The organism is Sporosarcina soli (genome assembly GCF_042655805.1).
Classification (GTDB): domain Bacteria; phylum Bacillota; class Bacilli; order Bacillales_A; family Planococcaceae; genus Sporosarcina; species Sporosarcina soli.
The window spans coordinates 1-57671 of sequence record NZ_JBHSNO010000009.1 but is presented as its reverse complement, the minus strand read 5'-3'; the positions used below and the strand labels follow the sequence as shown (position 1 = coordinate 57671).

58 protein-coding genes and 5 tRNA genes (1 of these 63 running past the window's edge) are annotated in these 57671 nt (G+C 43.4%); 16 read left to right on the top strand and 47 right to left on the bottom strand.

Annotated elements, in window-relative coordinates; genetic code table 11:
- A protein-coding gene (locus tag ACFPRA_RS17905) for a LysR family transcriptional regulator (RefSeq protein WP_381437748.1) crosses the window boundary here: on the bottom strand, positions 1-313 show its 5' end (the start). It extends 566 nt beyond the left edge of the window; the window shows 313 of its 879 coding nt (coding positions 1-313); the start codon lies at positions 311-313; the stop codon falls past the left edge of the window.
- Positions 314-760: 447 nt separating this feature from the next.
- On the opposite strand from ACFPRA_RS17905, the gene ACFPRA_RS17900 reads away from it, so the two are divergent.
- From ACFPRA_RS17900 to ACFPRA_RS17885, 4 genes are all read left to right on the top strand, one after another.
- On the top strand, positions 761-1462 hold the full coding sequence (locus ACFPRA_RS17900) for a response regulator transcription factor (protein ID WP_381437746.1): 702 nt from the start codon (positions 761-763) through the stop codon (positions 1460-1462).
- Complete coding sequence (locus ACFPRA_RS17895) at positions 1459-2916, top strand: sensor histidine kinase (protein WP_381437744.1); 1458 nt, start codon at positions 1459-1461, stop codon at positions 2914-2916. The genes ACFPRA_RS17900 and ACFPRA_RS17895 overlap by 4 nt, the downstream gene beginning before the upstream one ends.
- Positions 2828-4000, top strand: coding sequence for a LolA family protein (locus tag ACFPRA_RS17890; protein WP_381437742.1), 1173 nt, complete (start codon positions 2828-2830; stop codon positions 3998-4000). The genes ACFPRA_RS17895 and ACFPRA_RS17890 overlap by 89 nt, the downstream gene beginning before the upstream one ends.
- Before the next feature lie 117 nt (positions 4001-4117).
- On the top strand, positions 4118-4747 hold the full coding sequence (locus ACFPRA_RS17885; RefSeq protein ID WP_381437740.1) for a hypothetical protein: 630 nt from the start codon (positions 4118-4120) through the stop codon (positions 4745-4747).
- 372 nt (positions 4748-5119) lie between these two features.
- Here the strand turns inward: ACFPRA_RS17885 and ACFPRA_RS17880 are convergent, their stop codons facing one another.
- The 13 genes from ACFPRA_RS17880 to ACFPRA_RS17820 all read right to left on the bottom strand — a co-directional run bounded on the left by ACFPRA_RS17880 (position 5120) and on the right by ACFPRA_RS17820 (position 15483).
- Positions 5120-5566 (bottom strand): hypothetical protein, encoded by a 447-nt coding sequence (locus ACFPRA_RS17880; protein ID WP_381437886.1) that lies wholly within the window; start codon positions 5564-5566, stop codon positions 5120-5122.
- A 33-nt stretch (positions 5567-5599) separates the two neighbouring features.
- The gene (locus ACFPRA_RS17875) at positions 5600-6448 is read right to left on the bottom strand and encodes a YcxB family protein (protein ID WP_381437737.1); all 849 of its coding nucleotides are present in this window, start codon (positions 6446-6448) and stop codon (positions 5600-5602) included.
- Between the two features lie 90 nt (positions 6449-6538).
- Entirely contained in the window at positions 6539-6937 is a 399-nt protein-coding gene (locus ACFPRA_RS17870) for a hypothetical protein (RefSeq protein ID WP_381437735.1), read from the bottom strand.
- A gap of 216 nt (positions 6938-7153) precedes the next feature.
- Positions 7154-7612: a hypothetical protein gene (locus tag ACFPRA_RS17865; protein ID WP_381437733.1), complete on the bottom strand. Its 459-nt coding sequence runs from the start codon at positions 7610-7612 to the stop codon at positions 7154-7156.
- Positions 7613-7739: 127 nt separating this feature from the next.
- Positions 7740-8462: an HAD-IIB family hydrolase gene (locus tag ACFPRA_RS17860; RefSeq protein WP_381437731.1), complete on the bottom strand. Its 723-nt coding sequence runs from the start codon at positions 8460-8462 to the stop codon at positions 7740-7742.
- Entirely contained in the window at positions 8368-9654 is a 1287-nt protein-coding gene (locus ACFPRA_RS17855) for a glycosyltransferase (RefSeq protein WP_381437729.1), read from the bottom strand. Before ACFPRA_RS17855 ends, ACFPRA_RS17860 begins: the two co-directional genes overlap by 95 nt.
- A 176-nt stretch (positions 9655-9830) precedes the next feature.
- Entirely contained in the window at positions 9831-10211 is a 381-nt protein-coding gene (locus ACFPRA_RS17850) for a KGG domain-containing protein (RefSeq protein ID WP_381437726.1), read from the bottom strand.
- 232 nt (positions 10212-10443) lie between these two features.
- The gene (locus ACFPRA_RS17845) at positions 10444-11325 is read right to left on the bottom strand and encodes a DMT family transporter (RefSeq protein WP_381437724.1); all 882 of its coding nucleotides are present in this window, start codon (positions 11323-11325) and stop codon (positions 10444-10446) included.
- A gap of 34 nt (positions 11326-11359) precedes the next feature.
- Positions 11360-12382 (bottom strand): NAD(P)H-dependent flavin oxidoreductase, encoded by a 1023-nt coding sequence (locus ACFPRA_RS17840; protein ID WP_381437721.1) that lies wholly within the window; start codon positions 12380-12382, stop codon positions 11360-11362.
- A 547-nt stretch (positions 12383-12929) separates the two neighbouring features.
- Positions 12930-14090: a PstS family phosphate ABC transporter substrate-binding protein gene (locus ACFPRA_RS17835; RefSeq protein ID WP_381437719.1), complete on the bottom strand. Its 1161-nt coding sequence runs from the start codon at positions 14088-14090 to the stop codon at positions 12930-12932.
- Between the two features lie 52 nt (positions 14091-14142).
- On the bottom strand, positions 14143-14691 hold the full coding sequence (locus ACFPRA_RS17830) for a hypothetical protein (RefSeq protein WP_381437717.1): 549 nt from the start codon (positions 14689-14691) through the stop codon (positions 14143-14145).
- Positions 14692-14741: 50 nt separating this feature from the next.
- The gene (locus ACFPRA_RS17825; protein ID WP_381437715.1) at positions 14742-15044 is read right to left on the bottom strand and encodes a hypothetical protein; all 303 of its coding nucleotides are present in this window, start codon (positions 15042-15044) and stop codon (positions 14742-14744) included.
- 70 nt (positions 15045-15114) lie between these two features.
- Positions 15115-15483 (bottom strand): DUF5412 domain-containing protein, encoded by a 369-nt coding sequence (locus ACFPRA_RS17820; protein WP_381437713.1) that lies wholly within the window; start codon positions 15481-15483, stop codon positions 15115-15117.
- Between the two features lie 163 nt (positions 15484-15646).
- On the opposite strand from ACFPRA_RS17820, the gene ACFPRA_RS17815 reads away from it, so the two are divergent.
- Both ACFPRA_RS17815 and ACFPRA_RS17810 read left to right on the top strand, forming a co-directional pair.
- Positions 15647-16084 (top strand): MarR family winged helix-turn-helix transcriptional regulator, encoded by a 438-nt coding sequence (locus ACFPRA_RS17815; protein WP_381437711.1) that lies wholly within the window; start codon positions 15647-15649, stop codon positions 16082-16084.
- The gene (locus ACFPRA_RS17810) at positions 16071-16736 is read left to right on the top strand and encodes a YczE/YyaS/YitT family protein (RefSeq protein ID WP_381437708.1); all 666 of its coding nucleotides are present in this window, start codon (positions 16071-16073) and stop codon (positions 16734-16736) included. Before ACFPRA_RS17815 ends, ACFPRA_RS17810 begins: the two co-directional genes overlap by 14 nt.
- Before the next feature lie 19 nt (positions 16737-16755).
- Here the strand turns inward: ACFPRA_RS17810 and ACFPRA_RS17805 are convergent, their stop codons facing one another.
- The gene (locus ACFPRA_RS17805; RefSeq protein WP_381437706.1) at positions 16756-17922 is read right to left on the bottom strand and encodes a PstS family phosphate ABC transporter substrate-binding protein; all 1167 of its coding nucleotides are present in this window, start codon (positions 17920-17922) and stop codon (positions 16756-16758) included.
- 209 nt (positions 17923-18131) lie between these two features.
- On the opposite strand from ACFPRA_RS17805, the gene ACFPRA_RS17800 reads away from it, so the two are divergent.
- Both ACFPRA_RS17800 and ACFPRA_RS17795 read left to right on the top strand, forming a co-directional pair.
- A complete protein-coding gene (locus ACFPRA_RS17800) occupies positions 18132-18449 on the top strand; it encodes a DMT family transporter (RefSeq protein WP_381437704.1) in 318 nt (105 codons plus the stop codon).
- Positions 18450-18458: 9 nt separating this feature from the next.
- Positions 18459-18803: a DMT family transporter gene (locus ACFPRA_RS17795; RefSeq protein WP_381437702.1), complete on the top strand. Its 345-nt coding sequence runs from the start codon at positions 18459-18461 to the stop codon at positions 18801-18803.
- Positions 18804-18847: 44 nt separating this feature from the next.
- Here the strand turns inward: ACFPRA_RS17795 and ACFPRA_RS17790 are convergent, their stop codons facing one another.
- From ACFPRA_RS17790 to ACFPRA_RS17780, 3 genes are all read right to left on the bottom strand, one after another.
- On the bottom strand, positions 18848-19042 hold the full coding sequence (locus ACFPRA_RS17790; protein WP_381437700.1) for a YwbE family protein: 195 nt from the start codon (positions 19040-19042) through the stop codon (positions 18848-18850).
- Between the two features lie 499 nt (positions 19043-19541).
- Positions 19542-19934 (bottom strand): hypothetical protein, encoded by a 393-nt coding sequence (locus ACFPRA_RS17785; RefSeq protein ID WP_381437697.1) that lies wholly within the window; start codon positions 19932-19934, stop codon positions 19542-19544.
- Between the two features lie 46 nt (positions 19935-19980).
- Positions 19981-21558 carry an amidohydrolase gene (locus tag ACFPRA_RS17780; protein ID WP_381437695.1) on the bottom strand — a complete coding sequence of 526 codons (1578 nt, stop codon included), beginning with the start codon at positions 21556-21558 and terminating at the stop codon, positions 19981-19983.
- 87 nt (positions 21559-21645) lie between these two features.
- Here ACFPRA_RS17780 and ACFPRA_RS17775 point away from each other — a divergent pair, with 87 nt between their 5' ends.
- The 5 genes from ACFPRA_RS17775 (at position 21646) to pstA (ending at position 26463) form a co-directional block, all read left to right on the top strand.
- The gene (locus tag ACFPRA_RS17775; protein WP_381437692.1) at positions 21646-22086 is read left to right on the top strand and encodes a YtoQ family protein; all 441 of its coding nucleotides are present in this window, start codon (positions 21646-21648) and stop codon (positions 22084-22086) included.
- Positions 22087-22292: 206 nt separating this feature from the next.
- Entirely contained in the window at positions 22293-23066 is a 774-nt protein-coding gene (gene pstB, locus ACFPRA_RS17770) for a phosphate ABC transporter ATP-binding protein PstB (protein WP_381437884.1), read from the top strand.
- Positions 23067-23498: 432 nt separating this feature from the next.
- Complete coding sequence (locus tag ACFPRA_RS17765) at positions 23499-24506, top strand: PstS family phosphate ABC transporter substrate-binding protein (protein WP_381437690.1); 1008 nt, start codon at positions 23499-23501, stop codon at positions 24504-24506.
- A gap of 114 nt (positions 24507-24620) precedes the next feature.
- A complete protein-coding gene (gene pstC / locus ACFPRA_RS17760) occupies positions 24621-25577 on the top strand; it encodes a phosphate ABC transporter permease subunit PstC (RefSeq protein WP_381437689.1) in 957 nt (318 codons plus the stop codon).
- 1 nt (position 25578) lies between these two features.
- A complete protein-coding gene (gene pstA / locus ACFPRA_RS17755) occupies positions 25579-26463 on the top strand; it encodes a phosphate ABC transporter permease PstA (RefSeq protein ID WP_381437686.1) in 885 nt (294 codons plus the stop codon).
- A gap of 481 nt (positions 26464-26944) precedes the next feature.
- Here the strand turns inward: pstA and glmM are convergent, their stop codons facing one another.
- The 12 genes from glmM to ACFPRA_RS17695 all read right to left on the bottom strand — a co-directional run bounded on the left by glmM (position 26945) and on the right by ACFPRA_RS17695 (position 36093).
- The gene (glmM, locus tag ACFPRA_RS17750; RefSeq protein WP_381437684.1) at positions 26945-28294 is read right to left on the bottom strand and encodes a phosphoglucosamine mutase; all 1350 of its coding nucleotides are present in this window, start codon (positions 28292-28294) and stop codon (positions 26945-26947) included.
- 39 nt (positions 28295-28333) lie between these two features.
- Complete coding sequence (locus ACFPRA_RS17745) at positions 28334-29614, bottom strand: CdaR family protein (protein ID WP_381437681.1); 1281 nt, start codon at positions 29612-29614, stop codon at positions 28334-28336.
- On the bottom strand, positions 29607-30443 hold the full coding sequence (gene cdaA / locus ACFPRA_RS17740; RefSeq protein ID WP_381437678.1) for a diadenylate cyclase CdaA: 837 nt from the start codon (positions 30441-30443) through the stop codon (positions 29607-29609). The genes ACFPRA_RS17745 and cdaA overlap by 8 nt, the downstream gene beginning before the upstream one ends.
- A gap of 95 nt (positions 30444-30538) precedes the next feature.
- Complete coding sequence (locus ACFPRA_RS17735) at positions 30539-31165, bottom strand: anti-sigma factor family protein (RefSeq protein ID WP_381437676.1); 627 nt, start codon at positions 31163-31165, stop codon at positions 30539-30541.
- A 12-nt stretch (positions 31166-31177) separates the two neighbouring features.
- Positions 31178-31741 carry an RNA polymerase sigma factor SigW gene (gene sigW / locus ACFPRA_RS17730; RefSeq protein WP_239391657.1) on the bottom strand — a complete coding sequence of 188 codons (564 nt, stop codon included), beginning with the start codon at positions 31739-31741 and terminating at the stop codon, positions 31178-31180.
- Between the two features lie 477 nt (positions 31742-32218).
- A complete protein-coding gene (gene rocF / locus ACFPRA_RS17725; protein WP_381437673.1) occupies positions 32219-33124 on the bottom strand; it encodes an arginase in 906 nt (301 codons plus the stop codon).
- 79 nt (positions 33125-33203) lie between these two features.
- A complete protein-coding gene (locus ACFPRA_RS17720) occupies positions 33204-34937 on the bottom strand; it encodes a putative bifunctional diguanylate cyclase/phosphodiesterase (protein ID WP_381437670.1) in 1734 nt (577 codons plus the stop codon).
- Between the two features lie 269 nt (positions 34938-35206).
- Positions 35207-35281: transfer RNA gene (locus ACFPRA_RS17715), tRNA-Gln, on the bottom strand.
- 229 nt (positions 35282-35510) lie between these two features.
- Positions 35511-35592 (bottom strand) — tRNA-Tyr (locus ACFPRA_RS17710).
- Positions 35593-35658: 66 nt separating this feature from the next.
- Positions 35659-35733 (bottom strand) — tRNA-Glu (locus tag ACFPRA_RS17705).
- 205 nt (positions 35734-35938) lie between these two features.
- A tRNA-Thr gene (locus ACFPRA_RS17700) sits at positions 35939-36015 on the bottom strand.
- A gap of 3 nt (positions 36016-36018) precedes the next feature.
- Positions 36019-36093, bottom strand: a tRNA-Asn gene (locus ACFPRA_RS17695).
- Between the two features lie 204 nt (positions 36094-36297).
- Between ACFPRA_RS17695 and ACFPRA_RS17690 the strand changes: the two genes are divergently transcribed.
- Positions 36298-36960, top strand: a complete 663-nt coding sequence (locus ACFPRA_RS17690; RefSeq protein ID WP_381437668.1) for a polysaccharide deacetylase family protein — start codon at positions 36298-36300, stop codon at positions 36958-36960.
- A gap of 237 nt (positions 36961-37197) precedes the next feature.
- Here the strand turns inward: ACFPRA_RS17690 and ACFPRA_RS17685 are convergent, their stop codons facing one another.
- On the bottom strand, positions 37198-37878 hold the full coding sequence (locus ACFPRA_RS17685; RefSeq protein ID WP_381437666.1) for a KinB-signaling pathway activation protein: 681 nt from the start codon (positions 37876-37878) through the stop codon (positions 37198-37200).
- A gap of 143 nt (positions 37879-38021) precedes the next feature.
- Between ACFPRA_RS17685 and gerD the strand changes: the two genes are divergently transcribed.
- Positions 38022-38663: a spore germination lipoprotein GerD gene (gerD, locus tag ACFPRA_RS17680; RefSeq protein WP_381437663.1), complete on the top strand. Its 642-nt coding sequence runs from the start codon at positions 38022-38024 to the stop codon at positions 38661-38663.
- 257 nt (positions 38664-38920) lie between these two features.
- On the opposite strand, the gene ACFPRA_RS17675 is transcribed toward gerD, so the two are convergent.
- The 16 genes from ACFPRA_RS17675 to ACFPRA_RS17600 all read right to left on the bottom strand — a co-directional run bounded on the left by ACFPRA_RS17675 (position 38921) and on the right by ACFPRA_RS17600 (position 55748).
- A complete protein-coding gene (locus ACFPRA_RS17675; RefSeq protein WP_381437661.1) occupies positions 38921-39976 on the bottom strand; it encodes an Mrp/NBP35 family ATP-binding protein in 1056 nt (351 codons plus the stop codon).
- A gap of 79 nt (positions 39977-40055) precedes the next feature.
- Positions 40056-40769: an N-acetylmuramoyl-L-alanine amidase gene (locus tag ACFPRA_RS17670; RefSeq protein ID WP_381437658.1), complete on the bottom strand. Its 714-nt coding sequence runs from the start codon at positions 40767-40769 to the stop codon at positions 40056-40058.
- A gap of 520 nt (positions 40770-41289) precedes the next feature.
- Complete coding sequence (locus ACFPRA_RS17665) at positions 41290-41586, bottom strand: rhodanese-like domain-containing protein (protein ID WP_381437655.1); 297 nt, start codon at positions 41584-41586, stop codon at positions 41290-41292.
- A gap of 53 nt (positions 41587-41639) precedes the next feature.
- Positions 41640-42314, bottom strand: coding sequence for an ATP-binding cassette domain-containing protein (locus ACFPRA_RS17660; RefSeq protein ID WP_381437652.1), 675 nt, complete (start codon positions 42312-42314; stop codon positions 41640-41642).
- A 12-nt stretch (positions 42315-42326) separates the two neighbouring features.
- The gene (gene modB / locus ACFPRA_RS17655; protein WP_381437650.1) at positions 42327-43016 is read right to left on the bottom strand and encodes a molybdate ABC transporter permease subunit; all 690 of its coding nucleotides are present in this window, start codon (positions 43014-43016) and stop codon (positions 42327-42329) included.
- Between the two features lie 15 nt (positions 43017-43031).
- Positions 43032-43817 carry a molybdate ABC transporter substrate-binding protein gene (gene modA / locus ACFPRA_RS17650; protein WP_381437647.1) on the bottom strand — a complete coding sequence of 262 codons (786 nt, stop codon included), beginning with the start codon at positions 43815-43817 and terminating at the stop codon, positions 43032-43034.
- Positions 43818-43995: 178 nt separating this feature from the next.
- Positions 43996-44730 (bottom strand): ABC transporter ATP-binding protein, encoded by a 735-nt coding sequence (locus tag ACFPRA_RS17645; protein WP_381437645.1) that lies wholly within the window; start codon positions 44728-44730, stop codon positions 43996-43998.
- Positions 44727-46373: an ABC transporter permease gene (locus tag ACFPRA_RS17640; RefSeq protein ID WP_381437642.1), complete on the bottom strand. Its 1647-nt coding sequence runs from the start codon at positions 46371-46373 to the stop codon at positions 44727-44729. Before ACFPRA_RS17640 ends, ACFPRA_RS17645 begins: the two co-directional genes overlap by 4 nt.
- A 3-nt stretch (positions 46374-46376) precedes the next feature.
- Positions 46377-47459, bottom strand: a complete 1083-nt coding sequence (locus ACFPRA_RS17635) for a Fe(3+) ABC transporter substrate-binding protein (protein ID WP_381437640.1) — start codon at positions 47457-47459, stop codon at positions 46377-46379.
- A gap of 181 nt (positions 47460-47640) precedes the next feature.
- A complete protein-coding gene (locus ACFPRA_RS17630) occupies positions 47641-49095 on the bottom strand; it encodes a DHA2 family efflux MFS transporter permease subunit (protein ID WP_381437638.1) in 1455 nt (484 codons plus the stop codon).
- Positions 49096-49613: 518 nt separating this feature from the next.
- Complete coding sequence (locus tag ACFPRA_RS17625; RefSeq protein WP_381437635.1) at positions 49614-50606, bottom strand: LLM class flavin-dependent oxidoreductase; 993 nt, start codon at positions 50604-50606, stop codon at positions 49614-49616.
- 80 nt (positions 50607-50686) lie between these two features.
- The gene (locus ACFPRA_RS17620) at positions 50687-51103 is read right to left on the bottom strand and encodes a MarR family winged helix-turn-helix transcriptional regulator (RefSeq protein WP_381437633.1); all 417 of its coding nucleotides are present in this window, start codon (positions 51101-51103) and stop codon (positions 50687-50689) included.
- 456 nt (positions 51104-51559) lie between these two features.
- Positions 51560-52456, bottom strand: coding sequence for a hypothetical protein (locus ACFPRA_RS17615; protein WP_381437630.1), 897 nt, complete (start codon positions 52454-52456; stop codon positions 51560-51562).
- 338 nt (positions 52457-52794) lie between these two features.
- Positions 52795-54189, bottom strand: coding sequence for a sensor histidine kinase (locus tag ACFPRA_RS17610; RefSeq protein ID WP_381437627.1), 1395 nt, complete (start codon positions 54187-54189; stop codon positions 52795-52797).
- Entirely contained in the window at positions 54186-54839 is a 654-nt protein-coding gene (locus tag ACFPRA_RS17605; RefSeq protein WP_381437625.1) for a response regulator transcription factor, read from the bottom strand. Before ACFPRA_RS17605 ends, ACFPRA_RS17610 begins: the two co-directional genes overlap by 4 nt.
- A 336-nt stretch (positions 54840-55175) precedes the next feature.
- Complete coding sequence (locus ACFPRA_RS17600; protein WP_381437623.1) at positions 55176-55748, bottom strand: hypothetical protein; 573 nt, start codon at positions 55746-55748, stop codon at positions 55176-55178.
- Between the two features lie 189 nt (positions 55749-55937).
- Here ACFPRA_RS17600 and ACFPRA_RS17595 point away from each other — a divergent pair, with 189 nt between their 5' ends.
- Complete coding sequence (locus ACFPRA_RS17595) at positions 55938-57368, top strand: PQQ-dependent sugar dehydrogenase (RefSeq protein WP_381437621.1); 1431 nt, start codon at positions 55938-55940, stop codon at positions 57366-57368.
- Positions 57369-57671 lie beyond the last annotated feature (303 nt).

Sequence of the window (57671 nt, the reverse complement as noted above, 5' to 3'; positions counted from 1 at the left end):
AATACTCGCCAATGGTCAATGATGCCCCTACTGTGAGATGGATATTAGACTCTCCTGTTAGTTGCTGAATGACTTCTTTTGAATGGTTAAAGTCATTGACAATCGCTTTGGCAAAGTGATATAAAATCTTCCCCGTTTCGGTCACTTTCAATTTTCCTTCCGAACGGTCAAACAACAAAGTTCCATAGAAATCTTCCAATTGATGGATCTTTCTTGTGATCGCAGGCTGAGAAACGAAACACAACCTTGCAACTTGACTGATACTTCCCTCATCCACAACTAGACAAAATATCTTGAGATTTTCGATGTTCAAGTGAATGACCTCCGAGACTTTTTACACCTCTTCATTATACATGATTGGAACAAATACGGGATATCACGGTTTTTCGTTTGAATACGATGCTGGCTAAAGATTTTCCAGTGATCAAAACGTTTTGTTAGGCCCAATACATTTGTTCCATATTGCCTTCCTCCATTTATTTGCTAACGTTAGATGAAGAAAGTCAATTACGCCTCGGCGTAATTGCGTCCAGATTTTGAATTGCGCTTGCGCAATTAACTCCTTTCAAAATCTGTGACATCCGCCGGAGGCTTTATCTTCGTTCAGCGGGCGTTTGAACACCCGCTGACCAGGAAACAAAACTGCATTCATCCCGCCACCTACAGAGGTGGGAGTCTTCTGCTGAATGAAGATAAAGTATTTATAAAGTTTCCAGAACTTGAAAATTGCTATGCTACATTTGTATTGGGAGGCAGCGACATGAAGGCAAATATTTTAATAGTTGAAGATGATACAGAAATTGCACGTGTGATTCGCGATACGCTTGTTTCTGCTGGACACCATGTGACTTGGGCGACAACGGGTCTTGAAGGATTGGATGATTTTCAATCCGGTTCGTATGACTTAGTGCTGATCGACTTAATGTTACCGGAAATGGATGGTTTTACATTATGCCGCAATATTCGTTGGAAGAGCGATATCCCCATTATCATCGTTAGCGCGCGTAAAGATGATGTCGATAAAATCGAAGGGTTAGGGCTCGGGGCGGACGATTATGTTGCGAAGCCGTTTAGTTTGGCGGAGTTGCAAGCCCGCATCGATTCGCATTTAAGACGATGGTTTCGTTATAACGGCGTACAAGTGGCCATTGAAGAGGTTCATTTTGCACAAGATTTAACGATCAGCTGGAATTTAGAGCGAGCATATTTATGTGGCCAGGAATTATCTTTAACGCATAAGGAATTTGAATTACTTCGTGTCTTGGCACAAAATAGCGAGCGCATATTTTCAAAAAACGAGCTGTATGAACATATTTGGCAACAGGCAGATATGGATGGTGCCCATACCGTCACGGTACACATCAAATCGTTGCGTGAAAAGCTTGGAGACCCTGTGAAAACACCGCGCTTTATCCAAACCGTATGGGGAAAGGGTTATCGCTTCATCGGTGAACCGTTATGAAAATTAAAACATGGCTGCTGCTTTCTTATATCATCGTCATGCTTCTCCCACTCGGCGCGGCTTACGGATTATTCGCATGGATCAATGCGTATCACCAAGACCGGAATGTCGAAGAATATTTTCTGAAATGGACCGAATTACAAGCTATTTTACCGATTGTCGAAGATCCAGCGCTCTACCAGTTTGGGATTGAATATGAACAGCTCGATGCGTTAACTGATGCGCATACGGCGATCGAGCTCTATTCGAAGGATGGTTATTTATTGTACACATCCAACCCTTTAAGAAAGACGGTTCAGTCACTTGAAGCAAAAGAAAATCTATACAAAAACTTATATGTATTTGACCAAAGTTACCGTTCTTTTACGTACCGTGCTCCGGTTTTTTCCGCTAAGGAACTGGTTGGCTTTTACGAAGTAAAGCTTGCTCGTGCAGAGTGGGTAGACGGTGTAACCAACCGCACTTGGTTTGTCGTTGTCCTATTTGTCGTTTTCATTTCTGGCATTTTCCTAGTAGTCGTCATGCTGGTAAATCACAAATTAAATCGTCGACTCGCCCATTTGATGCGACAGATGAAAATTTTTGCCGAGCATGGAACAGTCGAACAGATTGAACAACAAAACGACGAAATTGGAGAACTTGCTGCAAGCTTTGATGAGATGCGACAGCAAATTGAGGCAGCCCGTGACAATCTGGCGCAGGAGCAACGTGAAAAGGCTTATATGATTGCGAGCATTTCGCATGACTTAAAAACGCCCCTTACTTCCATACGCGCATATGCCGAATCTCTTGGGAATGAGCAAAATTTGCCCGTATCTCGACAAAAGGAATACCAAGAAGTCATCATTCAAAAGGCGCATTACATGCAACAAATGCTTGATGATTTGTTGATGTACACATTGCTCCAATCGCCGAGCTACGAGATCGAGCTCGTAGAAGTGGAAGGGAGCGAGTTTTTTGAGATGCTCGTGTCCGATTATGAGCCACTCTGTCTGGAAAGAAAAATTACGTTGCATACATTTTGCGAAGTAGAGGGCGTGTATGCGGTCAATCCGAAACAGCTGTTACGCGTGGCGGATAATCTAATGAGCAATGCGATGAAACATACGAAGAAAAACGGTGAAATTATACTTGCTGCTGTTTCTCCACAATATGTACCAGAGGAAATCATGCCGTTTGCCACATCACTTTTCAGCAAGCAAGATGGGATATATTTCATTGTACAAAATAGCGGAATTGGCATTGCACCTGAAGCGTTGGCATTTGTATTCGAGCCCCTCTATCAAACCGATACAGCACGTACGAAAAAAGAGGATACCGGCACAGGACTCGGTTTAAGTATTACGAAGCGGATGATTGAAAAGCATGGTGGAACTGTGCAAATCGCTTCAGAAAAAAATAGCGGCACTTGCGTTGTATGCTGGTTGCCGACAATTAAAAGGATTGGTGAATAAGATGAAAATCATGAACACAATGAAAGTGTTTGGACTCGCAACGGTCATGTCGATAGGTTTGTATGCCTGTTCAACAGAGGATAGTCAATACTCTCCGGAACAAGTGATCCAAAATGCACTGAAGGATACGGAGAAGGTTTCTTCCTACTATGCGGAGGCAGTCATGAATTCGGTTGACGACTCAGGTGAAATCTTGATGAAAGAGTGGTATGCAGACGGCAAGCGCCGCACAGAAACAGAGTTGAAGGGTACAGAAGATAAGGCCATTGCTGTTAATGATGGAAAACAACTGACCCTATACGAAACGGCAACAAATTCAGCAATGGTAGTGGAGCTTTCAGACGAGATGGCAGCACTAGGTCAGCAATCGCCGAAGGATCAGGCTGAACAACTATTAAAAGGCGTTAGGGATACACATTCTATCTCACTTGTCGGTGAAGAAAAAATAGCAGGTCGTGATGCCTATCATTTAAAAGCAAAAGTAAAGGACAGCCATTCACTTTATGGCGATCATGAGATTTGGGTAGATAAACAGAATTGGTTTGTGTTAAAAGCCGTGTCAACGAGTGATGATTTACAATTCGAAACCGAGTATACAAAAATTGAATTTGACGTAAAAGTAGAGGACGAGCTTTTTGTATTGGACTTGCCAGCAGATGTTGAAATTCAGGATCTTTCAGCTGATTTAGAGGAAAGCATTATTCCGTCTTTGGACGAGGCGATTGAGATAATGGAAAAACCGTTTTTGTATATGAAAGAAAACGAATCGCTAAAGATTCATCAAATCAGTGCAATGTTCATGAATAGCGAGCAAATGAATACGGAATTGACACTGACTTACAGCAAAGATAATGTACCTTACTTCTCGCTTAGCGCTTTCAAAATCGATGAAGAGGATCAGAAAGCTTTGGATGATGAAAGCTTATCGATTCGTGGTCTGCGTGGCGATAAAACAGAGATAGAAAATTTCCGCTTATTGAACTGGGCAGAGAACGGTTATGGCTATAGCGTGATTTTATTAGATCCAAGCCTCACATTTGAAGAAATGTTGGCGTTGATTGAGGATATGGAATACGTACAATAAGAGAAGCGGCTATGTTTTGGATTTTTCGAAGCATAGCCGCCTTTCGGGTAGGCGAATCACTCTGCGTCCAAGTATGGTACACTAGTATTTACCAAAGCGATGATGGAGGAAGATTCATTGACTACTACACAAACGATGTCGATCCACCGTGCTTTAACTGAATTAAAGACCTTGAATGAGCGGATACCAAAAGCGATCTATGAAGCGGATTTCATTGCAACAGATCGCAAATCGGCACAGAAAATCAAAGGCATGTCCATCGAAGACTATGAAAAAACCATCCAATCCGGTTTTGACAAAGCCTCTGCATTAATTGAACGACGCATTCAAATTAAAGACGCGATAGTCCAATCGAACGCGGTTACAGAAGTCATCGTAGCTGGCGAAACGATGACTGTAGCTAAGGCGATCGAGCGCAAGGTTTCCATTGAACATGAAGAAAGATTATTAGCTTCTATGATTGAAGCGCGTAGAACGGCAATCAATAAATTGACAAAAGAAAATGATTCCCTCCCTAAACGGTTGGAAGAATATTTAACGGCCATTTTGGGAAATAAAGAACACGCAAAAAAAGAGGAAGTAGAGCTACATACGAAGTCATTTATGGAGCGCAACGAATACGTTTTAATCGACCCGTTAAAAATCGATAAACGCATCGAGGAGCTGGAAGAAAAAATTTCAAGCTTCAAATCGGAAGTCGACGCAGTCCTCTCCGAATCAAATGCGATCACAAAAATCACGGTTTAACAAACAATCCATCAATTGCATGCGTATTCGAAAACGATGCCCACAAGACCCTTCTTTCGTTGGCATTTCTTTGGGTGAACAAGTAAAGCCAACACTCAACTTACAATCTAATGGTGTACTAATTGACGATAAAAGCTCAAGGTTTAACGCTCAAAGTTGTAAAAATTACGCCTTAAAGTTCTTTATTGTTTAAAGTTTACCGATTAGCGTTCAAAACTCTTTCAAATCTTGGGTTACCAGTTACGGGATTCTTGTGTTCGCCCATCGTCATCTGCCAAGCTGAATACTTCGTGCAATTCGTACCTAAAGTGAAAATCGGTAAGGGAGATGCTCCTTTACCGATTTTTTATCTACGTAGTAAGCTCCGCCTCATTACCGCGGAAAAATCCGTTCTCCACGGTTATGCAATTCAAATGACTCCTCGGCATCATCCCATTTTACATGTACTTGGATAACCTCATCTTCCCCTACTTTTGCTCCTCCTTTTGAACTTCCACTGGTCGTAAAGACAACTTCAGTTAGGGGTTCATCGAATTCCATACTCTTACTCCCGCTACTCATAATTGTTTCATATGCGAATTCGAGTGTTTTCACAGGGGTCAGTTCCTCCAAGGTTCCCTTGTATTTTACCGTAAAGATATAGCTACTTTCATTCGAATAGGTCACACTATTATTCTTTTTTCCCCATTTTTCCGTTCCTTGAACAAAGTATTCTGCTACCCAATGCTCACTTTCTCCTGTAAAAGAATAGTCATAGTCGCTAACCTCTTGATTGGAACAAGCCGTTAGAAATAAAACTGTCAGCAAGGCTGTCAGCATTTTTCTCAACAGAACCACTCCCTCAGTGTCTTCTTAGTGTATGAGTCTTGACTGGATATAGTCTCTGACTTCATCCACGTGATCGATTTCCCGCTTCGGTAGAATATAGGCACTGACTGAGCTATTGTACAAATAGATGTATCCGTCATCTTCTTTGAAACCGGTTATCCCGGACCAAGTTACTTTTGTTTCCCTCTGTGAAGAAGTATCGGCGATTCCTTCCTCCGTCATTTTCATGCAATGCTCGCCTAATAGTCCTTCATTCTTCCCTTCTTTGATCATTTTCTTTGCATTGCGGGTAATGAGGTTGTAAAAATACTTTGGATAGAAAAGGATCCATAGAATGCTCATAATGAAAAAAGTGATAAATAACGGTAGAAAGGGCATGTCACTTATCGCCGAGTAAATATAGGCAATGAGAATAAAGAATAAGGGCGATAAAAACCGCTGCCATGTCAAAGCTTGTTTCCCTGTCTTTGAATTTTTGATATGGTATAAATTGAAGTGTATATAATCTTCTTCTGTTAGGTTGTAGTTTATTACCATTTCAATCTCCTTTTTTGATAGTGTCTTTGTTGATGAACTGCTTTCATTTCGAGCGGCGAGATGACTACTGTCGTTTTTTTGCACAAAGGAATAAATGAAAATAAGCAATCCAATGATCAGCCCCAAGCCCATGATTACGAGGGAAATAAAACCATAAGCCATACCAGCCCACTGACCAATGATGAAGATGCTAATGACCAACAGTGTAACGCCCAGTTGAAAGATGAGATACGGAACAAAATAACGTTTGTGTTTCCGGTAAAAGGATCTAAAATAAGCCCATCCGAAAATACACAAAACGATGCTACCTATCCAAATGAGATACACCCATCCCATTACTTAACCTCCTTGGAAAAGACGTTTGTTGTTGAGGAATTGCTAAAGTTAAAGACTTCCCACACATCATACTTCTATTTCCTGAGCCAACTAACCTTCTAACATTGCCAAATAAGGAATCTCTTCGCCTTCAATAACTGCAATATATACAGCGTTATTCGTCCTATAGATCTTTGTGCCAACGGGTAATTTGTTTGATACGCCGTTAGTAAATACAATTGCTTTGTCTGTTTGTCTGGTTATTTCTCCAACTTGTTCGCCTACTTTATAGTCTATTTGTTGTACCCATTCGATATTTTGGACATTTGAATACACAATATCCTCGAGCATAAAAATATCCACCTCTGCATTCTTCAGAAAATCTTTTGGTGTAGGATTTTCTTTTATTCCTGTATTGCATCCCGCTGTAAACATGACAAGTAGCAGAATCGAATAGATTAAAAGCCCTCCTGATTTTACATCATTTATGAAAACATTGCGTAAAAACATTCTAGTATCCTCCCTCTAATGGATTTCGATTCGTAGACAGTAATTCAGGGTTTGTTATAATTACGGTAGAAACGGCTATAGTAAAAAGACCGCAACGATGTTAGCGCATCGTCGCGGTGCTCATAATAGCGGGTTCCCGTACGGGAGTCAGCGTCCACAGAGGAAATAATCCACCTAAGCCGCGAAACTCAAGGGTGGATAATTTCTTTTGTAGAATCACTCTGGCTCAACTTCAAGCATAAAGGCATAGAAGGCATCCCCATTTGATACTTTCTCTTCTTTTTCATCCATCCACCATGCCCCATAAGAATAATAATAGATTCCTGGTTCAGTAGGCGCAGTAAAATGATTATCTTGCACTGTGACTTCAGTTTCCACACTATCATTCATCTGTAAAACATGAAATTCATTTGGTTTTGGTTCATAATCCATCACAACATAAATGGTTTCTCCGGGTTTTATCTTGATAGGCTCTTTCCCTTCCAAAATTTCAAACGGACCAACCGTATCGACACACGTATTCCCCCAGCAATAAGTGCCAAGCGTGGTTTCATGGGTTTCACCTTCAATTTCAATATAGACTTTCGGTGGCTTTGCTCCTGATATTCCGCCGTTTACACATCCCGACAAAATCAATAAGATCAAAGTGATCACCGGTAATAGCCTTTTATTCATCTAGACCCCTCCCTATCTACTAGACGGTCATATTTACACAAAGTTACAGCTTTCAAAAGTGCAACCACAAAAACAAACACATTCTTTCAAACAGACTTGCTTGTTTGAAAGAACGTGTTTGAATGGGTCAACTTCCATAAAAATGGAGCCAAGCCTCGTGGATGCCTTTCGCACAGTTCTTCTGTGCATGATAAAGACGGGGATGGGGGTCGATCGCAGTCAGCTCGGGTTGAGCATTTCCGACAATAACAGCCGGATAACCGAGGGTGAGCATGTCGAGGTCATTGCCTGAATCACCAGCCACAAGAACTTGGACGTCTTCTGGCGCATACCTTTCAATTACATAGTTCAGCGCTTTCCCTTTCCCACTTTTTTCAGGCAACACATCGACGTCCCGATTGGAACTGATGATCATTTTATGAGGGATGTGGGCTTGGACAAGCGCTTTTTCAAAGTCATGTACAGTACTATCATTAGGTGAAAAAGTGAATGAAATGCGGCGATTATCAGGTAGCGACTGTCTATGCAATGACGGCAAAGCCGAAGCCATTTCAATAATCCGTTCCGGTTGCCATTCGGCCTGCATTTGCTGTTTCCATTCCTCCTCTTCCACTAGCTGTACGTCTCGGTAAATTGCCGTTCCGACATCTGTGATGAGAATGTCCGGCTGCGGCAAATTTTCCGCTTCAATAAGCGAAAGAGTGGAAGCCAGATGTCTACCTGTCACATAGACAAGTGCCACGTCATAAGGCAGTTCATCGTAATACAGCAGCAGTTCCCGTAGCGCCTCTTGATCGCCCACCAACGTACCGTCGAGATCTGTCGCCAGCATATGCGTTTTTCTTTTCATTCAACGTCACCTCATACAATTTATTTATTTTTTTCGATAACGCCGGCCATCTAAACTCCTTGTTGGCAAAGGCAGCCGCTGTCATGCCGAGCCGCTTGGCATATGTTTGATTGGTCAGTAATGTTTTCATGGCGGACGCCAAACTTTGCACATCATTTTTTTCGATATGCAAACCGGTCATCCGATTTTTCACTACTTCCTTAAGACCCCCTACATTCGATGCGATAACCGGGCATCCACAGGCTTGGGCTTCAGCTGCCACCATTCCGAAGGATTCATAATGCGAAGGAACAATGGTACCTGTCGCTCCATTGAAAAGGGAAGCCAGCTGATATTGTGACTGGCCGCCGATAAAATCGATCCGATTTTCCAATCCCTTGATGGTGGCCCGTAATGCATGATGCTTCGGCAACTTTTTGGCAGTATCGACACTATCCGCGTCGCCACCTGCGATGAGAAGCTTCGCGGAATCCGGTACTTCATCCCCTTCAACAAGTCGACGGAAAGCGTGTAAGAGTGTATAAATCCCTTTTGTCTTTTCAAGTCTGCCGGCAAATGCAAAATACGGGTTATTAGATACTTCTTTTTGCTTTTGCAAAGGTTGGAATGCATTGTCGACTCCGATTGCAACGACTGACATAGGAGCTGGCTGGTTGACAAAGCTCCGGATGAGGTCAGCCTCATTTTCTGTTGTGGTGATAATTTGATCCGCCGTACTTAAGATCAGCTTTTCCGCAGCCAATCGAGTCGGCTCCTGTACACCGGTAACCTGTTCTTTCGCTACACTTAGTGAATGGTTCGTATGAATCCATGGCATCGGATACTCCTTCTTCACAATCGAGCCTAATAGACCGGATAACCAATAATGGGTGTGCACAAGATCATAGGATGCAAGCTGAATGGTATTTTTCATTTCGGCATAGAAATCGGGCAGGAGATTGAACATCTCATTTTTAGGAACATACTCTTTGCGGCCCGCCGCAATCCGGATGACACGGCAGGAATCACCAAATACTTCTATTTGCGAATCAGTCGAGTCTACCCAATGGGTGACGACATCCACTTGGTTTCCCTCTTTTTCAAGCGCCAAAGCCAGCTGTTTAACATAATTATTTTGCCCGCCTGCCTGTTCGCTGCCTAATGGTGCTAACGGATCGCCGTGATCTGAGATGAACAAAACTTTCTTCTGCAATTTACAAGTCCCCTTTTCGTTTTTAATAGTGGTATTCTGGATTCCGTCATGCTTTTTATAGGATTGAAAACCTTTCCTGTAGATATAATTTCAATAAAAAACCAACCCCCAACACACTTCAATGTTGTGCTGGGGGTTGGTTTGTAGCTGTTGAATGTGTTGGTTAAACTACATTATTAGTCGTTGTCGTGGCTATGTTTGCCGCCTTTGCGACCTGCTTCGGATCGGCTCATTTTACCTCTTCCGCCGTTATCGTCATCATCGTTATTGTTATTATTGTCATTTTGTCGAGCACGGGCTTCTCCGCCCTTTTGACCGATTTCTTCATAGAACTCACGGTCATGATTCTTGGCAGTCGCCTCTCCGCCTTTTTTACCGATCTTTTCATAAAACTCACGGTCATGGCTTTCAGCTGTCGCTTCTCCACCTTTTCTACCAATCTCTTCGTAGAATTCTCTACCGTGGTTCTTTGCCGTGGCTTCTCCGCCTTTACGACCTGCCTCTTCTAGGGACATTCCATTTTGGTTGTTGTTACGATTATTGTCGTTTTTAGCCATTGCTGAATCTCTCCTTTAAAAAGTTTTGGTCTAACACTCTCTTATATAGCCTTATCCACCCGCCTAAAACGTATATGACAGACTTGTAAGAAATGCAAAATACTTGTCATAATGTTATCGAAAGATAATGTTTGAAGCGAAAGAGAGAGGGAAGACTGATAAGGTTGTAGATAAAGAAAAAGATTACAATGCAACGATTCCGCTTGGTTCGTTGCACTGTAATCTCTATCAATCAAGTGATTTCTTCTATCTCTTTCTTTTTGATAAAACTAAACTTTGTTTCTGAGAGTAGGATCGCCCCAAGAATGAGAATAGCACCGATGATCATTTTCGTTGTCAATACTTCACTTAAAATGACAACCGAAAAGGCCGTGCCCCAAAACGATTCGGTTGACAGAATAATTGCTGCCTTTGTTTCAGTGATGAATTTCTGCGCCACGGTCTGCAGTAAATAAGCAATGGTCGTTGAAAAAATACCAAGATAAAGCAGTGGTAGCAATCCTTCCGATTCGAGCGAAAACGATGTTTCCCCTTTGAAACCAACCACAATCCATCCAATGACCGCCGCTATGACCATTTGAATAATCGTGAGCAATACGGCATCTTCGTCTTTGACAAATTTCGCCGTGTAAAAGATATGGAACGCGAAGCCAACCGCACAACAGAGCGTCAGTAAATCCCCGATATTGATTCCCGTGGATAATTTCAATGACAATACTGCAATGCCGACCAACGCCAGAATCGCGCCGCCCAATTCAAACAGATCGATTTTCCGCTTATACAATAAAAAACCGATAAATGGGACAATGACAACATTGACCGCTGTTAAAAACGCATTTTTAGAAGGGGTCGTATATTGCAAGCCCACGGTTTGAAGCGCAAAGGCGATGTATAAAAAGAGGCCTAGTACGGTCCCTTTAAAGAGCGTGCTTTTCTTGATATATCTTAATTTCTTATAAAACACCAAGCAAAGGATGAGCGTGCCAATTAAGAACCTTCCCGCCAATATTTGATAAGGCGTGTAATGTTCCAAAGACACAGCGCTTGCTACAAAGCCGCTCCCCCAAATAATCGCTGTAATCATCAGCCCAATTTCACCCATATATTTCTTCATCAATTCCCACCGCCATTTTTCTTCAATAGTCTTATTATAGCGGATGAATGAGTTGTGCAAGTATTTCTTTTATTGTTCCTTCTCTACTCATATGCACACTTTCTCCTGCCCATAGCGAGATAAAATCTCGTTTTCCTTGCTGAGCCGCCGCTTTGCGGATTTCTTTCGTCAAATCATTTTGGTAAGGGTATGGCGCAATGATCGCTTCTTTCATGTCCATCATAAATTGGTTGCGAATGCCGCGCGCTGTTTTACCCGAAAAAGCTTTTGTGAATACGGTGCACCCTTCATCCGCCTCCAAAACGGCTTGCTTATATACAGGATGAGCGCCACTTTCTTCAGCCGCAAGCAAGATGGTTCCAATTTGAACTGCTTGTGCACCAGCTGCCAATGCATGATCTATGCTTTCTTTCGTCGCGATACCGCCTGCTGCGATAACAGGGATTTGAACGGATGCGACAATAGATGTAAGCAATTCCTGAAGTGGAATGAACGTTAATTCCCCCGAAAACGATCCTCGGTGTCCACCCGCTTCGCTCCCTTGTGCAACAACGGCATCCATGCCCGCTTGTTCTGCTAGCTTCGCCTCTTCCACGGTCGTTGCCGTCCCAATAAGATATACATCATGCTCTTTCAGCAATCGTATCGTCTCTTCATTCGGCAAGCCGAATGTGAACGAACAGATTTTCACACCTTCTTCCACAACTACCCGGATTTGTTCATCAAATTCAGGTTCCGACAGCGGAGCTTTCCAAAATGGCATGCCGAGCTGTTTACCAATCGGTTGTAATGCCTCATAAGCTTCCCGCAAATAAGGCTGGTCCATCTTGACATTCTCTGGCACAAACAAATTAACCGCAAATGGCTTCTCCGTCCGCTCTTTCACCTCTCGAATAAACTGCCGTGTCGCCTCTGCCGATAAATAGCCCGCACCAATTGAACCGAGCATTCCTGCCTCTGCAGCCGCCGATACAAATTCCGGCGTCGTCACCCCTGCCATTGGAGCTTGAACGATCGGGTACTTGATTGCTAGTATAGTTGTGATCTGATTATCCATTTCCGATTCCCCCTGTCTAATTCTCCCCTTCATGCTTTCAATGCATCATCATTATAAAGAACAAAGACAAAAAAATGATAAGAAATGTGTAAAATCCTCCCGCTATCTTCTGACTACGGTAATACCTGCCATCTTTCATCTTTTGCAGCAAGGTTACAAGATTTAGAAACCACAAAATACCGATGACTGGCGTAAGAATCCATAAAAATCCCATCAAGGCTACTCATTCCTTTTTCAAGTGAATCCCAACTAACAAAACCTTCTGAAATTACCTCATAGTCAAGTATACCTGATTTCTAGCGGACTCGTCACTATCTCCGATAGTCCATCTATCCCTATGCACGGCGGGTTGATCAACACATATATGACATAAATAGAGGTTCCAATTATTATATCAGCGTCCTCATCAGTTATATCAGTGCTTGAAGTGGATTTATAGGCGATTACAATACATATATCGGCGCTTAACCAGTACATATCAGCGAAACAGGCCTATGGACTCGCCTACTTCCATACAAAAAACCACAACCTTGTTGGCCGCGACATATTATTGAAACGAGACATACCCCGTCTTCTCCACAATCTCTTGCCCCTGTTCCGACAAAACCCACTCGATGAACGCATCGATATGCGGGTTGTCACTCCCTGCAGTGACGGCATAAAATTCACTTGTAATCGGATAGTCGCCGGAACGGATCGTTTCTTTTGTCGGTTCGACACCGTTGACTGCCAGTAAACGGATTTTATCGTTTCGAACCATTTCAGTGGAGTAGAATCGGAATGTAAAACCGATTGCATTGTTGTAGTTTGTATAGGCTGATACTTGGTCGATAATCCCTCCCATAAGATCTATTACATTGTCAACTGGAGGTTCCATAATCGGTACATTCCCCATCAGTTTTTGAAGCGCTGTCTGACTACCGCTGTCTTGCGGTCGTTGAAATGCCCGAATGGCTTTATTTTTACCACCGACCTCTTTCCAATTTGTTAATTCCCCCGAGTAAATGCCCCTGATTTCATCCATCGTCAGATCTTCCACTTTATTTTTTGAGTTGACGAAAAAGACAAATGCTTCTTTACCGATAGGGGTCAATTTTAATTCTTTCCCTGCACGTTTTGCTGCCGCCACCTGATCCTTAGAAGGCCCTGCTACAAAAATTAAGTCCACCTCGCCATTAATCAAATTTTCATAAGCGACATGCGTCATATTTGACATCACTTCACTATCATACAAAGGATACGTTTTCTCCGGATAGACTGCCTGCGCGAATGCTGCGTACATCGGATACAATGCAGTAGCTCCATCCAGAATCGGCAAGTCCGCTTTCAACGCCAAAGTCGCGGGCTCGTCCAACTTCACCGCTTTTGTCCCTTCCTCAAATGGCATATACTGATGCAAATCCACTTCTGCATCGCCGACACGATCCAATGATTGCTTGTACCAGTCCGACATCGCAAAGGATAAACCGACGACTGCAATAACCGCTGTCCCCCCGTAAAAAGCTTTCTTGCCGGATACGTGCTTAAACCACCCAAACACTTTGAAAGTAAGTAGATAAACTAAAAAAACATAGAGCGCGATAATCAACGGAATGATATACATCATCCACGGAATGAATAAAAAAGAGCCAATCAACATCGCAAATGCCAAAATAGACGATAGAATAATGATCACGACTATATTCCCGATAACCGACAATATTTTCAAATGAACCCCTCCCATAAAAAAATTTATGTTACTAATTCCGCTTCACCTTTTCTTATTCGATGAAGTCTCCTTTAAAAAAGGGTGGGATTCCCGCCTCTTTTAAGAAATATTTTATGTCAGTCGGGTTATCTACCACTCTTCTTTTAGGCATCAAGATGCTCTCTCTTAACCTCTTAAATAACTCTGCGTCCACTTCAGGGAACCACACTTCATACGAATATTTATGATTATCTTCAATTTGTATTAAAAACCGAATAATATATTCATACATTACAGGAAAGTTTTTCTCAATCTGTTCATGATGTGTAACAAAAGCTTCAACGTAATTATTCAATTCATGACTTGGTTCATTAGGTGAATAGCTACCTATAAATTTACGTTCGTGTTGAGGGTTAAAAGCAAAACTGCACTTTTCATGCCAATTGCCCAACATCACCGTGAATTCTGCGAGTGCACATTTTCGGGTTTCAAAGTCCGGGTCATTAAAATATAAATAATAGTCATCGTATTCACTACCTTCGCCAGTATGAAAGTAACCGAGCCCTACATTTTCAAGTCCCGCTGTCACTTTTTCCACGATGGATTTTCCATTTCCCTCCATCTCTCTTCCTCCTTTTCCCCCGTTAGTCAAATTTGTCTGAGTTGAACTTCTTATTCAGGATAAAGCCAAGGGATAGCTGGAGGCATACCAGCTTCAGGCAAAAGGTAGGCAACTATGAAAAAGAAACAAATCAATAAGCCAAAAAGTAAAATAATTAAAGAGAGGAGTTGTCTTGTTTTTGAAATAAGTCCATATAAACCACAAAGAGCACTTGCTAATCCTATAAACAAATCAAAAAATGCGAAGATGTATACCGTGTAATTGTCGAATACAAACGACCTAATGAAGCTAAAGATGGTTATTGATAAGATAAACACAGTTTGTAATAGTAATCCCCAAAAAGGAATGCTCAAATTTATACCTCTCCTATTTTATGAATTCCCACTTTTTTCATTTCAGATAACTGAATTTCAAGTGAGTTCGTTATTGTCTCCGATAATCATAGACCTCTTTCCGCACATCAAGTTGAACACCGTTGATCAATACCGTGTGTTGATCTATCCAAATAACATCGGCTGTCTCTTCGCGGTATTGCCAATAAATATTTTTCCGTTTATCTTTCTTTTTATGATAAACTACTTCCCCTTTAACAGCGTATGATACCGTCGCACCACCATTTGCTAAATAAGTGTTCACGGTATAATCACCATTCGGAGAAACCGTTTCGGTTAGCAACTCTCCCTTTGGCAGATGATTGAGACTCACAAAGAAATAGTAATAGAGACAAAAAAGAAAGACAGCACCCCCTGCCAATAACGCCAATAAAATCTTCATCACTTTAGTGACCTTCATCATCACACCCCCATGACATACAAGACGCCATGCATCATACAAATGTTTCCAATTCATATGCCGATGCTTCACCAATACCATACATGCGCTACAAGTAGTTGACTAATCAACCAATTGTCTCATATAATTGACTAGGCAACTATTTAGAAAAGGAGCAAGATTCATGCACGATCAAGTTTTTCATGATTATCTTCAGCTTTCAAGGCTTTTAGTCAATAAATTGAATGAACAACTAACAGAAAATGAGTTTTACCATTCTCAATGGCTCGTCTTGAACTATTTAAAAAACTACGGTGCTTCTACACTTGTTGACATTTCCGATTACCTGCATGTGGAAAAATCTGCGATTACAAGAACGGTTAACCGATTGGAGCAAAATCAGCTCATCATGCAAATTCCATCCAAAGACAAGCGGCAACGAAAAATGCAGCTAACGGAGAAAGGCGAAGAAAAATTTGCATTGGGCCGTAAAACGGTGGTAGAAATCGAATCGCAGGCCTTGCATGGCATTTCTCAAGAAGAACAAAAACATTTTTTTGAGACGCTTTCTAAAATTAAACACAATCTCAACAATGGAGGATCATCCGTTGAAAAACAATAAAATAATAAAAGATATAGCCATGTTCGTATTTGGCTTGTTTGCAATGGGACTCGGCGTGGCTTTGGTCACCAAATCCCAATTAGGAACTTCCCCCATTACGAGTGTCCCTTATGTCCTGAGTATGATATTCCCGTTATCCATTGGACTATTCGTTCTTCTGATCTGTGCATTCTTCCTACTCATTCAAATTATGATTTTAAAAAAGGACTTTCAAAAGAAACAATATCTTCAACTTTTGGTCGGACCCTTATTTGGACTTTTCACCGATTTAGGGATGTATATATTCAGCTTTGTCACGCCAACGAGCTATATGGCAAAAATCATTGCTTTATTGCTAGGTTGCATTGTGCTTGCCTATGGAATTTATCTACAGATTTCAGCAAAAGTAATTGTGAATCCAGGAGAAGGTCTAGTCATTGTCATCGCTCAAAAAATCGGGAAGGAATTTGGCATCGTCAAGATTGTATTCGACTTCACTTTGATTTTCATCGCACTAGCTATTTCACTCTATTCGCTCGGCTCTGTACAAGGTGTCCGTGAAGGCACCATCATTTCGGCATTTCTTGTCGGTTATATCATTCGTATTTTCAATCGGATTGCACAACATGTCCGCAATAGGAAATTGGAAGTTCAGGAAGCGGTCACTTCCTGAACCTTTCTGTTCACATCACTTATCGAATCGACACATACCCCGTCTTTTCTACAATTTCCTGCCCTTGATCCGACAAAATCCATTCGATAAACGCATCGATATGCGGGTTGTCACTACCTGCAGTGATCACATACAATTCGTTTGTAATCGGATAGTCACCGGAGCGGATTGTTTCTTTTGTCGGTTCAACATCATTGATGGCAAGTAAACGGACGCTATTGTTTTGCGTCATTTCCGTAGAATAGTATCTGAACGTATACCCAATCGCATTGTTATAGTTTTTATAATCAGCTACTTGGTCGATGATTGTACCCATTAGTGACGCTATGTCCTCGACAGGTGGATCCATGATCGGCACGTCTCCCATGAACTGCTGAAGCGCTGTCTGGCTACCGCTGTCTTCTGGGCGTTGGAAGGCACGGATTTTCTTTCGCTTCCCGCCGACTTCTTTCCAGTTCGTGATTTCCCCGGCATAGATGCCTTTGATTTCATCAACTGTCAGACTTTTGATAGGATTTTTTTCATTGACAAAGAACACAAATGCTTCTTTTCCAATCGGCGTCAGTTTCAGTTCTTTTCCTAAACGATCCGCCTCCGCCAACTGATTGGCGGATGGGGCTAACGCGAAAATTAGATCGACCCGCCCATTGATCAAATTATCGTAAGCCTCCCCTGTCCGGTTCGACATCACTTCACTCTTATACGGGTAATATTCCCTCTCTGGATAAATCGCTTGTACAAATGCCGAGTATACGGGATAAAGAGCAGTGGCACCGTCTATGACGGGAAGATTATCATCAATCTTCAAGGTCGCCTTCTCATCGAGCGTCACCGCTTTCGATGTTTCTGTGAAAGGTGCATACTCGAATAGATCTACATAGCCATCTCTGACAACCGGCCTTGTCTTATCATAAATACCGGGGATCATATACACCACTGAAAGCACGATTGCTCCAACGAGTACTCGGTAGATGACCTTTTCATGTTTCCTCCGATTGAACCCCCGGATGATCATCATAACTCCCAGCGACACATACAGCACCGCAAGAAGCGGCAATACAAACAACAGCCCCGCAAGCCACAAGAAAATGGCGCCGCCTAGTACAAATGGCAATAACAAGCCCATAATGACAATGACGTAAATCACATCTCCCGCTTTCGCCAACTTATTTCTCTCTTTCTGCAAGACACTTTCCCCCTGTCCACACAGTTTTGCTGCTACTAGTATACACGAAAAATAGGAATATTCCGGTATTTCATCCGCTTAATTGATGAATAAAGAACATTCAATAGCTCGGTACTAAATCTCCATTCGAAACCATTATTTGTGATTCGCTCTTTATTTGATTTACAATATAGGTTGGTGTGAAAATCGCTCGTATTGGAGGATGCGGAATGAGTGGCTATGTATTATTAAGTATTGCCATACTGGCTGAAGTGTTTGGCAGTTCGATGTTGAAACGAACGGAAGGCTTCAAGAAAATCGTGCCGACCATCGGCGTGGTCGTTGGGTATGTGGTCGCCTTTTATACATTGTCCTTATCGCTTCAAACATTGCCCCTCGGCCTTGCGTATGCAATTTGGGCAGGTGTTGGGACCGCGTTGACGGCACTGGTTGGCGTCGTCTTCTATAAAGAAGAGATGAATCTAAAGAAATCGGTGGGCATCTTGCTTATTATTGGCGGCGTTGCGCTACTGAATAGCGGACTTTAGGAGGTACTGATGAAAGGATATCTTTACTTAAGCATTGCGATTTTCACAGAAATCATTGCAACCATGTTCTTAAAACTATCTGAAGGTTTCACAGTTCTGATCCCTTCCATTATTGTGGTCATTGGATACGGCGTTTCCTTCTATTGTCTTGGGAAAACATTAGCTTTCTTGCCACTTAGTTTAGCCTATGCGATTTGGTCTGGTCTAGGCACCGCACTCACCGCAGTGCTCGGCGTTTTATTGTTTGACGATCCGCTTAGCATTGGATTGGTTTTCGGCATTACGCTCATTATTGGTGGCGTTGTTTTGCTCAATGCGCCTTCTGGTGAAAAAGCAGATAAAGAAACAGCATAGATACAGAAGAAGAAAAGTGCCTCCTTTTCTCCTTCTGTCCATTTTCATTCGAGTATGTCGCACACCCGTCCGACTTGTCCATCTTCAAGCCGTACTTTGATGCCATGCGGGTGAAAACTGGAGTTCGTCAATAAGTCTTTCACAACCCCTTCCGTCTTCACGCCTGTTCGCTGGTCTTTCTTTAAAATGACAGCCACTTTCAATCCTGGTTTGATATCTGAACGATTTTGTCCATTCATTGGTTATAGTCCTCCTCTCTTTTCTGAATCACGCTTTGAACGACGTGCGCTAGGCCTGTATGCAGTCGTCCCTCCTCATGATTGCCTTCCCGATACGGAAGTGTTTTACGAAATAGCCAATCAATCACGCCTCGGCGTGATTGCGTCCAGATTTTGAATTGCGAATCGAACGGCGAAGGGTTCGATTCGCAATTAACTCCTTTCAAAATCTGTGACATCCGTCGGTGGCTTGGGCCAACAGGATGTTGATCACTCAGGCGTTGCCAATCAAACAGCGAAGGGTTTGATTTGCCTTAATTTCTGCGGTTTTTTGCAGAAATTAAGGCACTTTCATTCAGGACGCGGCGACCTTAGCCTGAGTTCCTCTATTCAGCAGGGAGTTTGGACGCTCTCTGATTGAAATGCATTCTGGCATTCATCCCGCCACTTATGGAAGTGGGGACTTCTGTAGCTGACGCTTCGCTTTCAGTACAAAAAGATTTGCTGAATCAAGTTAAACTCACTCTTGGATTTTTTCGGTTTCTCCTATTTCGCCCGCTACGGTTCTTTGTGCTACAATCACACCCACCACTCCCCCAATAAATGCGAATAGAAAGCCGGGCCAATTGAATAGCAGTCCTGAAAGAAGGATGATGATAAAAAAATTTAGGAATGATGGTCGCCAAAGCAGAAGAATACCAAGCAGTGTAATCACTACGCCAACGATGCGCGCAGCATCATAGATTAAAACAATCGGGCTTAAGAACTTTAGAATATCCCTGTAAATCGGATAACGTTTGGCGTCCTCCAATGATTCGTTGAACTCCCGAATTTCTGTGGTCATCGTCAATATCGTAATAATTCCACCTATGATCACCAACAATCCTGGTATCCACTTGAATAACTTCATCATCAAACGAACATCTCCTATCACACCGAGAGCATCATTTCTTAAAGGATTATGCGCTTCCCCCTCTATACATCACTTCACCCGCTACAATCGTCATCACAACGTGTGCATTCACAATCTCTTCCTCATCCACCGTGAATAAATCCTTATCAAGCACTGTGAAATCAGCGTCGAATCCAACTGCAAGTTTACCACGGACGTCCGCTTTACCGATTGTGTCTGCACTGCCAGTTGTAAATAAACCGACCGCTTCAAAGCGGCTCAGTTTTTCATTCGGCAAATAACCTGTATGGCTTTCGCCCGGTTTACGACGGGTTACCGCTGCGTAAATGCCGAGCAACGGATCAACGTCTTCGATCGGTGCGTCGGACCCGCCACCACAAATGAAACCTCGGTCGAGCAAACTTTTCCATGCATATGCCCAATCAAGACGGTCTTCCCCAAGTCGATCCATCACCCATGGAAAATCGGAAGATACGAATATCGGCTGCACATCCAAGATGACCGGTAGTTTCCCCATCCGTTCAACCAGGTCATCGCGCAGCACATTGACATGAATCAGTCGATCACGCTTCCCTTCCGGAACCGGATGTTTCTCTATGGCATCTAGCGCTTTCTCCAATGCTGCATCCCCTATGACATGGACAGCAATCGCTTCCCCATGCTTTCTTGCTAGCGCCACAAGCGCATCAATCTCTTCATCCGTCAAGACGGTGATCCCCGACGTCTCAGGGGTATCTGCATAAGGCTTGCTCAATAATGCCGTTTTTCCACCCAAGGCACCGTCTATGAAAAACTTCATCTCCCCTAATTCAATCCAAGGTTCTTCTGACGTCACTTCGTCTTCCATCATCTGTTCGAAAACAGTTGCCCTCCGTAACAAATGCGCACGAAATTTTTGCTCTGGACCGATCACGTTTTTAAATGCTTGAAGCGGATTGGTGTAGTCACCGTAATAGCCGAGATCATCCGTCACCGCCCCTGTTAAGCCAAGCGCCAACAAATCATCGACCGATTTCCGCAAGGCATGGGTCACTGACTCTTCCGTTGGCTGCGGCATGAGCTTCAAGACGAAGTCCATCGCGCCTTCTTTTAAATAGCCATTCGGCTCGCCGTTGTCATCCCGCACAATGACGCCATCTTCTGGGTCCGGTGTCTCTTTCGTAATACCTGCAAGGGCAAGGGCCTTCGAATTGACGAGCGCCGCATGCCAACAAGTCCGTTTCAGAATCATTGGTGAATCCGTCACCTGATCCAGTTCATAGCGTGTGAAAATCTTTTGATCCGGGAAATTGTTTTCATTCCACCCTTCGCCAATGTACCACTCGTCCGCTTTCAATCCTTTATGCGCCCCAAGTAACTTATCCATCATTTGTTCAGCGGAAGTCGCTTTCGACAGATCAAGACTGAGCAATTTTTCCCCATGCCCAATCATATGCATATGACTGTCGATGAACCCCGGATAAAGAACTGCCCCTTTGAGATCGACTTCCTCATCGGCTTGTTCTTTCAAAGCTCCATATGTTCCGATTGCAATGATCTTGCCGTTTTCTGTGAGTAGCGCTTCGATCTGTTCACCTTCTTGCGCCATCGTATACATTGTACCGTTATGCCAAACTGTTCTCATTCAAACGCCCCCTGTCCCTACTCTTATTCTAAACTTTCCGCCAACGTTCTGCTACAATGGAGCTGAGTATAGAGGAGGGATTGAAGTATGAGACTGACCGTTTACTTAGCTGGGGAAATCCATAGTTCATGGCGCGAAGAAGTGAAGTTGAAAGTGGCGGCACTGAATTTGCCGATCGATTTTGTCGGTCCGATGGAAGACCATGATCGTTCCGATAATATCGGGGAAGAAATATTAGGCGAGCAACCAAATGCAATTTTCAAAGACGCCGCAGCATCCAGCTTCAATAATTTACGAACAGAGCTATTAATGAAGAAAGCTGATCTGGTCATTGCCTTATTCGGAGAAAAGTATAAGCAATGGAATACGGCGATGGATGCAAGTAGCGCCGTTGCATTCGGCAAACCGCTCATCCTTATCCGGAAAGAAGAGCATCACCATGCACTTAAAGAACTATCCCGCAAAGCACACGCTACCGTCGAAACAGTCGACCAAGCCGTAAAAGCATTGCATTATATTTTTGAATGAATCTAAAGGACTCCCTCTATGGGGGTCTTTTTTCATTTACGAAATCTTTACACTCTATTCATACTCCCTCAACATTCTCTGGGTATGATAAATAATGCAATAACTACGACAACTACTCATACACGTCACTATAGATTCCAACATCATTTAGGAGGATACTCATGACCTTACAATTAGAACGTAAAGAGGATGTCCAATTTCGTGTGATGAAAAACACGAAATGGAACAAACCCGTCTACGAAACAAACGGCTTGAATCTTTGGTACGGTTCGACGCATGCCTTAAAAAATATTGAACTGTCCATTAATGAAAAAGAAGTCACGGCGATTATCGGTCCTTCCGGTTGCGGCAAATCCACTTACTTAAAAACATTGAATCGAATGGTTGAATTGGTACCCGATGTCTCCATTTCTGGAAATCTTACATTCAAAGGCAAGAACATACTAGGCAAGTCAGTGCCAGTAGAATTATTACGTTCCAAAGTAGGCATGGTGTTCCAAAAGCCAAACCCTTTTCCAAAATCCATTTATGAAAACGTAGCATTCGGTCCAAAAATCCATGGCATCCGCAACAAAGCGATGCTCGATATGGTCGTTGAAGATAGCTTGCGCAAAGCCGCATTATGGGATGAAGTGAAAGATCGGTTGCACTCCAGCGCCTACGGACTTTCCGGTGGTCAGCAACAACGACTTTGTATCGCCCGCTGCCTGGCAGTCGACCCAGAAGTCATTTTAATGGACGAACCGACTTCCGCACTTGACCCGGTATCGACACACAAAGTGGAAGAACTCATCGACTCGATCAAAAACGATGTGACGATCGCCATCGTAACGCATAATATGCAACAAGCTTCTAGGATTTCCGATCGCACAGCTTTCTTCTTAAACGGAGAAATCATTGAAGTCGATCGCACATCCGTCATCTTTAGCAATCCGACTGATCCTTTGACAGAAGACTATATCAACGGACGCTTTGGTTAATTACCCAAAAGCGCAGGACGCCTGCTTAGACGCGACAGGCACAAGGCAATCCTGCGAAGTGGTGTTCTTTGCCACACAGCAGGATTGACTATTAAGGAACGCAGTCTAGGTTCGCCGCGTCCTGAAAGTGCCTTAATTTCTGCAAAAAACGCAGAAATACGGCAAATCAAACCCTTCGAACGACTGCGTAACTCACATCCTGTGAGCCTCCGAGCGGCTGGCGTCCGGAGTCTAGACGGGAATTTGCGGAAGACATCTAGAAACAAGTATGTTGAAAGACTTGTTTCCAGATGTCTTTTTTGTTACTTTTAGTCTATTTTACAATACATTTACATTACTCTCATACTCGCTTTACATTCAACTACTATACTTACTTTTAGAAAGAGATCATCTTTCTAAAAAATAGATCCGTTTTAGGGGAGGACAATTCAGATGAAACTCAACAAGTATCTTTTGTTCCTAGTATTGGCTGCACTTATGGCAATCGTTGCAGCATGTGGGGCAGATTCAAATGAAGAAACACCGGACAACACAGATTCATCCACACCAGACACTGAGGCGAATGGTGATGCAAATGATGAAGCAGCTGCTCTAGAAGGTAGTGTAGTCATCGATGGTTCTGGTACTGTTTATCCATTAATGGCAAAAATCGCAGAAGAATATATGTTGAATGAACAAGAAAATGTTTCCGTCGAAGTGAGCCGTGCTGGAACAAGTGCCGGTTTCAAAAAATTCCTAGTCGAAAACGGAACAGACTTTAACGATGCGTCCCGTAACATTAAAGACGAAGAACAAGCTGAAGCAGATAAACTCGGTATCGAAGTGAAAGAATTGAAAGTTGCCCTTGATGGACTTACTTTTGTCATCAACAAAGACAATGACTGGGCTACAGAAATGACTCCTGAACAATTGATCAGCATTTTCAAAGCTGACGGCGGCGTACAAAAATGGTCTGATATCAATCCGGACTGGCCTGCTGAAGACATCAAGCCAATGGGTCCAAACGAAAACCACGGAACATATGAGTTTTTCTATGAAAGCATTCTTGATAAACAAGATCTAGTCAGCACTGTAAACCTTCAACAAGACTACTCGACACTAGTCAACCTTGTTTCTGAAGATAAAAACGGTATTGCGTTCTTCGGATTCGGTTACTATGTAAACAACCAAGACAAGCTTGCTGCTGTAAGTGTAGATTTCGGAAATGGCGCTGTTGAACCATCACTTGATACGATTGCAGAAGATGGCGACTATGCTGATTTCACGCGTCCAGTATTCACTTACCTGAATGTCAATCATGCAAAAGAAAAGCCACAAGTTCTTGATTATGCAATCTATGCGATGAACAGCGTTAACACGTTTGCTGGCGAAACAGGTTTCGCACCAATCCCTGATGCAGAAGCAAAAGAGAACGTAGACTTCTTAAATAGCTTGAAATAATCACTGGTGAAGGGGATATTCCCTTCACCTTTCGCCCTGTCTTCCCCTAATTTTTAGTTATATTTCCCATAAAAACTGAGCCTTTAAACAAGTTTAGAAGGAGTGCCTTGCACAATGTCCATTAACAGCAATCCAGCGAGACAGAAAGACATCAATATCAGAGATTTGATCGAGCAAAAAAGACAATCTAGAAATTTCAAAGATCTCTTTGAAAAATCAATCCCAGTCATTCTGTTCTTAATTGCTTCTGTTTCCATTTTAACGACGATCGGGATCATTTACACATTGCTATCCGAAACAATCGAATTTTTCAAGCGGGTGCCGATTATTGATTTCTTCACGGGCACCGTGTTGAAACCCCTTAGCCAAACACCCGAATTCGGTGTGCTTCCACTGATCATGGGGACTGTTACTTCTTCCCTCATCGCGATGGTCGTTGCGGTGCCAATCGGTTTGATGACGGCTATCTATTTGAGTGAATATGCAGCGGATGGTGTAAGAAGAGTGTTTAAACCGCTGTTGGAAATTCTTGCAGGGATCCCGACAATCGTTTACGGTTTTTTCGCTTTCACTTTCGTCACGCCATTGTTGCGGGAATTCATTCCCAGTCTACAAGCTACAAATATTTTAAGTCCCGGCATTGTCATGGGGATCATGATCATTCCGATGATCGCTTCCTTATCAGAAGATGCCATGCGTTCCGTTCCCAACGCGATGCGTGAAGGAGCGCTCGGGTTAGGGGCGACGAAATTGGAAGTGACAAGAAAAGTTGTCATTCCTGCCGCGTTATCAGGAATTATCGCCTCGTTCGTGCTCGGAATTTCACGGGCAATCGGTGAAACGATGATCGTGACGATTGCAAGTGGTAGTACGAAAAATTTCACGTTTGACATTACACAATCCATGCAGACCATGACGGCTTATATTGTAGAAGTCACCGGTGGAGATGCACCAGCCGGATCGACGATCTACTACAGTCTTTATGCTGTAGCGATGACGTTGTTTGTGTTCACACTGATCATGAATGTCATTGCACGATATGTTTCGCGTAAATTTAGGGAGGAATATTAAGATGGTACAAGTGAAACCGAGTGTTGTTATGAGAAAAATGAATATGCGCTTACGATTGAATTCGCTGTCCAAATTCATTTTCCTACTCGCTACACTTTTAGGACTCGTTGTTCTTGCTGTATTGATCTATCGCGTCGTCTCTCAAGGGATTGGCTGGATCAATTTCGATTTCTTGACAGGAAAACTTTCTACTCAACCTGAACGGGCTGGCATTATGGGCGCGATTCTCGGCACCTTTTGGTTAATGCTTGTCGTCGCTCCTGTTACGATGTTTTTAGGTGTCGGTACAGCCATCTATTTGGAACTGTACGCGAAAAAAGGGCGACTACAAGCTCTCATTCAAACGAATATTGCCAACTTGGCAGGCGTTCCATCCATCGTCTATGGGATCTTGGGGATGACTGTTTTTGTCAGAGCATTGGACTTCGGCAATGTTGTATTGGCAGGTGGTTTAACGATGTCCCTACTCATCCTTCCCATTGTCATTGTTGCAAGCCAAGAAGCCATTCGAGCAGTGCCCAACCCGCTAAGCGAAGCATCTTACGGAATGGGCGCAACGAAATGGCAGACCATCAAAAACATCATTTTGCCAGTTGCCCTGCCCGGCATTCTAACTGGCGCAATTTTATCGCTATCACGCGCAATCGGAGAAACAGCACCATTAGTCGTTATCGGTATACCAGCGCTACTCCTTCCTTTCCCAGGAGGCATTCTCGACAAATTCACAGTGTTGCCGATGCAAATCTACTACTGGACACTCGATTCTTCATTAGTTGCTGAATATGCGAACCTAGCTGCGGCAACTATTCTTGTATTGCTTATCGCCTTGCTCATTCTCAACTCAACAGCCATCTTCATTCGAAACAAGTTCCAAAAAAGCTACTGATCAAATACCGCCAAGCTGAATCGCTTGGCGGTATTTTTGAGTTTGCTACAGATATTAGGTATGTGATTGAGCGTTGCTAGCACGGGTTTAAGCGTCAAACGAGGGACTTTGGGCGATTGATGCATACTTTGATTGCTGGAGTCACACTTTGATCACTTGGCTAGCCGCTTTGAGCGTACGACACGCACATTGATCACTTACAAGCCGCTTTGAGCGCACGATACGCACATTGATCACTTACAAGCGGGTTTGAGCGCACGATACGCACATTGATCACTTACAAGCGGGTTTGAGCGCCAAACGAGGGACTTTGAGCGATTGATGCATACTATGATCGCTGGAGTCACGCTTTGATCACCTACAATTGATTTTGAGCGCCTCAGCTGATTTTGAGCGCTTAACTATATAACACCCCATAGCCAAAGCTTATCCCCATAAAAAAACCGAAGATCCCCTGCTAAAGGGTTTCTTCGGTCACTTCTCAATCTATTCCCATCTCTTCTCTTACGATTTCGGCAATGCGTTCGACATGGCGTTGGCATTCTTCCTCTGTTGGGGCTTCTACCATGACGCGGACGAGTGGTTCTGTTCCAGATGGTCGAACGAGTACGCGTCCGTTGCCTGCCATTTCTTGCTCCACTTCGGCAATGACTGCTGCGACGCGGTTGTTATCAGTCACTGCGTGTTTATCTGATACTCGCACATTGACAAGTTGTTGAGGGTACACTGTCATCTCTGCAGCCAATTCGGATAGTTTCCGTCCTGTTTGCTTCATGATATTGACGAGTTGGAGACCCGTAAGCAGTCCGTCTCCAGTTGTATTATAGTCTAGGAAAACGATATGGCCGGATTGTTCGCCGCCTAGATTGAAATTGTTTTTCCGCATTTCTTCTACGACATAACGATCGCCGACAGCCGTTTTGACACTGCTCATACCCTGTTCAGAAAGTGCTTTGTAAAAGCCTAGATTGCTCATGATCGTTGAAACGATTGTGCCTGATTTCAAGCGGCCTTCCGCGTGAAGATGACGGCCAATGATGAACATGATCTGGTCACCATCCACCACGTTCCCATTTTCATCGACGGCTATGAGACGATCTCCATCTCCATCGAATGCTAAGCCGATATCAGCACCTTTTTCAACAACCAACTTACTTAAGCCTTCTGGATGAGTAGAGCCGACACCTTCATTGATATTCAAGCCATTCGGTGATGCCCCCATCGTCGTCAAATCTGCATCCAGATCCGCAAATACATGCGTAGCCAACGATGATGTTGCCCCATGCGCACAATCCAGCGCAACATGGATATTTGTAAACTCTTCATCGACTGTCTGCTTCAAGTATTGAATGTACTTATGGCCGCCTTCAAAATATTCGGTGACCGAACCAACAGCAGCTCCAACCGGACGTGGGAGCGTGTCTTCCTCGGCATTGAGCAATTGTTCAATTTCCTCTTCCTGCTCATCCGTCAATTTGTAACCATCTGCCCCAAAGAATTTGATGCCATTGTCTTCGACAGGATTATGCGAAGCCGATATCATCACGCCCGCATGTGCATTCATGACCCTTGTCAAATAAGCGACACCTGGTGTGCTGATGACGCCGAGCGTCATCACTTCAACACCGGTTGATAAAAGGCCAGCAATCAGTGCATTTTCTAACATATGACCGGAAATACGTGTATCTCGACCTACAAGGATCTGTGCTTTCCCTTCCGATTCTTTCGTTAAGACATGCCCACCAATTCTGCCCAATTTAAAAGCGAGTTCTGGTGTCAATTCCTTATTTGCAACTCCACGGACGCCATCCGTCCCGAAATACTTTGTCATTTCCATTCTCCTTTTCAAACCTGCACATTCAGTCGAATATCAGGCAAGTTCAATATGCATTATCGCCTCAGTGTCAGTTATTTTCCAACTGACATTTTGGGGTCCTTCTACTGAGATAGGAAGGTTTTGTTCTCCTTCGTCCGTTACACCGGATGCATCGACATAGATCACAAAATCCGTCTTTTCCAGCTTATCGATCACGTTCTGCTCAGCCGTAATCGTCAAATCTGTCATGCCATCTTCCGGTTTCTGAAACGAACCTTTAAACTTTTCGTCCAGTCCATTCACTTTCACTGGAATATCTTGAAATTCCTTCGTAGCGATTTGCTCTTCTTTTTCTGGTTCCTCAGGGGCGTTCACTTCCTCCATGTCCTCTTCGGACGAGGATGCGTTCACCTGCACTTTTATTTTGTCGAGGGACATCTTAGTGATGCCTTTCGGTTTCTTCAATGCGACTTCCAAGGTCATCTCTTGCTCCTTCACTTGCGAGAGATCTACATCGACTTCCAACTCTTTTATCTGATCCAATACTTTCTTGGGACCGAATAAAGTGATCACTTCCTCTTTGGTCGACACAGAATTGATCGTGACGTTCGATGTCGGGGCACCGCTCTTCTTTAGAACAATGGGTACCTCCTTATTGTATTCAGCAACCTCCACTTTGACGTTCACTTGCTCAGGGACAATGGTCACATTTAGCTTATTCAAGTCACGATCAAGAACCCTGACGCGTGCCTGTTGTTCAAATGTTTGATTAATCCCTTGTTCACCCGTCGCGGAAGCTTTTACAAAGCTGATTGCTTCAACGATACTTTTCGCGCCCGTCACTTCGATTGTGGAAGGCGTAACATCCATTTTAACGATATGGAAATCTTCCGCCAGCAATCGTTCATTAATTTCCGGATCGACGCGGAAGGAGCGTGTAATTTTCTCTTCGATCATGACGTCGATGGTCGCCGGGTCAATCCGTACATCTAATTTCTCCGATATATTTTCGGTTTGGAGACGGACCGTATGTTGTCCTAAAGTCAAATTCGATAAATCCGCCCGTACAGTGAAGTCTTTCAACAGCTTTGTTGATTGGACGAGATTCGTCGGTCCTTCAATGGTAATATTCACGGTTTCCGGAACGCCTGTGACAACGAGGTTTTCATTATCATAATAGACGTCTACAGGAACATCAGGAATGGCATCCACCGTGTCTCCGACAGCCTTTCCGACCAGTTTCTCATCCTCCGCTTTTACGGAGAAAAAAAGGATGAGCGCGAGAAATAGGGCGGTGAACCGAAGAAACCATGGGCTATCCATAAACTTATCCATTCTTTCTCCACCCCCACTTCCAAATCGAAGAATGCAACTGTTCAGGCGAAGAACCGAACCATGCCTTGCGCAACCGTACTTCGAATTCTTCCATGCTCAAGTTCCGACTGATGTCCCCGTTTGTAGTAATGCTAACTGCACCGGTTTCTTCCGACACGATGACCGTGACCGCATCCGTCACTTCACTCAGTCCGATAGCTGCCCGATGCCGCGTTCCGAGCTCCTTCGAGATAAATGGACTTTCGGAGAGCGGTAAATAACAGCCAGCGGCAGCAATCCGGTTTTTCTGAACAACCACAGCCCCGTCATGAAGCGGTGTATTCGGAATGAAGATATTGATGAGCAACTCTGATGTAAGTGTAGAATCCATCGGCGTCCCCGTTTCAATGTATTCACTCAATCCGGTTTCTTTTTCAATCGAGATCAGTGCCCCGATACGGCGTTTAGCCATATAACTGACCGATTTTGTAAAAGCTTCAATCAGCCGATCCCTTTGCTCTTCCTCCTGCATCGTCGAGCGGGCAAACAAACGGCCCCTTCCCAATTGCTCAAGCGCACGCCTCAACTCTGGCTGGAAGATGATAATAATGGCCAGAAAACCAAATGTCAACACTTGGTCCATCATCCAGAGAAGCGTCTTAAAACCAAAAAATCCGGTCAGAACGCGGGCGATAATGAGAACAAATATCCCTTTTAACAGCTGAACCGCTTTTGTCCCTTTAATAATCGTAATCAGCTTATAAAGAACAAACCAGACGAGCAGCACATCCACAATATTTATAAGCGCCTCGACCGGACTGAAATCTATAAAGCCTCCCCATTTGGGCATGTGCCTCGCCTACCTTCATCCATGAATTCGTATGTGAACAGTATAACATAAAAGCGACCCGCATCCGCAATTAGCAGATGCGACGGTCGCTTCATTCACTCATCCTCTTTATTAGGTGAAGAGAAGATGTTTTTTGCCGTGCTTTTCATCTTATACCAAATCCAATCAAAGACCTCGTCAATTTCTTCCGTCTTGCCGGTCACGATTGCCGTCGAGGCCATATACTTTTCCCCATGAATGACGGTGACATCACCATTTACTTCGCCTTCAATCCGCAGTATCCCATTTTTAACGACGACGTCCCCTTCCACCGTTTCACCCGCGGGAACAAGAACCGTTTGCCCTTCAACGATCAAATTGGGTTGCTTCGACACCGAAAACTGCTGATCGTTTCCATAGCTCGAAAAAAATGTTGCACTCATTAAAATCAAAAACATTGCCGCAGCCGATAGGAGTGGATGGCGCCGCAACCAACGTTGTATACCTGCTTGAGATTTTTCTTTTGGGAGGCGGGCCATGACACCTTCGACAAGGCCCGGAGGGGCTGTCACCGGCGCTGCACTCCCGATGAACGTAATGGCCTCCGTCAGCCCGTTCATGATTTCCTTACACTGCCCGCAACTATCTAAATGCTTTTTCAATTCACGCTCTTCTTCAAGGCTAATGTCGCCATCCAAATAGGAATGCATATAGTGAATAATTTGTTCCGGACACGTATTCATACTTCTTCCCTCCTACAAACTACCCATCTGTTTTCGCAAGGCTTCCCGACCACGATGGACCCGGGTCTTTACGGTCCCCAGCGGTAATTCCAAAATATCACCGATTTCTTGTAAAGGCAATTCCTCAATATACCTAAGAATAATGACAGAACGATATTTATCCGGGAGCCGGCCGATTTCGTATTGGATCCGTTCCTGCACTTCCATTCTTTCGACTTCTTCTTCCGGCAATTCACCGGCATCAGCAATTTGTGAGTACATATTCAGCCCTTCCGTACCTGGTACTTCCGCATCAAGGTAATAGTCTGGTTTCTTCTTTCGAATCCGATCAATACAGAGATTCGTCGCAATCCGGAATAACCAAGTTGAAAACTTCCGTTTCTGATCGAAAGTGTGAATATTAATATACGCACGGACAAAGGCTTCCTGTGCGATATCCTCCGCCTCCTGTGCATTGCTGAGCATCCTGTAGCAAACTTGGTACAGACGATGCTGAAAGAGGGTAACAATTTCTTCAAATGCATCCTGATTCCCTTTCAGGACTTCATTTATTCGTTTATTGACCAAATCATCCAATGCAGTTCACCCTCCGCTCTTATGCGGCTGTCCCTTCTATACGTTTGAAGGTGTCGACAGGTTTCATTTTTTTCGTTGATTTTATTTTAGCAGATTTGGTAGATAATTTCCTCCATCTATTTGGGAATATTTATCTTCATCCAGCAAATGGTTTTGTACTGAAAGCGAAGCGTCAGCTACATAAGATTACCGACTCTAGAGGAGGCGAGATGAATACGTTTTTGTTTTCTTTGCAAGGGACATGCTGAACGAAGATAAAGCCCCCGGCGGATGTCACAGATTTTGAAAGGAGTTAATTGTGCCTATCTAAGTGCCTTATTTTCTGCAAAAAACGCAGAAATACGGCAAATCAAACCCTTCGCTGTTCGATTCGCAATTCAAAATCTGGACGCAATTACGCCGAGGCGTAATTGATCCAAAAATGCCAAGCGGATAATCAATTCCCGCTTGGCTTTCCTGTATACAAATGGAATAGGCTCAAATCAATTTTTCCCCGAATAGTGAGCCCATTAAACCTACAGCTACATCTGCAGTTTTGTTTTTTTCATCCAAAATCGGATTGACTTCCACAAATTCGGCTGATGTGATCAAACCAGAATCTTCCAACATCTCCATCGCCAAGTGGCTTTCCCTATAGCTGATTCCACCTGGTACTGGCGTCCCAACGCCAGGCGTATATAACGGGTCCAACCCATCAAGGTCTAACGATAAGTGAACGCCATCCACAGAACGTAATTGTAAATAGGCGATCGCTTCCTCCATGACCGCTGTCATGCCATAGCGATCAATCTCATGCATCGTGAACACTTTAATGCCTTTCTCCCGAATCAATTGACGTTCCCCCGGATCCACGGAACGCGCTCCGATAATTACGATATTCTCAGGCTTTAATTTGACTTTAGCACTATGTAAATGTACCAGCCGATCATCTCCCATACCGATACTTACCGCAAGCGGCATTCCATGGATATTGCCAGAAGGTGATGTTTCGGCTGTATTTAAATCCGCATGTGCATCATACCAAATAGCACCTAAATTGCTGTAATGATCCGCCAGGCCGGCCAGCGTACCGATTGCGATGCTATGATCTCCCCCTAAAACGAGCGGAAAACGACCATCCTTGACAACTTCCGACACTTTCTGGGCAAGCGCCTTATTCGCTTTGATAACCTCATTCAAATTTTTCAGCTTTGAATCGTCATGATCACGATTTTCTGCAGCATCGACTCGAATATCTCCTTCGTCCAAAACACGATAGCCAATCGCTTCAAGTCTACCGACAACCCCAGCATAACGAATGGCACTCGGCCCCATATCTACACCCCTACGGTTTTGCCCCAGATCGAGCGGTACACCGATAATTGAAATTTGCATGTCTCCCATACGCCACTACCTCCCGTTTCTATGACTCTATTGTATGTCCACGAGAGTATTTGACTCAACCCAACAAATTTCTGAATATTTATTCGTTAACTTTCCATTTCCCCATGAATTTTTCACAGTTTGTAGCCGAGGTCGGTTTACTGTAATAATAGCCTTGTCCTTCCCGACACCCCAATTCATTCAGAACCTTCACTTGCTCCTCGCACTCGATACCTTCCGCAATGACATTAAGCCCAATCGTATTCGCCAACGTCACAATCGCTTTGATGATGGCACGACTTTCTTCGTTCACATGAATATCGTTCACAAAAGCCTTGTCAATTTTCACTGTATCGACCGGTAATTCCTTAATATAGCTAAACGTACTATAGCCCGTTCCAAAATCATCAATGGATACGGTGACACCCAACTCTCTCATTTGTTGCACCATTTCCTGTAGCCCCTCCCGATCCGCAAAGGCGCTCTCGGTCAATTCGATTTCGATGCTCTCTGGTGAAACGTTCGTTTCTTGCAAAATCTCTTTCATTTTGTCCAAAATTGTCGGTTCTTCCAACTGGACGGCAGACATATTAATGGCGATCCGAAGCGTTCGATATCCGCTTTCTTGCCATTTTTTCGCCTGACTACACGCCTCTCTCAATACCCATTCGCCGAGCGCCACAATATTTTTCGTCTCTTCCGCCATCGGGATGAATTTATCCGGGGGAATCATGCCTAAATCGGGATGATGCCATCGAACGAGCGCTTCAACACCGGTTAATGTCCCCGATTTCAAATTGAACTTCGGTTGGTATTCAAGATTAAAATGACCTTGCTGTATACTTTTCTTTAACTCATTTTCCAATAAAATGCGTTCCAACGTTTTCGTTGCAGATCCACGGCGATAGACTTCATACCCTCCACCGCCACGCGCCTTCGCCTCAGAAAGAGCCGTTTCCGCTTTCATCGATAACTCGGAATAATTTCTTGCGTGTTCCGGAAAAAGCGCGATGCCTATACTAAACGTTAACGTATGTAACTGTCCCATCACCTCTATCGGTTCCTCAAGGTAATGCTGAATCGCCTCTATCAATTCTTTAGCATGTGATTCGTCGCGAATATTTTTTAATAAAATCGCAAATTCATCACCAGAAAGCCTGGCAATGACATGTTGACCTTTCAAAAACTCCTTCAACCTTTTCGCAACCACAGATAAGATGAAGTCACCCGCCTCATAGCCAAGTGTATCGTTTACAAAGTGAAGCCGGTCGATATTCAAATGGACGAGCGCAAGATTCTCACCATGCCCATACGCATTTTCGATTTCACTATGCAATTGTTCACGAAAAGATAAACGATTAGGTAGTTGCGTCAATTGATCATTGTACGCAAGGTCTCGAATCATCCGCTCGGATTCCTTACGCTCCGTAATATCATATCGAATTGAAATATATTGATAAGGTTTTCCTTTCGCATTCAAAAAGGGAACGATTGTCGTATCTACCCAATAACGCGATCCATCCTTAGCCCGATTACAAATTTCGCCTCGCCACGTCTTTCCACGCCCAATGGTTGCCCACATCTCTTTAAAAAACGCAGGCGGATGTTGACCTGAATTTACAATACTATGGGTAGCCCCTATCAGTTCCTCTGCATTGTACTGGGAAATGGTCGTAAATAACTGATTCACATAGAAAATTTTTCCTCTTTGATCTGTGATCGCCACAATGGCAGATTGATCCAATGCAAAAACGACATCTTTCAACATTTTCTCCGGATTATAGACGCCCTGATTCCGGGCCAATTCCTCTATCATTCTATGATCTTCCTGCATACGATCATCTCTTTTCCAATAAATTATGTATATAGATTCCTCTTCATTCAATTGTTTTTGTAAGGAAAGTAAAGTGTCAGCTGCTCAGGTTGCTTCTAAATTTTGACACAAGTGGAATGAAGCTGAACCAATCAATACTAGTGTACAACAATAAGTACTGGACAACTATTCCAAATCAAATTTTAAGCAGAAAAAAACCCTTTTCAAGAAAAGGGTTTTGTCGAACTTATAGGTAAATTAACATGGTTTGGTAAAGCAAATGCAGAAAATGGCTGGGGTAGCTGGATTCGAACCAACGAATGACGGAGTCAAAGTCCGTTGCCTTACCGCTTGGCTATACCCCAATAATAAAATATGCTAAATGCTCATGAACACAGATCAATATGAAGTACAAAAGGTTATCGGAAGATGTAGTGATAAAGTTAAAGGGATAAAAAGAGATGATTTTTCCAATTCAATCATATAGAAAAATAAGGGAACCTCATCAAAACTAAGACGTTTGAATTCAGCTATGTGGATATTTCTTCAAAACGGTTGACGCTTCGAATAAAACATAAGAGAAAATGAAATAAATGGTGGGGGACGGATTCGAACCGCCGAACCCGGAGGGAGCGGATTTACAGTCCGCCGCGTTTAGCCACTTCGCTACCCCACCAAGATAAAATAATTACATAATATTTTCATACCGAAAACTTCTTCCGATATTCGGTTTAAAATAAAATGGTGACCCCTACGGGATTCGAACCCGTGTTACCGCCGTGAAAGGGCGGTGTCTTAACCGCTTGACCAAGGGGCCATTGTTAAAATTGCGATAAGCGGCGCATTACTGCGTCAACTTCGCTTGCACAGGATGTGCTGACTTCGACGTTGCGACAGGACGTCGCGACCTTAGTCAAAGTCCCTTTTAAAAGTCAGTCACGTACCTGAGTACGCTCCTTCCTTCTCTCAATCGTTTCCTTGTCCTGCTCGCTTCTCCCAATTTTAACGGGAGTACAAGCCTCTGGAGCTTCCAGCCGGGCTCGAACCGGCGACCTCTTCCTTACCATGGAAGCACTCTACCTAGCTGAGCTATGGAAGCAAATGGCTCCGCAGGTAGGATTCGAACCTACGACCGATCGGTTAACAGCCGATTGCTCTACCACTGAGCTACTGCGGAAAAATACTTAACTGACACTGTTGTCGTTTGATGACAAATATCATTATAACAAGAAAAAAATCTTTTTCAACACTTTTTTAAAAAAAGTTTTTCACTCGCAATAACGACTTCCTGACAGCGACTTTTACATAGTAACACGCGTTATGCATATTCGTCAACACCTTTTCATAAAGTAATATAGATTGTGTACAAGGGGGACAATAAATGCGTATCAGATTTGTCATCATTTTCATCATTTGCTGTGTGATCTTTGTGCTCTTTCCCCCATTGCCCAAGCAAAATCCGCTCACCGCCGTCTTCCGTATTACCGAGGATCCGGCAGTCATCGTACGCGGAACAAATGGATCGGCATTAACGGTGAATATTTCATTTGGTGATGTGGAGGTCGAGCAGTGGATCCAAGATTTAGCCAAGCCCTATCCACTACTATTTGTGGATATGGAATGGGTTGAACGCTTTCCGGAAACAGTTGAACTGATCAAAGATAAAAAAATCCCAGTTGGACTCCTCGGCAACGAAGGGAAGGATTACGAGCAAAATACCCCATTATTCGTCAATCAAATCGAACGTTTTGAACAAACTTTTGGCATGATGCCACTTTGGTTTCGAACAAAAGACGAAGTTTTCCCCCTTGCATTACATACGATGCTGTGGGAAGCCGAAATCAACGCCCTAGGTTCTTCCATCACCTGGCAGGGTGGTAACATTCCGCCTGTTCAAGAAGGGGAAATCCTTTCCATTCCCCATCACCGCGAAAATCGGATTGAATTCACCGAGTTAAAAAAATTATACGATAGCCGCACCTTCATCACGGTGGAGGAGATGTTGTTTCAACCAAAAGTGAAATTGAAGAAAATCCCTGAATGAAAAAACAACAAACCGGGCATCTGTATTAGGAGCCCGGTTTGTTGTTTTTCTTCATTCAGCGGAAACGTCCACCTCAATAGGTGACGGATGAATGCCGATTTGTTACCTGTTCAGCGGACGTCCAAACGCCCGCTGAAGGAAGATAAAGCCTCCGGCGGATGTCACAGATTTTGAAAGGAGTTAATTGAGCTTTGCTCAATTCAAAATCTGGACGCAATTACGCCGAGGCGTAATTGATTATTTCGCTTTTGCAGTCGCCGTTGCCTTTTTTCGCGCTTTTTTCCGCGCATCCAACTTCGCCTTATCTTCATCCGACTGCCGATTGTATTTCGGCAACATTAAAATTTGATAAGCGTTAACGGCAAGCAATGGGTAAAGTAAAATCGTCACCCATGAATCGATATTGCCGGAACGTACCATCAATGCAGGCAACCACTCCAGCGTTGTAATGACGATCATAAAAAACAAAGCCGAGATCAGCGTATGTTTTTTAGTCCATTTTGCTTTAAAATAAGCGGTGACAATCCCGACACCGACAAGCGAGACAAGAAGTAATAAATACAATATTGTGCGACTTGTATCCCCTGAAGTCAGACGGAATCTAAAGAAAATCAAGTCAAATAATACAAGTGAAATGATCAGCAGTTGAACCCAATTCCACAAAGTAAGTGTTTTAAACAAGTTAACACCGAATTGATGGACTGTTAAATACGCAAAGAAACCCATTTGTGCTACGACACTCATGGTAAATCCAAGGAATATCATCCAAAGAAACGCACCGATGAATTGCCAAGTTTCGCCACTCGATACATATTGAGAAAAGAACTCCCAACGAACGATCAATCCGACGATGGCTGTCGTAAGTCCTCCGATTAGTAGGGCATTAAAAAAGAATTTTATCCAATTTCGTATTGTCACGACGATAATCCTCCATCTTCTATTCCTTTCATTAGTGTAACAACGTTTTTGCAAAAAATCTATTTCATTCCTCGTTGGATGCATATTCTGCGCGATAATGTGAACAATAAATGAAAATGCTTATGGAAAGGAATCGGGTTTCCATGAAAAAAAAATGGTTGCACATATTGCTCCTTGTTTTTATTGTATCTGGTTGCGCACCGCAGCAATCCAATCCGACATATGATGAAACCAAAAAAATGATGACCGACGCATTGCAAACCGAAGAAGGAAAAAAAGCGATTCGACAAATGTTCGCCGATCCCGAATTCAAGGAAATGCTCATTTTGGAACAACCCGAAGTGAAAAAGTCGATTGAAGATACGTTGCTGTCAGACAAAGGCGAAGACTTTTGGAAAAAGACGTTTGAAGACCCGAAATTCACGGAATCCATTGCCAAAAGCATGAAAGAGCAACAACAAGAAATCATGAAACAGCTAATGGAGGACTCTTCCTTCCAAAAAAAATTGGAGGAATTTTTCAGTCAGCCCGATATGCAAAAACAGATGGAAACCGCCATGCAATCCGCCAACATGAAAGAACATCTTGAAAAAGTGGTGGAGGAAACGATCAGCAGCCCTTTACTGCAAACCAAATGGCAAGAGCTCATTTTAAAAGCAGGAAATGTTAAACCCGCTGAGGGCGGCGGTGGCGAAAGTGGTGGTAAGTCAGGCGAGCAGAACGGCGGAGGATCTGGTGGGGGAACTAGCGGTGGTGGCGGTGGTGGAAAAAGCGGCGGGGGCTAATCTCCCCCTCCGCTTTTTTCTATCTAGACTCCGGGCACCAGATACTCGGGTCATAAGCCGAACTGGCTGCGAGGAAAAGTACCTCTTCGCGATTCCGTCTTATGCCTGTCGCATCTAATCGGCGCCCTCCGCTTTTCTTTTGTCCAGACTCCAGCGCCTAGCTCACTGTGGAAAAGATGAAAGACCCAAAAGCCAAAAACCGGCTTCCGGGTCTTCCCCTATTTCCTTCGCGAGCTAACCAGGCGCTTGCGCTTTTCTTAGTTTGTTTTTTTGATGATGTTTTTAGCAATGTCCGTGTAAATCTGACCGATTGGATGATCTTCTGCATAAACGGATGGCGCAAAGTCCTCTTCATTCCAGTCCGGTTGCCCGAGTGGAATCTGCCCAAGCAAATCTGTTCTCAATTCTTGAGCGAGCTTCACGCCGCCGCCTTGGCCGAATACAAACTCACGCTCACCTGTCGTTTTCGCTTCGAACCATGACATGTTTTCGATCACACCGAGTAGCGTATGATCTGTTTGCAACGCCATCGCCCCAGCCCGTGCCGCGACGAAAGCTGCCGTCGGATGTGGTGTCGTGACAACAATTTCTTTCGACATCGGAATCATCTGATGGATATCAAGTGCAACGTCTCCTGTTCCCGGCGGTAAGTCAAGGAAAAGATAGTCCAGATCTCCCCACTCCACGTCACGGAAAAATTGATCCAGTGCTTTCCCGAGCATCGGACCACGCCATACAACCGGCGCATTGTCCTCAACAAAAAAGCCCATGGAAATCACTTTGACGCCAAAGCGTTCAACCGGAATAATCCGATCGCCGCGAATGACCGGCAATTCCGTAACGCCCATCATATCCGGCACACTGAATCCATAAATATCCGCGTCAATCAAACCGACTTTCTTCCCGAGTCGAGCAAGCGCAACAGCCAAGTTCACCGAAACCGTCGATTTGCCGACGCCGCCTTTTCCGGACGCGATCGAGATGAATTCCACTTTGCTCAATGGTGACAAAATGTCCTGTACTTCAGATTCCGTAGCTGTTCCACGGAATTGTTCTAACACTTCTTTCGGCAATTCTTCGAAACGAATCCCAACAGAATCCGCCCCCGCTGCCTTCAACTGTTCAACCACCTTCATCTGTAACGCCATTTGTTCAGCTGTATTGATTTTAGCGATGGCCAGCTTTACGCTTACGTGATTTTTCTCTTCTTTAATTGAAACTTCGGAAATGCCACTCGTTTCTGCAAGCGTTTTATGTAAAAACGGATCTTTCAACTGACCTAGTATTTCTCGTACTGTTTGTTCATTGATCAATTTAGACACTCCTCGGAGGTATATTCATTCACCCTCCAAGTATACCATAGTGAACATTCAGTGAATGCCCGAAGTGCTCTCACTTTTCTTCTGAAGTGTGATAATCAGTAATGCCTTCCAAAATGGCATCTGCCACTTTTCCGTGATAAGCGGGATCTGTCAATAAGGCACGTTCTTCAGGATTCGAGATAAACCCTGTTTCCACAAGAACAGCTGGCATCGGGACTTTCTTTAACAAGTAAACGCCTTTGATCGCCATGGCGACACGATCCGTATTTTTCAAGTTCCCCCGGAATGATTCCTGAATGGACTTCGCCAAAAATTCACCATTCGGATCTCCCTCTGGATGATAAAACACTTGCGCCCCCCGCCATTTATCTTGCGGAATCGAGTTGACATGCACGCTAATAAACATATCCGGATTCTCATCAACAGCAATGGTTTCCCGTAATTTCAAATCGGCCATTTTCCGTTCACGTGTCGTTCCGAATGTTTCCTTCGGGGCATGTTCGGCTAAAGCATCCCCCTCCTTCGTACGCGTCATAATAACCGTCGCCCCTTTTTTCTCCAGCCGTTTCCTCAGTTCATGCGAAATGCTCAACGTAATGTCCCGCTCAACAACCTCCCCCGCTGATGCCCCTCCATCTAAGCCCCCATGCCCGGGATCAATAACGATTTTCACGCCCCCTAACTCCTCCGGCATAAAAAAGGCCCGGTCCGACGCATTTACCCCGTACATTACGATCCCTAATGAACATATAAAAAGTACACAGATCACTAACCAACGTTTCACTTGGACACCCCTTTTTCATTCACTATACGCCGAGGTGGCAAAAGATATGTCCTACTTGAAAATAAGATTCTTCGAGGATTGTCGAGTGTTCGAGAGTGGGGTTGAGCGTTTGAGCAGCGCTTTGATCACTTGAGGCGGGGGTTGAGTGTTTGAGCGAGACTTTGATCACTTAATGCGAGGGGTGAGCGCGTGAACGAGGCTTTGATCACTTGAGGCGAAGGTTGAGCGCGTGAACGAGGCTTTGATCACTTGAGGCGAAGGTTGAGCGCGTGAACGAGGCTTTGATCACTTAATGCGAGGGTTGAGCGCATGAACGAGGCTTTGATCACTTAATGCGAGGGTTGAGCGCGTGAACGAGGCTTTGATCACTTGATGTGGGGGTTAAGCGTTTGAGCAGCGCTTTGATCACTTGAGGCGGGGATTGAGCGCTTAATGGAATCTTTGATCACCTTAGCGTTACTTTGAGCGCCGACTTGAATAACAAAAAGGACCCTTGAAAAAGGTCCTTTCCGCTACTGATTTATTCTGTTGCGCCTTCCCATGCCAGCATGCCGCCGACCATGTTCGTGACATCGTATCCTTCTTCTGTCAGAAAATCCGTCGCACGTCCGCTGCGTCCGCCGGAGCGGCATATGAAGATATAAGGCTTCGATTTGTCCAACTCATCCAGACGTGCTGGGACTTCCCCTAACGGGATATGGATGGCACCTGGAATGATCCCTTCTGCTACCTCATCCGCCTCACGCACGTCGACAAGATGAAGTGTCTCACCTTTTTCCAATCGCTCTTGTACTTCAGTTGTTGTGATTTCTTTCATCGAAACCCCTCCTCACTTTACTCTTTTTTACTTTACCATAGAAACCTCAACATTCAGTATAAAAGTGCAAGCTTATCTACAGTATTATCTACGACTTTGTCTATCATCCCTTTTTTCAAAAATAGCAGGGTATCTCCGAGTTTCTCCGCCTCATCCATATCATGCGTCACGATAATAAATGGGATTTTCCACATCTTGTGGATTCGTAACAATTCATCCTGACATTCCAGACGCGTTTCCCGATCTAAGGCGGATAAGGGCTCATCCAACAACAGCACAGCAGGCTCCGTCGCCAATGCGCGTGCCAATGCGACTCTCTGCTTTTCGCCACCCGAAATTTGGTGCGGATACTTCGCTGTTAAATGGCCGATTCCGAGCACGTCGACCAGTTGCTCGACTCTCCCTATCGCCGCCTTGTCCTTTTTATCCTTGATGCCATAGAAGATATTTTTCTCGACCGTCATATGCGGGAAAAGCGCATAGTCTTGGAATAAATACCCGACGTCCCTTTTCTGAGGTGGGAGGGATTTTCCTTTTCCTTGAAAGTAGAGCTGGTCGTTTAATCTGACCGAGCCTTCATCTGGATTGTCTAAACCGGCAATAACATTCAAAATCGTCGTTTTCCCTGATCCCGAAGGCCCGACCAGTACAAGAATTTCATCGGTCGCTTGTAAGTGTATATCCATTGCAAAATGCGCCAGTTCTTTTTTAATGTGAACTTCCAGCATTCGATCACCCTCTTATAGCTGTTCATTTCTATAGCGTTGCATGTTGCGCCTACTCCACCAATTGAGCCACATGATCGTACTGAAGCCGAGTGCGACGATGATTACGACCCAAAACGTCGCTTTTTCCATATGACCCGATTCCACCGCAAAATAGATGGCCATCGGAATCGTATCCGTTTTTCCTGGAATATAGCCCGCCAGCATTAATGTCGCGCCAAACTCACCAAGTCCTCGCGCAAAAGAAAGAACCAATCCTGCAAGCAAGCCCGGCCATGCTAAAGGAAAAGTGACCGTCCGGAACACTTTCCATTCTGACGCCCCCATCGTCCGAGCCGCATTTTCTAGTCGCACATCCAAGTTTTGAAAAGCTGCGCTTGCACTTTGGTACATCAAAGGGAACGAAACGACAATGGACGCGATAACCGCCCCAATCCAAGTAAATACGACTTGAAAATCGAACCACTCCAACAACCAACTCCCGATCCATCCCTTTTTCCCGAAGAGAATGAGCAAACCGAAACCGACAACCGTCGGAGGCAACACAAGTGGCAATAAAAACAAAGACTCTACAATACTTTTACCGAAAAACTGCTTCCGGGCAAATAAATGCGCAAAAAAAGCACCCGCAATGAACACGAAAACCGTCGAGATACCCGCTACTTTCAACGATAGGATTAACGGTGTATAATCAGTTGACTGCACGAGTATCCCCCCTACTTATTGAAAGCCGAACCGCTTCAAAATTTCTTGTCCTTTTTCACTCGTTAAAAATGTTAAAAATGCTTTTGCTTCTTCAGAATGCTTACTGTCCGCCACAACCGCACCAGGATAAACAATCGGTCCATGCCATTCTGCACTCGCTGGGGCCAACACCTTCACCTGATTTGAAATTTTCGCGTCGCTCGAATAGACAACACCCAAATCAGCATTGCCCATTGCAACATGCGTCAGCACTTGGCGAACATCCGAACCTAATACGACCTTACTCTGCAAAGGCTCCCATAAGTCAAGATGCGCCAACACTTCTTTTGTATAGCGCCCCACCGGCACACTTTCCGGCTCCCCTATCGCAAAGTGTGCAATACTCGCCGGATCGATCGCTTCGAACGAATCTACCGATAAAGTGGAATCCTTCTCCGCAATGAGCACCAACTCATTCGTCGCGAAGTTGACATGCGTCGCCTCATCGATCAGCTTTTCATCCTGCAATTTATCCATGTCTTTTGTGCTTGCGGATAAAAATATATCCGACGGTGCACCTTGTTCAATCTGTTGCACCAATTTTCCTGAACTTGCAAAGTTAAACGTTAACGCAATATCCGGATATTCATCTTCAAATGATGCTTTCATCTCTTCTAAAGCATCCGTCAAACTTGCCGCAGCCGACACCATCAACTCAATGGGTTGCTCTGACGCACCCGAAGTCGCTTGTTTATCATTCGTGCACCCCACCACTATGAGCAAAACCCATAAACTAACAACGTACAGCCATCCCCTTTTCATCCATAACACCCCACTTATTACTAGGTCTTAATCTTAATCATGACGATTGTACCGTTACTTTTCAAGGACCAAAAGGGTAAAAAATAATCCATGGGGGAATCTTCTAGTGAATAAAGCGGTAGTCATAAGGAAAAGCCCTTCAATTGATAAATTCGTTGAAGGGCTCGATCTTTTGGTGTCAATTATGCGATTGCCGGTCACTGGATATGAACACGCCATTTCCTTTTGGCAACGTTTGAAATTTTTGTCCTGCCGCACCTTGTTTGGCAAGGAGCGGACACATCGTGATACTGTTGTCGCAAATGGCATCAACATCTTTGCGGTCATGCGTCACAATCATGCAGGTCATATTCGCTTTTTTCAAAATTGACAGCAATTCTTCACGTATAGACGTTTTTAAATCGGCGTCTAAATTACTGAAAGGTTCGTCCATTAATAAGAGTTTCGGCTTTGGCGCAAGCGCTCTTGCAAGTGCAATCCTTTGCTGTTGCCCACCGCTGAGTTCGTGAGGATAGCGGTCTCCAAATTCCTCCATCTGGACAAGCTCCAACATTTCCCGGACACGAGGCTTTCGCTCCTTTCTCGCCATGCGGGATAAGCCGAATGAAATGTTTTCCTTTACTTTCATATGGGGAAAGAGCGCATAGTCTTGAAACACCATACCCACTCCACGGTCCTCCGGCTGAACAAAACGACGTTTCCCAACAACCTCTTTATCCGCAATCTTTATGGTCCCATTTGTCGGCATTTCTAAACCGGAAATCAAGCGGAGCAAAGTGCTTTTCCCACTGCCGCTCTGCCCTAATACACCGACAATCTCACCTGCATTCAACGTAAAAGAAAAATCTTCTATTATCGGTGCTTCTACTCGGGAATAGCCAAAACTAAGATTTTCGATTTCAACTACTTTCATCGCTCCACCTTCCTATCAATCATTTGAAACACGACAACAGACAACACACTGATCCCGATAATCATTAAAGAAGGGATCGAAGCTTCATAAATCATTTCATCTTTTGCATATTGATAGGTTTTGGTCGCTAACGTATCAAAGTTAAAGGGTCTCAATAATAACGCTAAAGGCAACTCCTTACAAATTTCAACAAAGGTTAAAATAAATCCGCTTATTAACGCGCCCCGAAGTAAAGGTAGATCTACTTTGAAAAAAGTTTTTGTCATACTAAGCCCCAGCATTCTTGAAGCTTCCGAATACTTGGTTCCCCATTTTTCAAAACCGACTTCAACTGCATTAAAGCCCGTCGCCAGAAAACGGATCACATACCCGACAATGAGCATCACTAACGATAAACTCAAAACTAGCGGTGCTTCACCCAACCCCATAGAAGAATAGACAGGGGCTAACCATTGATCGAGCGTTATAAACATAGCGAGGACGCCTATCGCGATAATTGCACCTGGAATGGAATAACCTGTCGTCGCTAATTTGGCTAATATGTAAGAACCCGCAGAGTGAGTGCGGCATACATTTGCCACAAGAACGGCAAGTAGGAGAATGAGTATTGTCGCAATGACTGCCACATACACGGTTTGAAAAAACAATATGAAAAAGCTCTCGTTCCAAACTTTGTGAAAGGTCAACTTCGCCCATGCACTCAGCTGGATAAGAGGGATGAGAAAGCCGAGCAGAAAAATGATCCCGCAATATGAAAACGCGGCAACCGCTTTTATCCCCTTTAGTTTCATCGGTACAAGGGGCCTTGACTTTTGATTGACATTGTAGCGCCGCCCTTTTCTGAGAAGCCTTTCCAAGAAAAACAGCCCTACAATGATTACCATTAACCATGCTGCGAGCCTCATCGCCGAATCAATATCATACATGCCGAACCATGTTTGAAAAATAGCTGTAGAAATCGTGTGAATGCCAAAATAGCTAGTCACTCCGTAATCACTTAACACTTCATAAATAACAAGGACTACTCCGGCGACAATAGCTGGTCTTGAAAGTGGCAAAACAACCCGAATAAAGATCGCAATCGGCTTCCTTCCAAGCAGCCTGGCATTTTCAAAAAAAGATGCACTTTGCCTTTCAAGAAAAGCCCTCGTCATCATATAAACATACGGAAACAGAAACAGCGTAAAAATGAAAACAGCGCCCCGTAATGAAGAGATCGATAACAGCTCAGGGTTGATTTGATAATCAAATTGGTTCCGCAATGTCGCTTGAATCACACCTGTATAGCTGAACATTGTTCGATACGTATAGGCCGCTATATAAGGTGGAATAGCAAGCGGCAATAATAATCCCCAACGAAAAAAACGCTTGAGCGGAAAGTCATAGGCTGAAGTCAACCAAGCAAGCGTAACCCCCAAAAACGCAGTAAACATCCCTGTTAACAAGACAAGGATGATTGTATTGGCGATATACGTTTTCACTAAATACTGACGAATCTGAAACCAGTTTTCATTCGGTTCTTGGAAAAGGGAAAAAAAGATATACAGGATGGGTAGCAGTATAACCGCTACCCCCACAACGCTGATGATCCACCAACTATTTAAATCCTTTTGATAAAAACGTTTTATGCGATGTATAAACATTTTTTACTTCCAACCTGTTTTATTGAAAATCTGAATTGCTTGTTGATTATACTCCCCTAAAGTATCAAAATTCAGCTCTTGCATGTTAAATTCGCCCCATGATTGGAGCAATTCAGGCATTTTCGCTTCCGGGTTTACTGGGAACTCGAAATTTTGCGCAGATAAGTATTCTTGTGCCTCTACACCTGTCATGTATTCAATGAGTTTTGTAGCGTTTTCAGGGTTTTTGCTATATTTTGTTAAGCCGATGCCGCTAATATTGACATGTGTTCCATTCGTTTCTTGATTCGGGAAGAATACACCGATGCTTTCGCCAACTTTCTGTTCTTCAGGTTCTTCAGAGTTTAACAGTAAACCAACGTAATAAGTGTTCATGATGGCGACATCACCCACACCCGCTGCAATCGCTTTTGCTTGGTCACGGTCACCGCCGTCTGGCTGGCGCGCAAAGTTATTGACAATTCCTTGTGCCCATTGCTCTGCCATCTCCTCACCGTTCAATTCGATGAAAGATGCAAGTAATGATTGGTTGTAAAGGCTTGTTGAAGAACGAGCAAGTACTTTCCCTTTCCATTTCTCATCCGTTAAAGCTTCATACGTAGAAAGCTCTTCCGGTTTTACTCGATCTTTCGCGTAAACAATCACACGCGCTCTTGTCGACATGCCAATCCAGTAATCCTCTTTGTCACGGAAGTGGGCAGGCACGTTTTTATCAATAATGTCCGATTGTACAGGCTGTAAAATATCGTTATTTTTCGCATTGCCAAGCACTCCGCCATCAACAGTAATAAATAAGTCGGCTTGCGTACTTTCACCTTCACGCTTTAAACGCTCAATAAGCTCTTCCGCTTCCCCTTTTACCACATTTACTTTAATGCCAGTTTCTTCTGTAAATTTATCATATACTGCTTGATCTGCCTCATAATGTCTTGCAGTATAGACATTCACCACTTGATTTTCAACTTTTTGGGGCTCACCGGCTGATTTTTGACCTTCAGAACTGCTATCAGTTTGTCCACAGCCCGCTAGCATGGCCGTTAAGAAGGCACCCGTTAAAACAGGCTTGAGTAACTTGATCAATTTCATCCAACTTTCCACCTTTACTTTTTCGATAATGATAATCGTTATCAATTAATACATTTTCATTTTACCTGTCTAGCTTGCTGTAGTCAACAACATTTTTTTAAGAGTTCAGTCATCATACAAAAAACCTTTCCTGAGCGCCTAGGAAAGGTTTTTGTAACAAATGAGTTCCATAAATTTTTAATCAGCCATGTACCGGTTTCTTTGTTTTTAAAGGTGCCAGGGATTTCACTTCTCCCCCGTTTGATTTTTTAATAAAGAATGCAATCACCATTGCAATGACCGAAATCGCCGTGATGAAGTAGAAAGCATAACTCACGCCAGCCGCTACAATCTCTGGTCCAGACGCATCCGGAAAGGCGGCTCCATACCCTTTTTGACCAGCCGTGAATACGGTAATGGCAATCGCTGTTCCCGCTGCACCAGCGACTTGATTCAATGTATTCATCGCCGCCGAACCGTCTGCATAAAACTGACGTGGCAATTGATTGAGCGCATTCGTTTGTGCTGGCATCATGACCATCGTGATCCCAAAGAATAGGATCATGAACGCAACAATGATTTGCCAATTTGGCGTTGTCGCTGAAATCACATTCATGAACATAATATTGCCAATCAATACGATAATCGATCCGCTAATAATGAAAACACGAGGTCCCGATTTATCAAATAATGCACCAACAATCGGTGACATAACAAAGTTCACAGCATTACCAGGAAGCAATATTAATCCAGCCATTGCAGCGCTAAATAATAATGCACTCTTCAAGTAAAGTGGCAGTAGAATCGCAGTGGATAAAATGATTAATATGCCAAGAAACATCATCATCGTTCCCAATGTGAACATCGGGTACTTAAAGACACGCAAATTCACCATTGGCTGTTCCATTTTCATTTGACGTAAACCAAACAGTAGAAGTCCAATGATGCCTGCAAGTAACGGTCCCCAGACGACAGGCGCAGTAATCGCTTTTTCAGCCAATGTACTCAATGCGTAAATCAATCCACCAAAACCGATCGTTGAAAGTAGAATCGACGGGAAATCGATTTTCGGTTTTGTGATATCAGAGACATTCTCCATTTTGGTCATCGCATAAATCGTCAACAGCACATAGAAAATGGCGCTAAACCAAAAGATATACGGCCAATCCAATGTGCTAATAATCACGCCGGAAAGCGTCGGGCCTAAAGCCGGTGCCAATGTAATCACGAGCCCCATAATTCCCATTACAGCACCGCGTCTATGAATCGGGAAAATAATTAACAGCACCGTCGTCATAACAGGCAGTATCAGACCTGTGCCGACCGCTTGGACTAAACGGCCCAGCAGCAACACAACAAAAGAGGGAGATAATGCCGCTAAAATTGCGCCCGCTAGCGAAATCACTAAGCCGCCGATTACTAATTTCCTTGTCGTATACCATCTCATCAACAGCGCTGTAATTGGCACTAAAATCGCTAATACCAATAAGTACCCAGTCGTCAGCCACTGTGCCGTTCCTGCTTTAATCGTATATTGATCCATTATATTTGTTAACGCCATATTTAAGGCGGTTTCTCCAAATAATCCAATAAACGCTCCTAACATAAGGATAAATGCCATTGTCTTAGGATTTTTTACTTGAATTTGTGTACTCATCAAAATCTCCCTTTTTACTAAATTAGACCAGTCTTTGGCAATTTTCTTACCACTATCAATTACGCCTCGGCGTAATTGCGTCCAGATTTTGAATTGAGCAAAGCTCAATTAACTCCTTTCAAAATCTGTGACATCCGCCGGAGGCTTAACTTGAATCAGCAGGGAGTTTAGACTCTCTCTGATTGAAATGCATTCTGGTATTCATCCTGCCACTTATGGAAGTGAGGGACTTCTGCTGAATCAAGTTAAAATGATGACAGAACGCACATGTTTTATAGGGATCATACCATGGCGATTTTGTATCGATATTCGCGGCACACCTCCCCTTTCCCAAACGGTCTTTTTTCAATATAGCAAAATAAAAATCCTATTGTCAACTAGGTTGACAATTTCTTATTATTAAGATATTATAAACTTAGTTGACAATGATGGTCGGGAGATGTTGGCGAATGAATCAGCCACGAGCAAAACCCCCACTTCGTCAAACGACAAATGTGAGGGTCCTCTTTTTTATCCTGTTACAATAATTCTCTTGCCAATAGTCGATAAACATCCAAACGTTTCGCTTGCGAATGCGGGATGCTTACGATCATCGCTTCATCGAATCCGTATTGCTCCTGTTCCGTTTTCAAAACGGCTGCGATTTCTTTAGCATCTCCCACCAGATGGATTTTCCGATTTTCTTCTATGATCATCCGATCCATTTCCGTCAATGGATAATCGCGTGCCTCCTCGGGTGTCAAAAACGAGGTAAGCTGCCCCCTCATAAATAACAGACGCCAAATATCTTGAGGTTTCGCTTCAAACTCTGCTTCTTCCTTCGTATCAGCCACCGTCACCATATAGGACACGTTGATTTCCGGTTTCTCCATAAAAACGGAAGGTTGAAAGTTATTTTTATAAGCATCTAAGATTTGCTTCGATATTTCACCATTGAAAAACTGCGCAAACGAATAGCCGACACCTCGAATGCCAGCTTGCACAGCGCTATTCCCCGTCGAACCCAATAGCCAAGCTTCCGGCAATACGACTTCGGATGGCGTGGCAATCGTTTGATTGTATAGACGGTCTTCGGGCACTTCATCATTGATATACTGCAAAGCTATATCAAATTTCTCATACATATTGTTAAACATTGGCTGACGCCCCTCCGATAAAGCATAGATGGAACGCTGATCCCCGCCCGGAGCGCGCCCTACCCCAAAATCAATCCGTCCCGGAGAAAAAGCACTTAACGTTTTAAACACCTCGGCTAATTTTAAAGGAGAATAGTGCATCATCATCACTCCACCGGTGCCGATCCGGATATTTTTCGTTTTCGCTGCCAAATGCGCCGCCACCACTTCCGGTGCCGAACTTGCAAAGTCGTTTGTGCCATGATGCTCTGCCATCCACATGCGATGATAGCCTAATTCATCCCCTAAAACCGCTAACTCTGCCGCCTTTTTCAAAGCATCCGCTGCCTTATTTCCTTTTGTGATCGGCGCTTGATCTAAAATACTTAATCTCATATGCGATATCCTTCCAATCGAATTAAATTCTTTATCCAAAAATCATTAGCATGCTAACATTCTATTTAAAAAGGCCGAGCTTACGATAGATTCTCAGCCATTTTCGTTAACAGCCTCTTCAATAAATGCAGCTCTTCGGGTGACATGCCATCCAATAACTTATCTTGCTGCTTCCTCCACACTTTTTCAATCGGCGCTATCATCTCCTGCCCTTCAGGCGTTAAATACACACGATTGATCCTCGCATCGAGCGCATCACGCTTCCGATGGATCAGACCATAGCTTTCCAATGTCTTCACCATATTCGCCACAGTCGGCGGTTCACAACTCAACCGTTCACTTAGCTGACTTTGCGTAATGCCGTCCTCTTTCAATAACCGACATAATAACTGATCTTGACCGATATGAAGATCTAACTGGCGCAACATATCCGAGTAACTTCGACGCTGTTTAGTCGATAGCTCATCAAGAAGTTTCCGGATTTCTTCCTCAATCAAACGTTCACCTTCTTTCCACAGTAACTAGTTAGTATGCTAACCATATCGAGAAATCATCTTCCATTCAAGCAATTTGTCCCGGCAATCCTTAGGATAACCAGTTCTTCACACTTTCGGCAAACTACACAATCTTCTCGCAAAACTTATCAACGTTTTGCTCAAACAAATCAACATACACACAACTTCACAACGTTACTCACAAAGTTCTCAACACTTTTGAACAACTACACAATGCTTCCATAAAACTTATCAACATTTCAAACAATCTTCGCAATGCACACCACACTTTCAACAAAGTTCTTAACGTTTCCGGATAACTTCACAACGCTCCCGCGAAACTTATCAACATTCCACACAAACTTCATTCAAAACTATAAAGGAACAAGTGAAGTAGAACAACCTGCATACTGCTTGATAGCAGCACACAGGTTGTTCCTTTTCAAATATGTTTTAATCTTAATCCAATTCAATGGTCCTCAGAATAGGTACATCGTTTTCACCAACAGGAGGCGCTGACTTTTCAAGCTCTTTGACTTTTTCCTGCAACTCCTTAAGATATTTTTCATGATGCTCCAGATAAGGCTTATAGGATGCACTATAGGAGATTCCGAGCAGTTCCTTATCATATCGGGAGAATGTCATCAAAGCAATTTCCCCATTTTCGCCCGTAATATCAACGGAAATGGTCGGATCATTATTGGAGTAGCCTTGGCCATTGTATTCAACCAATTTGACTGCGCCGTGCACAACATTATGTTTTTCAGCCAGTTCCTTGGCCAATGTCACGAATTCCTGCGGATTTTTATCAAGAGCCGGATCAAAGGCCACCGAAACATTCACTTCCAATGTTCTGTCCCACCGTCCTACGCTGAATAATTCCCCCGTTACCGAGTCCACAGAGAAATAATAACTGCGCTCGCCATTTATCAGCACTTCAGCATACCATGTCGATCGTGGTTGACTATCCGTTGCTTGTTGGTACCCCATTTCAACCACTTGCCCCTCCAAATTCGCGTCGAACACTCTCCAGATAGCCTGTGCGCCAATTTCCGCCGCATCTTCTTTGTCCATATCTTTGCTCATTGGTGTTTGATTGCGGTAGTAGTCAAGGTCAATAGCTCCGATCGTATAATTTGCCGGTTTGTAACCTTCCGGCAAGCTATTTTGTACAGTTTGCGATCCATCCCCTACATAACTTGTGTAGCTAGTCGGAATCGTTTTTGTTTTGTTAAATTCCGCCGCTGTCGCCCCCTGCAAGATGCCCATCGAAAGTAACGTGCTTGCTCCAATAACCACCGTTGCCGTAAGAATCGTTTTTTTAACACCATTTCTTTCCGACCCGTTTGCTGCCATTTAAACCTCTCCTTTATCGTTGTTGTGTGATCACAATAACAGTATAAAAGGGCCATATTATCGAATCGTCACCAAGTTATGATGAAGTTGTAAAAATCAATCTCGCCTCGGCGTGATTGCGTCCAGATTTTGAATTGCGAATCGAACAGCGTAGGGTTCGATTTGCCGTATCTCTGCGTTTTTTGCAGAAATTAAGGCACTTAGATAAATGCAATTCACTCCTTTCAAAATCTGTGGCATCCGCCGGAGGCTTTATCTTCGTTCAGCAAGTGTTTGAACACCCGCTGAACAGTAGAACAAAACCGCATTTATCTCCAATCTATAGAGGTAGTAGTCTTCTACTGTATGAAGATAACTTTGGCGGTCGTTCCTTCGCCTGTATGACTTATAAACTCCAACTCTGCATTGTGCCGTAACACAATCTGTTGACAAATGGAAAGGCCTAATCCGGTTCCACCATCTTTGCGATTTCGTGATTTCTCTACACAATAAAAAGGCTCCGTAATATGCTGGATCACTTCAGGGGGCATCCCCTTACCGTTATCCCGGATGCAAACGGTTTTCTTTCCGGCTTCCATGACAGTATGTACAACAATATGTCCTCCTATTTCACACGCCTTAACGGCATTATCCATTAGATTGACAAACAAACTTTTTAGCAAGTCTGCATCGCCCTGAATAACTTCGATTTCACTATAAAATTCGATTTGAATTTCTTTTTCCATGATCTTATTATGCAATGTCTGTTTAACAGATTGAAACAGCTCGGTGACGTTTTGCGCTTCCCAGACGATTTGATCGTTTCGAAGGTTGGCCAGATTGAGCAACTGATTCGCCAGTGCTTGCATGCGCCGACTTTCGGACATAATATAATTGATTGCGGACAGCCTGTCGTCTTCGGTCAGAACAGCTTTTTGCAAATACTCGGCATATCCATAAATAGCCGTTAAAGGGGTATGGAGCTCATGAGCAAAATTATCGATAAACTGTTGCTTTTTTTCTGCAGCAATCATCAACTCCGCCATTTGATGCTGAATTTCCTCTGCCATATAGTTGAAGCTTTGCGCCATTTCGGAAAGCTCGTCATTTCCAGATACCGGAAGCCTTGTTTCATATGCGCCAGCCGCAATATCGCGGGAAGTTTGGGAAATTTGCGACAAAGGCTTGAATATTCGATTCAGTAGGACAAGAAGCCCTACAGCAAGCAAAGCGGAAAGACCCAATCCCATTAGAAACAATGTGTTTCTTATTTTTTTCCATGCGACGATCGCTTCTGTCGTATCATACTGATAAACCATTGCATAAGAATCGTATGGTACAGGAAGCTTTCCCGACACCATGACATATGTATGATCGCCGGATTCTTGAAAAGTAACGCGTCGACTCCCGTCCTCCGGTGGCTTCAAAAAATTGAGCTGCCATCCCGTTTCCTGTCGGTTGGAATAGACAAGCCGATCCCCCTTATACAGCGCCAGCCCAACCTTGTTATCACTTGAAAAATAACTGTATGGCTGGAGCAGATAATCGACAGCCTCCTCAATTGAGGTCCCGCGGCTTTCAACAGCCTGAAAATCTTTTACAATCGCAGATGTGATAATATAATGCTCTGCCAAACTTCTTTCCTCCGCATGTTTAACCGTGTCTTTGAACATCGTAAACGATAGCATCAGAATGCCAAGATTGAAGGTGAACAGGAAAAGTAGCAGTGTCGTTAAAAAAGTTCGATACTTCATAGATTGACCTCTAGGCGGTAACCTACTTTGTAAACTGTCTTAATCACGTTCTCCCACCCTAATTTTTTCCGCAGCTTTTGGATGTGAACATCAATCGTTCGGGTATCACCTTCATAATCATACCCCCACACAAGTTCCAGCAGTCTGTCTCTCGACAATGCAATATTCCGGTTGTTGACCAACACCTCTACTAACTCATATTCCTTCGGGGTACATTCCACAGGCTGGTCCCTATAAAATACCTGCCGGCTGTCAAAATCAATCCTCACCGCGCCAACTTCAAAAGAACTTTTATTTTTTTGAGTGCGCCGCAATACAGCTTCAACGCGAGCCAACAACTCTAGCATTTCAAATGGCTTGGTCAAATAATCGTCCGCTCCCATCGATAACCCTTTGACGCGGTCTGACAAGCTAGTACGCGCCGTTAAGAAAATCGTCGGCGTTTCTTTCATTTTTTCAAACACTTCAAAGCCATCTAACCCAGGTAGCATAATATCCAAAATGATCAGGTCATATGGATGGGATCGTATTTCAGAAATGGCACTTTTTCCATCAAAGACCGAAGTACATTGATGCCCAACAAGCTGCAAATTCTTTTTGATCAATTCATTGATGGCTATTTCATCCTCGACAATTAAAATGACTGCCATACTATTTTCACCGTCCCTTTTACTACCATAGTATTATCATTTTGTTATAGAGTTGTAAAATTGCGGCATCAAATGTCGTACCATTCACAACGTTACTCACAGAGTTCTCAACATTCCTGAACAACTACACAACAATTCCCCGAAACTTATCAACATTCCATACAGACTAAACAACAATTACACAACCTTAGAACATTACTCACAAAGTTATCAACGTTTCGTCCAAACTAAGCACCTCCTTTTTTCCAAAACAAAAAACCCTCCTCCACGAATGGAAAAGGGCTTAGTTTTGAAAATTAACACTTCGAGAACTGTGGCGCATGACGCGCCCTAAACTTACTTACCTATTTTCCCTATTAATTTATACCATTTCTTAAAAATAAGCCTGCTTAATTCACCCCATCCCCAACTATATGCAAAAGAAAAAATATAAATAAATCCTATAACCATTAACGATGGAGATGTGCTAGCGATTGGTCCTAAAACAGGGAAATGGACAATATATAGAAGAAAACAAATTCCACTCGTCAATAATATAGACGTAAAAACAATGATGCTAATTCGTCTTTTTAAAATAAGGAGAGCTATACCAATTCCTAAACCTACTATCCCTGTTGTAAACGGGAAAACGAAAGATTCGCCAGGTTGGATTAGAATCAGTAAAAAAAACGTTAAAACGTAACTTTTAAGCCCTATAGGAATAGAAATAATGGTACAAATCAAAATAGGGAGCGTGGCAAATGGACTGATTACATAACCAACCCCTGGGAGAAAGTTTCCGGCTGACTGCAGAATAGCTGCTAGTGCTGAAAAAAGGGCGGCTAATACTAGCTTTTTAGAATAGGTAAACGTTTTAAAATACTGATGGAGCCTGTATGATTCATGTGATAGAATGCTAAACCACCCCATAAATTCCCCCTTCTCTTCTTCAAAACGGGACAATGAAATAAAAAATTGGAATCTTAGATGATCCTTATGAAGTACAACCGACAAAAATACCGATTCAAATTAAAATTCACCGACCCTAATTGGATACTAATCGAACAGTTCTCATCATATCCTTATAAAAGAAAACAAGCAGAAGGAGTGTAAAGTTCGTTGAGAAAAGTTAGGGTTCGTTTACGGCCCCTTGTAAGTAAAATAAATTTACCCACTGTTTTAAAAACAGCAATCCTTCCGGGTGACTACATTGAAAGATTATTTATTGCAACTCAGGTAGGAGAGATTTTTTACATAGGTGACGGGGTTATCAGAACTTTTTTAGATATTCGCTCCCGAATCTTAAAACTAGGTACTTCGGAACAAGGTGTTTCTGGTGGTGGATATGATGAACGAGGATTGCTAGGGCTAGCATTTCATCCGGATTTTTATGATAACGGTCTATTTTATCTTCATTATTCAGTAGCCGGAACACAGGGCCCAGGTGCTCTTTCTGAACCTTTTAAGCCTAACCCGTGTGATCCCCAAACTTTAAACCTTAGATGGATAAATAGAGAAACTCAATATGATCATATTGATACAGTTGAAGAATGGATCTTACAATCGAATGGGCAACCTCAAAAACGACGAACATTACTTAACTTACGAAGACCATTTTTTAATCATAATGGGGTCAATAGCTTAAACTTTTCACCGGAAACCGGAAACCTTGTTTTAACAACCGGGGATGGTGGATCTGGCTACGATCCATTTAATTTAAGTCAGAACGATATGGAGATAGCTGGTAAAATCATTGAAATTGATGTAACTAAAAATATATTTATCTCTAATCCACCCGTAGTCTCACGTTTTGATGAACTTCCCATCCCTATCCAAGAAACGCTTACGGTAATTGCCAAAGGGGTTCGCAATATACCAGGCATTTCTTTTCAAAGGTTTTATAATGAGTACATCAAATATGTGGGAAATGTTGGACAGGACTTGGTAGAGTCAATTTTTTCATTCGTTCAGTATAAACCGATACCAGTTATTCAGCTAACTCAAGCTTCTTTAATGAAATCCAAACCTAACCTAGAAGGATTTATTAACTTTGGATGGCGAGGTTGGGAAGGTGCTTTTCCTACTTCTTTTATAAGGCGCTGCTCTCTAAATCCAGCTTTGGATGAGAAAACAATTGCTTATTTCAACGAAGCAATCTCTTCTTCAGCGAAGCGTATTGAGCCTCTAACTAGTTATTTTCATAAAGATCAAAGGCCCGATAAGTTTGGAGGAACTGCACTTACAGGAGTACAAGCATATGCGGGGAATAGAATCCCCAATTTAACGGGAAGCGTTGTATTTACTGATCTTGCCAAGCATACAGCATCCAAGTCTCCCGTTAGAGGGGTTTTAGCTTATACCAGGGTAAGTTCAGATTGTAAACTAAATGATTTTAGCGTTATTGAAACCGATCATCATTTCGGGACTCAATCAGCTTATTATGTTAGTTTGGGAACAAACCTGCTTCAAACAAGACTCTATTTAGGGGTTTATGGTTCGATAAAAGTGACTGATTTTAACCAAGGTACTGTTTTTGAAATTGTTCCATGATCTAAGCTTTACACCCCAGCTACTTGCATGTGGGAAAATAGCTTGGGTGTACTTATTTAACGCTAGCTCCCGTTTGTTCAATACCCGATTAAGAATGAAGAGCTCCCCCTATGCAAATCTCGCACCCAGCATCCCTGTGACCAACCCAACAATCGTGCCAAGCATACACACTGCAAGCCAAACTTTCCTGCTCCGTGCTCCTTTCAAAAAACACCATCCTGCAATGGCAAGTAATGATCTGCCCCGTAAATGTTAGACACCAAACTAACATTTATGGGGTGTTTTTATGTCTAAATATACAGT

Excerpts from the sequence above, each read along its gene's own strand:
- ACFPRA_RS17610 (WP_381437627.1), bottom strand. The coding sequence starts at position 54,189 with ATGAAGTATCGAACTTTTTTAACGACACTGCTACTTTTCCTGTTCACC.
- ACFPRA_RS17870 (WP_381437735.1), bottom strand. The coding sequence starts at position 6,937 with ATGTTTTTACGCAATGTTTTCATAAATGATGTAAAATCAGGAGGGCTT.
- ACFPRA_RS17875 (WP_381437737.1), bottom strand. The coding sequence starts at position 6,448 with ATGGGATGGGTGTATCTCATTTGGATAGGTAGCATCGTTTTGTGTATT.
- pstB (WP_381437884.1), top strand. The coding sequence starts at position 22,293 with ATGAAAAACACGAAATGGAACAAACCCGTCTACGAAACAAACGGCTTG.
- ACFPRA_RS17735 (WP_381437676.1), bottom strand. The coding sequence starts at position 31,165 with ATGAATACGTGTCCGGAACAAATTATTCACTATATGCATTCCTATTTG.
- ACFPRA_RS17635 (WP_381437640.1), bottom strand. The coding sequence starts at position 47,459 with ATGAAATTGATCAAGTTACTCAAGCCTGTTTTAACGGGTGCCTTCTTA.
- ACFPRA_RS17815 (WP_381437711.1), top strand. The coding sequence starts at position 15,647 with ATGCACGATCAAGTTTTTCATGATTATCTTCAGCTTTCAAGGCTTTTA.
- pstC (WP_381437689.1), top strand. The coding sequence starts at position 24,621 with ATGTCCATTAACAGCAATCCAGCGAGACAGAAAGACATCAATATCAGA.
- pstA (WP_381437686.1), top strand. The coding sequence starts at position 25,579 with ATGGTACAAGTGAAACCGAGTGTTGTTATGAGAAAAATGAATATGCGC.
- cdaA (WP_381437678.1), bottom strand. The coding sequence starts at position 30,443 with ATGCCCAAATGGGGAGGCTTTATAGATTTCAGTCCGGTCGAGGCGCTT.
- modA (WP_381437647.1), bottom strand. The coding sequence starts at position 43,817 with ATGAAAAGGGGATGGCTGTACGTTGTTAGTTTATGGGTTTTGCTCATA.
- ACFPRA_RS17795 (WP_381437702.1), top strand. The coding sequence starts at position 18,459 with ATGAAAGGATATCTTTACTTAAGCATTGCGATTTTCACAGAAATCATT.
- ACFPRA_RS17600 (WP_381437623.1), bottom strand. The coding sequence starts at position 55,748 with ATGGGGTGGTTTAGCATTCTATCACATGAATCATACAGGCTCCATCAG.
- ACFPRA_RS17840 (WP_381437721.1), bottom strand. The coding sequence starts at position 12,382 with ATGGATAATCAGATCACAACTATACTAGCAATCAAGTACCCGATCGTT.
- ACFPRA_RS17615 (WP_381437630.1), bottom strand. The coding sequence starts at position 52,456 with ATGGCAGCAAACGGGTCGGAAAGAAATGGTGTTAAAAAAACGATTCTT.
- ACFPRA_RS17800 (WP_381437704.1), top strand. The coding sequence starts at position 18,132 with ATGAGTGGCTATGTATTATTAAGTATTGCCATACTGGCTGAAGTGTTT.
- ACFPRA_RS17900 (WP_381437746.1), top strand. The coding sequence starts at position 761 with ATGAAGGCAAATATTTTAATAGTTGAAGATGATACAGAAATTGCACGT.
- ACFPRA_RS17765 (WP_381437690.1), top strand. The coding sequence starts at position 23,499 with ATGAAACTCAACAAGTATCTTTTGTTCCTAGTATTGGCTGCACTTATG.
- rocF (WP_381437673.1), bottom strand. The coding sequence starts at position 33,124 with ATGGGAGACATGCAAATTTCAATTATCGGTGTACCGCTCGATCTGGGG.
- ACFPRA_RS17640 (WP_381437642.1), bottom strand. The coding sequence starts at position 46,373 with ATGTTTATACATCGCATAAAACGTTTTTATCAAAAGGATTTAAATAGT.
- ACFPRA_RS17690 (WP_381437668.1), top strand. The coding sequence starts at position 36,298 with ATGCGTATCAGATTTGTCATCATTTTCATCATTTGCTGTGTGATCTTT.
- ACFPRA_RS17785 (WP_381437697.1), bottom strand. The coding sequence starts at position 19,934 with ATGATGAAGTTATTCAAGTGGATACCAGGATTGTTGGTGATCATAGGT.
- ACFPRA_RS17790 (WP_381437700.1), bottom strand. The coding sequence starts at position 19,042 with ATGAATGGACAAAATCGTTCAGATATCAAACCAGGATTGAAAGTGGCT.
- ACFPRA_RS17860 (WP_381437731.1), bottom strand. The coding sequence starts at position 8,462 with ATGAAAAGAAAAACGCATATGCTGGCGACAGATCTCGACGGTACGTTG.
- ACFPRA_RS17745 (WP_381437681.1), bottom strand. The coding sequence starts at position 29,614 with ATGGATAAGTTTATGGATAGCCCATGGTTTCTTCGGTTCACCGCCCTA.
- ACFPRA_RS17775 (WP_381437692.1), top strand. The coding sequence starts at position 21,646 with ATGAGACTGACCGTTTACTTAGCTGGGGAAATCCATAGTTCATGGCGC.
- ACFPRA_RS17720 (WP_381437670.1), bottom strand. The coding sequence starts at position 34,937 with ATGCAGGAAGATCATAGAATGATAGAGGAATTGGCCCGGAATCAGGGC.
- ACFPRA_RS17780 (WP_381437695.1), bottom strand. The coding sequence starts at position 21,558 with ATGAGAACAGTTTGGCATAACGGTACAATGTATACGATGGCGCAAGAA.
- ACFPRA_RS17660 (WP_381437652.1), bottom strand. The coding sequence starts at position 42,314 with ATGCTGGAAGTTCACATTAAAAAAGAACTGGCGCATTTTGCAATGGAT.
- glmM (WP_381437684.1), bottom strand. The coding sequence starts at position 28,294 with ATGACAAAGTATTTCGGGACGGATGGCGTCCGTGGAGTTGCAAATAAG.
- ACFPRA_RS17865 (WP_381437733.1), bottom strand. The coding sequence starts at position 7,612 with ATGAATAAAAGGCTATTACCGGTGATCACTTTGATCTTATTGATTTTG.
- ACFPRA_RS17830 (WP_381437717.1), bottom strand. The coding sequence starts at position 14,691 with ATGGAGGGAAATGGAAAATCCATCGTGGAAAAAGTGACAGCGGGACTT.
- ACFPRA_RS17630 (WP_381437638.1), bottom strand. The coding sequence starts at position 49,095 with ATGAGTACACAAATTCAAGTAAAAAATCCTAAGACAATGGCATTTATC.
- ACFPRA_RS17645 (WP_381437645.1), bottom strand. The coding sequence starts at position 44,730 with ATGAAAGTAGTTGAAATCGAAAATCTTAGTTTTGGCTATTCCCGAGTA.
- ACFPRA_RS17850 (WP_381437726.1), bottom strand. The coding sequence starts at position 10,211 with ATGGCTAAAAACGACAATAATCGTAACAACAACCAAAATGGAATGTCC.
- ACFPRA_RS17625 (WP_381437635.1), bottom strand. The coding sequence starts at position 50,606 with ATGAGATTAAGTATTTTAGATCAAGCGCCGATCACAAAAGGAAATAAG.
- gerD (WP_381437663.1), top strand. The coding sequence starts at position 38,022 with ATGAAAAAAAAATGGTTGCACATATTGCTCCTTGTTTTTATTGTATCT.
- ACFPRA_RS17820 (WP_381437713.1), bottom strand. The coding sequence starts at position 15,483 with ATGAAGGTCACTAAAGTGATGAAGATTTTATTGGCGTTATTGGCAGGG.
- ACFPRA_RS17880 (WP_381437886.1), bottom strand. The coding sequence starts at position 5,566 with ATGCTGACAGCCTTGCTGACAGTTTTATTTCTAACGGCTTGTTCCAAT.
- ACFPRA_RS17665 (WP_381437655.1), bottom strand. The coding sequence starts at position 41,586 with ATGAAAGAAATCACAACAACTGAAGTACAAGAGCGATTGGAAAAAGGT.
- ACFPRA_RS17890 (WP_381437742.1), top strand. The coding sequence starts at position 2,828 with ATGGTGGAACTGTGCAAATCGCTTCAGAAAAAAATAGCGGCACTTGCG.
- ACFPRA_RS17895 (WP_381437744.1), top strand. The coding sequence starts at position 1,459 with ATGAAAATTAAAACATGGCTGCTGCTTTCTTATATCATCGTCATGCTT.
- ACFPRA_RS17605 (WP_381437625.1), bottom strand. The coding sequence starts at position 54,839 with ATGGCAGTCATTTTAATTGTCGAGGATGAAATAGCCATCAATGAATTG.
- ACFPRA_RS17845 (WP_381437724.1), bottom strand. The coding sequence starts at position 11,325 with ATGAAGAAATATATGGGTGAAATTGGGCTGATGATTACAGCGATTATT.